The sequence below is a fragment of the Streptomyces sp. NPDC058246 genome, from assembly GCF_042881985.1.
In the GTDB taxonomy this organism is placed as follows: Bacteria; Actinomycetota; Actinomycetes; order Streptomycetales; family Streptomycetaceae; genus Streptomyces.
This window is the reverse complement of sequence record NZ_JBHVWZ010000041.1, coordinates 1-41,106: the sequence shown is the minus strand read 5'-3', so window position 1 is coordinate 41,106 and position 41,106 is coordinate 1. Positions and strand designations below refer to the sequence as shown.

The window sequence follows — 41,106 nt, the reverse complement described above, 5'->3', positions numbered from 1 at the left end:
CCCCACCCCCGCCCCGACGCGCACCCCCCCCCCTCCCACCCCGCCCCGCTACACCGGGTCGTGTCCGCGCTGCGGGGGGGGGGGGGGGGGGCCGCCCCCCCCCCCCCCCCCCCCCGACGCTTTTTTCAGCGGTTGAACCGGCAATATGAAAGATGCCCGGAATCAGGCGATTCTTTAGCGTGAATTGCGCGTTCCTCATCCCTCTCACCGAAAAGGGCAAAGACACATGCTTCGACCATGGAATTCCGACTGCGATGTGGTCTCATGAGAATCCTCGTCACCGGCGGAGCCGGATTCATCGGCTCGCATTACGCACGGACCATGCTCGACGGGGGATATCCGGGTTTCGAGGACGCGCACGTCACGGTCCTCGACCAGCTGACCTACGCGGGAAGACGTGACAACCTCCCCGCCGCCCACCCGCGGCTCACCTTCGTACGGGGGAACATCCTCGACCGGGAACTGCTGCGCTCGGTACTGGACGGCCAGGACGCGGTGGTGCACTTCGCGGCCGAGAGTCATGTCGACCGTTCGATCGAGAGTGGCACCGCGTTCGTCCGGACCAATGTGGAGGGCACACAGGCGCTGCTCGAGGCCTGCCTGACGGTCGGCGTCGATCGGGTGGTGCACGTCTCGACGGACGAGGTGTACGGGTCCATCGAGGAGGGGTTCTGGACCGAGGAGTCCCCTCTCCTGCCCAACTCCCCTTATGCCGCGTCCAAGGCCGCCTCCGACCTCATCGCCCTCGCCTACTTCCGTACACACCGGTTGAACGTCTCGGTCACCCGCTGCTCCAACAACTACGGCCCCTATCAGCACCCCGAGAAGTTCATACCGCTCGCCGTCACCCATCTGCTCGAGGGACGCCCCATCCCCGTCTACGGCGACGGACAGCAGGTCCGCGAGTGGCTGCACGTGGACGACCACTGCCGGGCCCTGCACCGGGTGCTCACCGGGGGCCGGGCGGGCGAGGCCTACAACATCGGCGCCGGCACGGCCGTGCCGAACCTGACACTGGCCCGCAGGCTCGCCGAGCTGTGCGGAGCGGAGCCGCACATGATCCAGCACATCACCGACCGCAAGGGCCACGACCGGCGCTACGCCCTGGACCAGACCAAGATCGAGCGGCAGCTCGGCCACCTGCCGCTCACCCCGTTCGACAAGGGACTGGCGGAGACCGTCGCCTGGTACCGGGACAACCCGCAGTGGTGGAAGCCGGTCAAGGAGAGCGGTGGTCGGCCGTGAGCGCACCGGCACGACTGGTCCCGCGTTCCAGAGCGGGGATATCCGAGAGGCTGGCCCTGTCCGCCGCGACGGCCGAGGGCGTCCACATCGCGACGTCCGACGTGCCGGGCTGGCTGGACCTCCACCGGCAGTCCTGCGGGACGGCGATCCGGCGGATCCCGTTCGCCGAGCTCGACCACTGGTCGTTCGCGCCGGAGACAGGCGACCTGCGGCACCGCAGCGGACGGTTCTTCACCATCGAGGGCTTGCACGTCGTCCGGCCGGAGGCCGAGTGGCAGCAGCCGATCATCGTGCAGCCGGAGATCGGCATCCTCGGCATCCTGGCCAAGGAGTTCGACGGCGTCCTCCACTTCCTCATGCAGGCGAAGATGGAGCCCGGCAACCCCAACCTGGTCCAGCTCTCCCCCACCGTGCAGGCCACCCGCAGCAACTACACGAAGGCCCACGGCGGGGCGGAGGTGAAGTACCTGGAACACTTCCTCGCCCCGGACAGGGACCGGGTGCTCACGGACGTCCTGCAATCCGAGCACGGCGCCTGGTTCTACCGGAAGCGCAACCGCAACATGATCGTCGAGGTGGACGGCGACATACCCCTCGACGACGCGTTCCGCTGGCTCACCCTCGGACAGCTGGTGGCGCTGCTCCGCCTGGACAACGTGGTGAACATGGACGCGCGCACCGTGCTGGCGAGCGCTCCGACGGCCCCTCCCGAACCCGGGGCGCTGTCGTCCGACGCCGACCTGCTGGCCTGGTTCACCGGGGAACGGGCCCGTCACGACATCCGTACCCGCCGCATGCCCCTGCGGGAGATCGCCGGCTGGCAGCGGGACGAGCACTCCGTCCGCCGTGTCGACGACAGGTTCTTCCAGGTGGTGGCGGTGTCCGTCGAGGGCGCGGGCCGTGAGGTCGCCGGCTGGACACAGCCGATCATCGAACCGGTGGGCCCCGGGATCGTCGGTTTCGCCTACCGCGTCTTCGACGGGGTCCCGCACGTCCTCGTGCACGCACGCGTCGAGGGAGGCTTCCTCGACACCGCCGAGCTCGCGCCGACCGTGCAGTACGTTCCGGCGAACTACGTCCATCTGGCGGCTGAGCACCGTCCGCCCTTCCTCGACCTGATGCTGAACGCGTCTCCCGACCGGGTGCGCTACTCGGCGATCCACTCGGAGGAGGGCGGCCGGTTCCTCAACGCCGAGAGCCGCTATCTGATCGTCGAGACCGACGAGGCCACCACGCCCGCCGAGGCGCCCCCGGGATTCCACTGGGTCACCCCGGGCCAGCTGAACTGGCTCGCCGGGCACAGCCGCTACGTCAATGTGCAGGCCCGGAGCCTGCTCGCCGTCCTCAACACCAGCGCGGCCGGCCGCACCCGCCTGCCCCGCTGAGTCCGGAAACGACAAAAGGCCCTGTTCGGTGGATCTTTCACCGAACAGGGCCTGAGAACGAGGGAGGCTACCGGGCCGAGGCGAGCCGAGAGGTCATCGGGGTCCACTTCTTGGGGTTGACTCGCCAGTCCACGGGCTCCTGCTTGGTGACGACATTGACGCGGTTCCAGAGGTTGACCAGGCCGATGTGGAGCACCACGGCGCCGAGTTCCTGCTCGTCGAAGTGCTTGGCGGCCTCGTCCCAGACGTCGTCCGGCACCGGGTCCTCCTGGTCGTTGATACGCGTGGCCGCCTCGGCCAGAGCCAGCACGGAGCGCTCGGCGTCGGTGAAGCAGGTCTGCTCCCGCCAGGCAGCCACCAGAGGGAGGCGGTAGTCCTCTTCCCCCGCCTCCTCGAACTCGCGCTTCTTCACGGGGATCTGGACCGGACGGCCGTTGATCTGGCTCACCCGCAGGTGGATGAGTACAAGCGTCTGCAAGGGCACACCGACATTGTTGATGGCCTTGACCAGAGCACGCATCGGCGGCAGAACATCGGGAACGACCAGTGACGGGTTAGGCATCCGCGGCGACATCGGTAATTCTCCTTCGGATCGGGAACGGATAAAAGCTTGCCCGCAGGCCCGCCTTTTCTCAAGTTTGCGAATTCCGGCGGCTAACTGTTTTTCGGGCGTCCGGCGGCTTGGGCGAGTGCTTGATGAAGTCGTTTGTCGGCCGTTTGTCCGGCTTCCCATTGCACGCCGATCGCGAAGGGATGATTCCTGACTTCGATGGCCTCGACGGTTCCGTCCTCCGCCCAGCCGGTGGCGGTGAGGCCGGCACCGAGCCGGTTGACGGCCTGGTGGTGATGGCAGGCCGATTCCGGCGCGTCCTCGTCGAGGACGCCGGCGATCCGGCTGCCCGGCTCGAGCTTCAGCCGGTGGTGGCCGAGCGTGAAGGACGGCGTTCGCGGACGGTGGCCGTGGTGGCCCGTGACATCCGGCAGGTGCTGGTGGAGGGTGCCGCCGTGCAGCACGTTCAGCAGTTGCGTGCCGCGGCAGATGGCCAGGACGGGCAACTCGGCGTCAAGTGCCGCCCGGACCAACGCCAGTTCGGCGCGGTCGGCGTCCGGACTCATCGCCCGGGTCACCGGGTGCGCGGCCTCACCGTACAGCTGCGGATCCAGATCGGGGCCGCCCGGGACCAGCAGGCCGTCGAGCCGGCCGACCAGGCTTTCGACGCCGGGCAGCAGCGGAAGCAACAGGGGCGTGCAGCCCGCCGCGGACAGGAAGGCGACGTGCGACTGGAGCGCGAGGCTCACGACCATGTCGCTGCCCTGGAGCGTGACCGGCGCGGTCCGCGCGCAGATCCCGATCACCGGCCGCCCGGCGCTCGCCGGATCGTTGACGACTGAATTCATGACCACCCTCGTGGGTTTCCGTGTTCAACTGAGGAGAATGAGCAGATGAAACATCCGCGTCCGCGGGTGGTCATCGCCGTCAAAAATAGCCGCGCGGGTAAAGCGGAGGCCAACGTTCAGAGCGCGGGCTGGTCTCCGACTACTGAACGGAATCGCAGTCCTGATACCACGGTGGGTGGGGAGCACTTTATCCCCCGTAAATCTCTCGCAGCCCATTCAACCGAGGTGCCCATGATCGAGGCCAAGAACCTCACCAAACGCTACGGCGACAAGACCGCGGTGAACGATCTGTCGTTCACTGTCGAGCCCGGCCGGGTCACCGGCTTCCTGGGCCCCAACGGTGCGGGCAAGTCCACCACCATGCGGCTGCTGCTGGGACTCGACCGGCCCGATGGCGGCGAGGCCACCGTCAACGGCGTCCGCTACAGCGATCTTCCGCAGCCGATGCGGGTGGTCGGCGCGCTGCTGGAGGCGCGCGCCGTCCACACCGGCCGCAGCGCCTACGACCACCTGCTCTGCCTCGCCCAGACCCAGGGCTTCGGCAAGCGCAGGGTCGATGAGGTCATCGACCAGGTCGGTCTGGCCTCGGTGGCCCGCAAGCGGGCGGGCGGCTTCTCGCTCGGCATGGGGCAGCGACTCGGCATCGCCGCCGCGCTGCTGGGCGACCCCGCGGCGCTGGTCCTGGACGAACCGGTCAACGGTCTCGACCCCGAGGGCATCCTCTGGATCCGCAACCTGATGAAGACGCTCGCGGCGGAGGGCCGCGCCGTCTTCGTCTCGAGCCATCTGATGAACGAGATGGCCGTCACCGCCGACCATCTCATCGTCATCGGCCGCGGCAGGCTGGTCGCCGACTGCTCCACCGAGGAGTTCGTCGAGCGCAGCACCGAGCAGAGCGTCCGGGTCAAGACGCCCGACCGGGAGCAGCTCGCCGAGCTGCTGAAGGCCGAGGGCGCCACCGTCACCGACGCCGAAGAGGGCGACCTGGACGTCACCGGGCTCGAGGCCCCCCGCATCGCCGAGCTCGCCGCCGCCGGCGGCCTGGTCCTGCACGAGCTCGCGACCCGACGCGGATCGCTCGAGGACGCCTTCATGGAACTGACCAAAGACGCCGTCGAATACGACGCCGGCGTGTCCACCGCCGGAGGCGTGAAGTGACCACCCTGACCGCACCCGCGTCCGCACCCGTCGGCGAGGCGCACAAGCCGAGCTTCGGGCGGCTGATGCTCTCGGAATGGACCAAGATCCGTTCCGTACGCTCCACGGTCTGGTCGCTCCTCATCCTGATCGTGCTCACCCTGGTCTTCACCGCGCTGTTCATGGAGATGGGTGTCGCGAACTGGGACAAGAGCGACGCGTCCCAGCAGGCCGCCATGCGGCTCGATCCGACCGGCACCATCCTGGGCAGCGGCATCCTGCTCAGCCAGCTCGCGATCTGCGTGCTGGGCGTGATGGTCATCGCCTCCGAGTACTCCACCGGCATGATCCGTGCCAGCCTCCTCGCGGTGCCCAAGCGGGTGCCGGTGCTGGCGGCCAAGGGCGCCGTCTTCGGGCTGCTGGTCCTGGCGGTGGGCGAACTGACCGCGTTCGCCTCCTTCTTCATCGGCGCGCCGATCCTGCACAGCAAGGCGCCGGTCGCCATCGGCGACCCGGGCGTCCTGCGCGCCGTCGTCGGCTGCGGTCTCTACCTGTCCCTGCTCGGCCTGTTCGCGCTCGCCATCGGCGCGATCATCCGGCACACGGCCGCGAGCATCACCGGCGTCATCGCCTTCGTCCTGGTCGTCGCGCCGATGGCCAAGCTCCTGCCCGGCAGCGTGGGCAAGCACATCCACGGCTACCTCCCCACCGAGGCCGGGTACCTGATCACCCAACAGCACTCCCGCGCGGGCGACGTCCTGGGGCCCTGGCAGGGCCTCGGGGTGCTCGCGCTCTGGACGACCGTCCTGCTGGTCGTCGCGGCGGTGCTGCTGCGACGCAGGGACGCCTGACCTCTGCGCACCCACCGCGGGTGTCCGCCGGATCGGCGGGCACCCGCGGTGTCGTGTTTCCAGGGAGCGTCCACCTGCCCTCGACTGCAGCTAAAGACCCCCCTGCGACGCTCATCGTGAGCGGCAGCAGAGAGGGAGTAAACGGAATGTCTCAGAGCAATGCGCAAGCCGTCTTGATAACGAGTGCATTCACCGCCGTCAGGGCGGAGAGCGCCGAAACTTCGACCCGCAGCGAATTCGATCTGAAGAATTTCGAGAAACTGCCGGCACGCGATGTCCCCATCAACGCGCTGTCGCCCGGAATATCGCTGCGCCAGGACGGAACGGACGCCTCTCACATCCAGCTTCTCATCGACGCGGCGGGCTCGGCGGAACTTCCGCCCATTCTCGTCCAGATGGACGGCTATCGCATCATCGACGGGCTGCACCGACTGGAGGCCGCCAGGCTCCGGGGCGACGACAGCATCAAGGCGCGCTTCCTCGACTGCTCGAATTCCGAGGCGCTCGTCATCGCCATGAAGGCGAACGGTTCGCACGGACTGCCGCTGTCGAAGGCCGACCGCGTGTCCGGAGCCCAGCGTGTCCTGAACTCCCACCCCGACTGGTCCGACCGCGCCATCGCCGGGATCACCGGGCTGAGCGCGAAGACGATCGCGTCGCTGCGCGACCGGGCGGCGGACGGAGCGGCGCTCGACGGCAAGCGCATCGGCCGGGACGGAAGGCGACGTCCGGTGGACCCGGGCGAGGGCAGGCGGCGCGCCGCCGAGTACATCACCGCCCATCCGAACGCCCCGCTCCGTCAGGTCGCCAAGGAGACCGACGTGTCACTCGGCACGGTCCACGACGTGAGCGCCCGGCTCCGGCGCGGCGAGGGCCCCGAGCGGGAAGGACGCCAGACACCCGCCGCACGGCCGCTTCCCGTGCAGTCCGTACAGCCCGTGGAGTCCGTACATTCCGTGCAGTCCCTACGGCAGGCCGACGAGGCGACGAGGTCCGTCGCCGCGGTTCCTGGCGGCGCCACCCGTGCGCCGCTACGGGTGGCCCCGAGCGTCGATGCCGCGCCGCCGCAGCGCAGGAACCACACCGACGCGCCGCCCGCGTGGACGGCGGTGGCGGCCAAGATGGCCAGCGACCCCGCCATCCGGTACAACGCGGGCGGCAGGGAGTTCCTCCGCTGGATGCAGCTGCACGCCACCGACCCCGACGAGAACTGGCGGGAGCTCGTCGACGCCGTCCCGCCGCACTGGCTCGGCGTCATCGCCCCGATCGCCGAGCGCATCGGCAGGGAGTGGAGCCTGCTCGCCGAGCGGCTCAAGACCAAGCAGGACATGGTGCCGTGATCCCCCACGATCACGACCGTGACGGCGCCGGCGCCGCGGACGCCACCCGGAGGTGGCCCGCGGCCTGGCGCCGTCCGGCGGGATCCGGACTCGGGGTGACGGAGGCGCACCCGGGGTGCGCCATGACGGAGGCCCGGGGTTCGAGCTCGGGCAGCGCGAGCAGGACCGGCGGGTCGACCGGCCGGCTCGGGCGCAGACGCAGCGCCGCGCTCGTGACGCTGTCAGCGCTCACGGCCACGGTCGCCGAGCCGCGCCCCCCGACGAGCGAGGTCCGCCGGGCCGGCGCATCGGGCCCGATGCCGTCGGCCACCGCCACCGCGAGCAGGTGCCAGCTCCCTTCGGGTACGTCCTTCAGGGAGTAGCAGGACGGACGGCCGCTCGGCACGTCGACGACGACCTCGGCGACGGACGGATGCTGGACGACGGGCGTGCGGAAGGCGCCCAGGTACACCTGCGCGTTCCCGTGGCCCTCCGGCAGACTGATCGTCCCCGCGACCACACCGAACCCCGACCGCGCGCTCGGCTCCGGCCCTGGCAGGCCGTCCCCCCCGTCCCGCGTCAGCCGGCGGAACCGGCTGGGAGACACTCCGACACTGGCCGTGAAGGAGTTGGTGAACGAACCCAGGCTGTTGTATCCGACCGCGAACGATATTTCGGTGATACTCATCGAGGTACTCTCGATCAGCCGCTTGGCCTGATAAATGCGGACCGCAGCCAGGAATCTGCCGGGAGTGAGCCCGGTCTCCTCTTTGAACAGCCGGGTGAAATAGAAACGGCTGAGCAGGGCGCTTTCGGCGATCTCCGTGAGAGTCAGCGGCTCGCCGTAACGCTCCCGAATGCACTCGATCGCCCTTTCTACTGCAGTATCCATAATGCACCTCACTACGTCTCGACGCACGCAGCAGAATGACGCGGGAACATCGCGCTTAGCTCGAGTAACGCTAGTGATCTGACCAGATAGGTTCCGTTCGTCGTGCCGCCGATTACGGCACGGGGGCCGGGGGGATGGGCGCTGCTGGGACCGGGACGATCACGTCACTGGGGCCAGGGCGATGGGCGCCACTGGGGCCAGGGCGATGACGTCCCTGGGACCGGAGGACGGCACTGGAGCCGGCGTGATGACGGCACTGGAGCCGGGGCGATGGCGGCACAGGAGCCAGTGGGGTGTGGGGCGGACATTTGATTCGGGGTGGGGAGGACCGGTTGGGTGCGAGGCGCGGAGGCGGGGCCTGGAGCACCGGTCCGGTGGGAGGCCGGGGGCGGGGCCTGGAGCACCGACCAGTGCGAGGCCGGGGGCCGGGAACACCAGGCCGGTGCGAGGCCGGGGGCGTGACGCTGGCGGTATCGGCCGACGGGAACCGCGTGCCAGTCGGGGCCGGCGCTCACATGCGCCAGTTCACCGGCCGCGAGCCGGGACTTGGCGCCTCGACGCACCCGACTCACCCGACTTTCGAGGGGTGGTCGGGACCCACCCGATGGAACGGACATCGCGCCTTCCACCCAGCGCGCCGAACCTTGATCACCAGCGACGAGGCCCCCTGCCCCGCCATCGGAACTCCGCAGGTCAGAAGCAGCAGCCCGGGCACGCCCCTGCACTCGGGGGCCAATGGGGGCGACCTCGGGAAGCCCTATCCGCTACGCTGTCAGCGGTCAGACGGCCAAAGGGCACGTGCCCGGGAATGTGTCCCTCCGGACCCACCCCGGACAGCGCCCCAGAGCCAGCCTGACCAGGGCGCTCGTCTCATCAGGTCGGGTCACTCCCTCTGGGATTTCCGGCAAGGTGTTCGACAAGCCCCGCCTTCGTAGCTCAGGGGATAGAGCACCGCTCTCCTAAAGCGGGTGTCGCAGGTTCGAATCCTGCCGGGGGCACAGCAAGAAGGGCCAGCTCAGGAGGGTTTTCCTCCCGGGCTGGCCCTTCGCCGTTTCCGGCGCCGTGCCACACGCGTGCCACTACGTGTCCGCAGGGGCCTCCTCGGAGGAGCCTGAGGCCGCTCCCGCACCGCCCCGGTATCAGGGGGTGCGGACGGGTTAGTGACCGCCTGCGTCGACGACCTCGACGTCCTCGATGTTCTGCTCGATCGCGTCGGTCGGCAGGGCCACGCGGATCGCCCAGTGGTAGATCGCCAGGGAGAACACGGCCACGACGGCGATGTCCGTCCACATCGGCAGGTTGCCCTGACCGTTACCGAAGGTGCCCTGCCAGGAAGTCACACCGATGCCGAGCAGGTAGACCGGCAGCCACTGGGCGGACTTCCAACTGATCCGCGGAGCGTTCGGCAGGCCCTTCTTGGTCGCGTAGAGGGCGTAGCCGCCGAGCAGGATGTAGCCCAGGACGATCGCTTCGCCCAGCTTCTCCAGGGTCTGCCAGCCGCTCCAGTAGATGATCAGGCTCGCGACGATGAACGCCAGCGGGGAGAGCACACCGCCCAACGGCAGCCGGTAGCTGCGCTCACGGTTCGGCAGGCGCCGGCGCAGCGCGCCGAAGGCCAGTGGAGCGCCCGCGTACATCAGCACGCTGGCGGAGGTGATGAAGCCGACCAGCTGCTGCCAGCTCGGAAACGGCAGGAAGCAGACCACGCCGGTGACGAAGGACATGATCAGGCCGTACACCGGGACCCCGCGTGAGTCCGTGCGCTCGAAGACGCGCGGCGCGTAGCCGTTCTTGCTCAGACCGTAGGAGATACGGGACGTGGAGGTCGTGTAGATCAGACCGGTGCCGCCCGGGGAGACGATGGCGTCGAAGTACAGCACCACGGTCAGCCAGCCCAGACCGACAAGGGTGGCCAGACCCGCGAAGGGGCCACTGATACCGACGAAGTCGAGCTTGTCCCAGCCCTTGGCGAAGCTGCTGCCGGGCAGTGCGCCGATGAAGACGACCTGCAGCAGGACGTAGATCAGCGTGCCGATGGCCACTGAGCCGAGTACCGCGCGAGGGATGTCGCGCTTGGGGTTGCGGCTCTCGCCCGCCAGCTGGATCGCCTGCTCGAAACCGAGGAGGGCGAAGACGATTCCGCTGGTGCTGATCGCGGCGAGCACGCCCTTGGAGCCGAACGGCGCGAAGCCGTGCGAGGTGAAGTTGCTGGTGTGGAAGTGGGTCACAGCGAGCGCGAAGATGGCGAGCAGCGGCACGAAGATCTTCAGCCAGGTGGCAGCGCTGTTGGTCCGGGCCAGCACCGTGACACCGAGGAAGTTCACGGCGACAAAGACGCCCATGAGGATCACCGCGACGATGAAGCCGCTCGTCGTCAGGGTGCCGTTGTCATTAAGGAAGCTCTTGGCGAAGTGCCAGTGACCGGCGTAGCCGATCATGGCCTCGACCTCGATCGGCGCCACGGTTGCCGCTTGCAGCCAAGCGAACCAGCCAAAGGACATGCCTGCCAAGCCACCGAAGGCGTAGTGCGGGTAACGGGCGGTACCGCCGGCGACGGGGAACATTCCACCCAGCTCGGCATGAACGAACGCCAGCAGCACGATCGCGACCGCGCCGATACCCCAGGAAATCAGAGCCGCCGGGCCGGCGGCGACGACGGCGTTCTTCGCGCCGTACAGCCAGCCGGATCCGATGATCGAGCCGGCGGACGCCCAGAGCAGTCCGATCAGTCCGACGTTCCGTCGGAGGGAGCTGTGGTGCTGGCCGGTGCTTGGTGGGGCAAGCTGGTCGACAGATGCCATGGGGCGGCCTCACGGTGTTAGCGGTGCGTTAAGGAGTTGCCACAGGCTAGGTTCGGAATGGCGCCATGCAACAGCCCAAATAGCTGAATGGTAATTTTCATCACGTCCCATTCATGATCGTCTGCGTAGCTCGGTGGCCACCGCTGGACGTGGTGGATCCCGTTTGGCGACACGCCGGCATACGTCTGGCCCTGGCGGCGAAAGCGTCATCAGGCTGCGGTCGTCGCCGTGGTGCCGATTAAGCCGTGGTCGCGGCTGGCCGCAGATTCGAGACGCCCATAGACGCTGCCCACGACCAACTCTCCGGCCAGCGAAACGGTTGGGGAGGTCAAGCAGGCTACTGATCGCGTTCGGGACGAAGAGGTCGTGACGGCAGACTCTGACATCAACGTGAGCAGACTGGTATCGGTCTTGGGCGCCTCACGGAGAACTCACCATGCTCTGTCGCAGGCTCGGTGCCCAAGCACCAGGTTCAGCTGATCGAACTCCTAAGGCAGGTGTCGCAGGTTCGAATCCTGCCGAAGCACAGAACTAAGGGCCAGCTCAGGAGGGGTTTCCTCCCGGGCTGACCCTTAGCCGTTTCAGGCGCCGTGCCACACGCGCGCCCTACGTGTCCGCCGAGGCCTCCTCGGGGGAGCCCGAGGCCGCTCCCCCACCGCCGCGGATCATGGAACCGAGCCGGTCGGCGATGGCTCGGTCACGGTCGCTGGTCATGTGCATCAGCGCGGCCCGTGAGCTGCTGTGGCCCATCCGCGTCATCAGCTCCCGCGTACTGGCCCCGGCCGCGGAGGCCAGTGTGTTGCCGGTGTGCCGCAGGTCGTGAAAGTGCAGCTCGGCCGCGACGCCCGCCGCCTTCCTTGCCTTGATCCAGTCGTCCCGGAAGTTGCTCCGCCGAAGCTGCCCGCCCTGCGGCCCCACGAAGACATGCCCTTCCTGGCCCGGCCCGGGGTACTGCGCAAGGTGGTGCCTGATCTCGTCGACCAGCTCGGCGGGGACGGACACCGCACGCACTCCTGCCGCCGGCGCCTTGTCGAAGAGACGGCCGTTCTGCAGCTCGGCTTGCGCGCGACGAACCACGACCACACGGCCGGACAGGTCGATGTCCTTGCGGCGGAGCGCGGCCAACTCGCCGAAGCGGAGCGTGGTGAACGCGGCCAGGAGGACGAGCAGCCGATAGCGCGGCCCGATGGCATCGGCGATGCCGAAGACCTCCGCGACGGTCAACACCGGCCGTTCCGGCACGTCATAGCGGTCTGCGCCCTTGATCCAGCACGGGTTGCGACGGATCAACTCGTCGTCCACGGCCGTGTTCAACAAGGCTCTGAGCAGTTGATACGCCTTGACCACGGTGGGCTCCCCCACCCCGGTAGCCAGCAGCTTGCCACGCCAGCTCCGCACCCGAGCGGTGGAGACGTCGGCGATGGAGCCTGCTGCAAAGGTCGGGACGATGTGCAGCCGAATGACCGACTCGTTCCGCTCGCGAGTACGGTCGGCCAGCTTCCGGTCGCGCAGCCATACCGTCGCATAGTCGCCGAAGTTCAACGCGCCCGCGTCTGGATCTGACCACTGTCCGCGCGTGATGTCCGCCTCGACCTGAGTGAGCGCGATTTGGGCATCGGTCTTGCTCGGGTACGTCTTCTCGGCCGGGTGCTGACCGTTCCCACCTGCGGTAATCCGATCGGCGTTGGTGTACTTCGGCACTTTCGAGATCGGCGAGAACCATCCGGATCACGGCCCCTTCCAAGCAACACCTAACGATCAAGCCCCCTACCAGCGAATACCCGCGGGTAGGGGGCTTGTCGCTGTGGACGCCGATCGGCGGTCAGGCTGCCGGTATCAGCGATCCCGCGATGAGGAAGTCCCGCGATCTAGCGATCAGAAGGAGACGGTGACGCCGGCCTGGTGGTACTGGCCGACGGTGTCCAGGACCTCGTCCTTGACCGCGCCGAACTGAGCCACGAGGTCCGAGCTGCCGATCGCCGTGGGGCCGGCGGCGATGCCGACCTGCGGGCTCAGGCCGCCGGAGACGGTGTCGAGCTCGGCGTCGGAGATTTCAAGGGTCTGAACCTGGGGAGCGGAGTTCATGATGAAACTGCCCTTCGTATGGATGTTCCACAAGGGGGAGCGGCCAAGCTGGGGAGAGACGCAGGGCCGCGACCGCAGGCGCGCCATCCGTTTCCGGACGCCTTGGCGCGATCCCGGCGGCGCGAAGGATCAAATCACGGAGCGTGCCCGGCATCCAGTCGGTCGCTGTTCCCGGCAGGGCAGTTGAAACAGTCGGCCACTCATCCATGCACGCATGCACACGAATTGAGGGCGGCTTCTCTACATATTGCGCCGCACAGGAAAACGACAGCTATTGCCACGACAGCTCCGACCAGGACAACTCCGCACCAACAGAACGCGCCCGTGACGCAGTTGCGCATTCGCTGTGCAGATTCAGTCACGTGTGCATCCGCACGCCCTTCAGTACCTTGTCCACCGCGTTCCGCGGCCCGTACAGGGCTACGGATCAGAAGGTGCCCGTGCCCCACCCGCTGCCCAGTCCATCAGGGTCCGGGGTCCGCATACGGTGTGGCCCAGCGCAAGGAGAGGGAAGCCAAGGATCGGCGAACCTGGACAGAGGTGAGCCCCATCCGTGCACCACGGCTGAGGTGTCTGGGACAAGCACGTCCCCCGACCAGAGCCCCGACAGCAGAGAGCCAGCGGGCTACCGCCTGCCGAATACGGAAAGCCGCCTCGGAGCTCAAGCCAGTGAGCGTGCCACAGCCGCGCCAGATGCAGGGGTCAGCCCCTGTCAACAAGGGGGTCGGCAGGACTATCCATGCCTTCTAGCTCGGCCGTTGAAGCCGCAGGTCACCGGCCAGGCACCCCACCCTCTCTCCTAAAGCGGGTGTCGCAGGTTCGAATCCTGCCGGGGGCACCAGTTCAGAAGGGGTCCACCTCCGAAATTTCGGAGGTTGTGGTCATCGGGGAGTCTGCACGTCAGCACCATGATCCGCAGGTTTCTCTCACGAACTCTGAGCTGCCTTTGAGGTTGCTGTCGGAGTGTGACGGACCTAAGGCCTCAGACTTCCCTCAAAACCAGTCGCCACCTGCACGTAGGCCCCCGTGCTGGGGCATCATCAGTGCGCCCACGCCACCCCCCTAGCGGAGCGGATACACCCGACATGCGCCCCACACGAATGGTCGGCCTCACTGCCCTCGTCGCGGCCCTCGCCACAGGATGCGGCGGCTCCTCCGGCACAACGGCCCACGCGAGTGCGCCGCCCGTCAGTCAGAAGCAGGCAGTCGCCGTCCTGGACCGCCTGATGGCTGCCGCGCCGGGGGAGAGTGCCCAAGCTTTCTGCGCGAACACCTATCAGACCAAGACATGCGAAGACACCTGGAAGCAGGCGGCCGAGCTCTGCCTCGAGCCGGGGGTCGCACCGCACATCATCGACTCGGCCGTGGTGGAGAACACCGACACGATGGACGGTGGGCGTGTGCTGAAGGTGGAGGGGAAAACCGCCTCGGGGCAGCGGTATGTGTCACAGGTGTTCGTCACAGCCGCGACCGGCACTCCGCAGGCGTCGGTGGGGGTGTACTGGTCGGGACTCGGGCTTGGTGACTCGCCATTCGGGGAGAACAAGACGGCGGTGCCGCAGTCGGAGTGCGGCAGGAAGTAGCTCAGACGGCCAGGAACTCGCGACCGCCCACACAGGGCTGAAGCGGGTGACAAGGCTCAGCCGGCGCGGTAGAGGGACGTGTTCGAACGGCGAGGACAAATCTCAAGCTGAGGGGGGTGACGGCAACGCTGACGGCAACGACAGCACTCACCGGCTCATGATTACGACCTACAGCGATCAACTCAGAAGAAGGCCGAGACCCCGCTCAACGAGCTGCCCGATCCTACGGATCAGAAGGCTTCTGACATCCACGGCTGACATCAACGACGCCGGAGGGGGGCGTACACCAGCACCCCTGTCCGGCCGTCGCACCAGTCGACGGCAGCAGCCGGGCCGTGCTCGGATCGAACTCCTAAACCGGGTGTCGCAGGTTCGAATCCTGCCGGGAGCACAAGGGAAAAGGCCCCGGACCGATCACGGTCTGGGGCCTTTGACATCTACTTCTTCCAAGTGGCCACGCCGACGGCGATCTGGTCTCCGGCAACGATCTCCTGCTGTGCGGATCAACAGCAGAGAACCTGTGCCACGGCCTGGCTGAAGTCGCCGATCGCAAGTGCCTTGACCGGGATCGTGAAGTACAACGTTCCGGCGTCCCCCCAACCCCATCCGAGTTCGGTGTCCTCGGCAAGCTGGAGCAGATGGACAGCTGGGCCGTCGGCGTCGCGGCACGACACCTTGAGCGTGTACGAGGTGTCCGGCCAACCGAAGGCGCAGTGACTGCCGGCGGTGTTCCCGTCGAGATCTCCCATCTCATCGAGAATGAGTGATGCCGCGCCCCAGTGCTGGTCCCTGTCAAACTCCACGTCCTCGTCCTCGACGTCCCAGCAGTCCGGGAGCATGGCTGTCTCAGCCGCCTGGACGGGTATAGCCGGGTAACTTCTCGCTGGTTCGGGTGCCCTCGTCTCAACTGCCCGTGCCGGGTCAACGGGAATGACGCGGTATGCCCCGGACTCGGACATGTCCAGTTGGCGGTACTCCTCGTACGGCAAGTCTGGATCGAGGTAGAAGAAGTTGAGCAGGCCTGGCCGTGTGGGCAGTTCGTTGCCCAGCCAGGTAGCCAGAGCATCGGTGTCCAACACGGCATGCAGGGACAACGGAACCCCGCTCTGTTCGGGCCAGCAGGTCTCCGGTTCGAGGAGAGCAGGCCCACCAAGTCGGCATTGCCCAGTGGCCTGGACAGTTCCCGCTGGGCGGACCAACTGAAAGCCGCGGCGGGCCATGACAGCAAACTGCCGACCGGCCTTCTCACCGAGCCGTTCTGTGCATACGCGGCTCAAACTGACAGGGTCATCGAACTGCATGCCAGGATCTTCTCAACCTCCGTTGGGTCTCGACCACCTTGGGTCCGAGGCACGCCCCTTGCCCGCAGACGGACTCTGACATCCATGACTGACATCAACGGCGTCGGACAGAGGCGTACATGAGCACGCCTGTCTGGCCGCTGTGGTGCAAGGCTGCGTTTCTCCGGGACCGAAGGAACGTGCGAGGCTTTCCCGGATCACGATGTCGCTGGCGCGCAGAGCCGCTGTCAGCTCTCGTCGCAGTTCGTCCGGGAGGAGCCCTGCGCCGAGGGCGCAGGCGCGCACCAGCGCGCGACAGTCGTGCACTTGCCGGTCTGTGGCGATCTCGGTGAACAGAGGGTGAGGCAAATTCTCGCGGGCCACGTAGCCATCTTCGGCGTCCGTCGTCCTGCGGTGGAGGTCCTCGACGATGCGGTGCGCGGCGAGCGCCTCGGCGGACCCGATCGCGTCGAGGACTGTGAGTCCGAGCCGGGTGTCGAAGACGGTCATCCCGAGTTCGGTCTTCCGTCCGGAGTAGGCCGTCACCAGGTCGGCCAGGTGGCCGTCGATCGGCTGCCCGGCGTCGCGGCGGCATAGAACGGTCAGGCATGCCGTGACGGCTTGTTCCCATGGGTCGCCGGGCATCGTGTCGGCAAGGAGGAACAGCGGCCCACGCGGTGTCACCCGCTACGAGGCCAGCGAGTACGGCGACCCATCATGGGGCGAGCCTCGAAGATCGCGGCCCACATCGGGCCTTAACGGGCAGGTCCACAGACCGCCCGAGTCGCCAACAGCTTACGGGCCCCGATCTCTCGCCCCATGGCAGGTCCAGCCCAAAGCCGCTCCACCGCCCGCGCTGGTCACACAGCCCCTATGCGCCGGTGCCGGACCGGGGCGTTCACCGCCTGTCCATGGGGTCAGCCGCGGGGGCGAGCGCGGGCTGCGAGGTCTACGTTGATATCAGGGCTGTGACAACGGCAGGGGGTATGGCGCGATGACCCCGGAAGTTGACCACGCAGCGTTGTTCGCCGCTACGCCGAGCCCCTATGTGGTACTGGGCCCCGACCTGGTGATTGTCGACGTGAATCAGGCGTATCTGGAGGCGACCCGGCGGACTCGGCAGGACCTGATCGGACAGCAAATCTTCGACGCGTTCCCCGACAACCCCGCCGACCCCGAAGCCGACGGAGTCCGAAACCTGAACGCGTCTTTCCACCGCGTCCTCACTTCCCGCAGACCGGACACGCTGGCTCTGCAGAAGTACGACATCCCGATCGTGGGGGAACCGGGGGTGTTCGAGGAGCGGTGGTGGTCTCCGGTCAACACTCCGGTGCTGGGGCCGGACGGGAAGGTGGCGTGGATCATCCACCGCGTGGAGGACGTAACCGCGTTCGTCAAGGCCCACGGTGCCCGGCGTCTTACCAATGAGCAGCTGGGTGAGCGCCTGCAGGCCATGCAGGTGTTGGAGGCGGAACTGTATGCGAGAGCCGTTGAGCTGCAGAGATTGAACGAGGAGCTGCGGCAGACCCATGCACGTGAGCGTGAGGTGGCCGTCATGCTGCAGGAGGCTATGCTCCGCTCCCCTGACCTGGCCCGCCACCCCGAGATGGCCGTCCGCTACCTGCCCGCCACCGGCTCGCTGAACATTTGCGGTGACTGGTATGACATCGTCGACCTGCCGCCCGACAACATAGCCATAGCGGTCGGTGACGTCGTCGGCCACGGCGTCGAGGCTGCCTCTATCATGGGCATGCTCCGCAGCGCCCTGAGCGCAGCGATCCGGGCCATTCCACGCCCCGCCCAGGCGCTGGAGGTCCTCGGCCTGTATGCCAGGTCCGTCGACGGAGCGCTAGGCACCACCGCGGTTAAGGTGCTGATCGATAAGCGTAGCCGCCTGATCATCTACAGCAGCGCTGGCCACCCCCCGCCGGTGCTGACCCACCCGGGCGGCGGCTGCAAGCTGCTGGACCAGGCCACCGACCCGCCGCTGGGAGTCCGCCCGGAACACGTCCCGCGGCCCCAGGCCACCGTGGAGTACGCACCTGGTGACCTCCTCGTGCTCTACACCGACGGGCTGATCGAACGCCGCACGGAGGACATAGATGTCGGCCTGCAGCGCCTCACTGACACCCTCACCGAGTCGAGCGAGCTAAGCCCGGAGCGCCTGGCCGACACGCTGCTGGCCCGCCTCGGCGTCAGCGGCGGCGGCCGCGACGACATCGCCCTAGTAGTCATCAGGCTTTAACCCGACCAACAGCACAGCCGAGCAAACCGGGCCGACCGGCGGAACCCGCCTCTGATGGCACGAGCAGTGTCGTTGGTGCCCATGGTGGGGAGGCAGCTGACATCCATGGCTGACATCAACGATGGCGAACACAGGCGCACAAGCACGGCTCTCGACACACGGGCAAATGCCAGGCAGCCGGCCCTGAGCAGCCGCGCCGCGAGCGGCGGATCGAACTCCATGACATCAGCCGGAACAAGTACGGACACCTGCAGTACGGCTCGTGGGGGTACAAGCTGAACTGGAAGCCGTACCGTTCCGCCGGTGGTAGCAGCTGTGGTGGCGTCGAGATCGCTCACGGGTCGGCGACGCTGCCCACGTCCGAGACTGGCTGGAAGTACTGGGAAACCTCGGCATGACCTTTTCGAGCCCGCGGGCATGGCTCGCCGGATGCGCTTGGCAGCGTCAGTAGTCCTGCTCGCCTCGTGCACGTCCGGCAGCGATGACGGCAAAGCCTCCAAAAGATCACTCGCCGCCTGCTGCGTTCGACGTGCACCTGTGGTGCGGAGGCCCGCAGGTCTCATAGGCCTGCGAGCACAGCCCGGCCGCAGACGTCGCGTTCGGTGATGTCGGGGACCAGTGTCCGCAGGCTGCCGGGGCTGAACGGGCGGGGTGCCGCCCTCGCCGGTTCGCCGGTGAGCGGGTGTCCGTTCCGTAGCGCGACCAGGTGGGGCGCATCTCGTTCAGTAGCCCGGCGCGGCGTCGTGACCGCTCCGTACAGTCCTTCGACGGCGGCGCGGCTGCCGGCCCGGGACGTTCCGCGGGCCGGCACTGGTTCCTCGCTTGTCGTGGGCTCGCTGGTCGGATGACGACCGACGGAAGGGGACGTGAGCGAGATCAGCGTGCCGGGCGGACGGCAGACAGTACGCTCGATCCAGCGGGATCGGGCCCGCGGCACAGCGTCCGGGAGGTGCTTCATGACGGCCGAGATGATGGCCCCGGCGTGGATGCATGAGCAGATCACGGCGGAGGAGTACGAGTCGTGGTCCGAGGAGCAGTGCGCCGGTATCGAGATCGTGGACGGGATGGTCGTCGTGAGTCCGAGTGCGTCCAAGCGGCCCAGCCGTCTGGCCCGGATTCTGGCGAACGCCCTGGATGCCGCCGCGGGCCCGGAGTGGAACGCCGACACCGACTTCGACGTCCGGCTTCAGGACGTCCCGCTCACCAATCGCCGCCCCGACGTCGTCGTGTACCGGGCAGACACCATCGACCTCACCCCAACCCGCCCCGAGCACGTGCTGCTGGTCGCGGAGGTGGTGTCGCCAGGTTCGGAGACCACCGACCGGATCGTGAAGGTTGACCAGTACGCCAAGGCAGGCATCAGCTTCTACTGGCGGATCGAGCAGGCCGCGACAGGCGTTCCTCTCGTGTACACCTACGTTCTCGACCCCGCGACGAAGGCCTACCGGGACGGAGACGTGTTCACCGGCGTCCTGAAGGTAGTGGCCCCGTTCCCGGTGGAGATCGACCTCGGGCAGGTCTGACCAGGCGCTGCTCGGCAGCCAACAGCGCGTGAGCGATGCGTGAGCGGACGGCCCGACACAGGGCGGCATGAGCCGGATCAAGTGGCTCGCCGTGCCGTTCCGACCAGGGGGAACAGCACCGCGCGGCAGCGCCGGGCGCCACCCGGCAAGGACGCGATCCCACTCCTCAAGCGGGTGTCGCAGGTTCGAATCCCGCGGGGGCACAAGGGAAACGGCCCCGGACCGATCATGGCCCGGGGCCTTTCACATCCACGATTGACATCGACGAGCAGCGAGGCCACCGGGGCGATCACGAACCAGCACCAGGCCAGCCGGGACGGACCATCCGAGCGGAGCCGCCGTCAGGCAGCGGCGACCAGGGGCAGATCGACGCCGATCGGGTGGGCCAGCCCCGGCTCTAGCTCTCGGTCAGCGCTATGGCTGCGGCATGTTCAGCGGCCGTGCCGGGCGGTCGGGAGGCCTGGTGAGGCCGCGGTGGCCTGCGTCAGGACATGGATGCTGCTGTGGTCGATCGCCTTTGTCGAAGGGTGAGGGCCGCCGTGGTCGGCCTCCGTGTGGACGGTCGCGGTGGACGGGCCGTGGGTGTCGTCGCCGGCGAACGTGGCCGTGTAGCAGGCCTTGTTGTCCTGTCCGCGTGGGACCTCGCAGGTGGCCTGGCCCCTGCTGTCGGTCGTGTCGGTGCACAGCGAGGTGGAGTCGGTGGTGAACTCGATGGCCTTGCCCTCCAGGGGCTGGCCGCCGGCGGTCAATGTGGCCTTGAGGACCACGTGCCCCCTCCTCTCCTCCACCTTCAGCGTCAGCGTGGTCGGAGTCTGCGACGTCAGGGGGACGCTCCCGACCGCCACACCAACGGGGAGGTCGCCGACGGGGATCGTGGCGGTGACGGTATTGGTGGAGGTGTCGATCACCGACACGGTGTCCGAGGCGGCGTTGGTGACGTAGACGCGCGAGGTGTCCGGGGTGACCGCCACCCCCTGGGGGAGGTCGCCGACGGGGATCGTGGCGGTGACCGTATTAGTGGCGGAGTCGATCACCGACACTGTGTCCGAGTTGGAGTTGGTGACGTAGACGTTGGCGCCACCGACCAGGGCGACCGCCACCCCCAGGGGGAAGCCGCCGACGGGGATGGTGGCGGTGACGGTATTGGTGGAGGTGTCGATCACCGACACCGTGTCCGAGTTGGAGTTGGTGACGTAGACGGTGTCCGGACTGACCCCCACACCTTGGGGGAAGTCGCCGACAGGGATGGTGGCGGTGACCGTATTGCTGGAGGTGTCGATCACCGACACCGTGTCCGAGCCGGCGTTGGTGACGTAGACGCTGCCTCCCACCGCCACACCGCGAGGACCCACCCCGACGGGGACGGTGGCGGTGACGGTATTGGTGGCGGTGTCGATCACCGACACAGTGTCCGAGCCGGAGTTGGTGACGTAGACGTGAGTCCCGTCCGGGGTGACCGCCGCCCCCTGGGGGAGGTTGCCGACGGGGACGGTGGCGGTGACGGCATTGGTGGCGGTGTCGATCACCGACACAGTGTCCGAGCCGGAGTTGGTGACGTAGACGCGGGTGCCGTCCGGGGTGAGCGCCACCCCTTGGGGCGCGGTGCCGACGGGGATGGTGGCGGTGACCGTATTAGTGGCGGTGTCGATCACCGACACGGTGCCCGAGCTGTCGTTGGTGACGTAGGCGAAGGTGTTGTCCTGCGCGGCGGCGGGTGTGGCCGCGGCGAGTGGGACGACCATCCCGGCCAGCACCGTCAGCCCCGTCACCCAAGCCCGCAGCAGCGTCCACCACGAAGCGCCGCCCCCGCGACTTCGCCTCGTCTCGCACTGCCCCCGCGTCCCCGCCACTGCGATACCCGACATCAAGTCCTCCTGTAGCGCACGACACCAAAGTGGCGTTTCCGTGCTCCGGATCAAGTGCGGCGGCCGATGCCCTGCCAGGGATGTCCGGGACCGCCGCGGCGCTGATGATCGCCGCAGCCGACGCTAAACGCGTCTCCAGCACCTTCCCGCTCAAGACCCGTAGACGAGGGCCGTACAGACGAGCCGAATACCCCGTATGGCCTCGCCAGTTCTCGCCCGTGACGGAACAGCTGCACGCCCCGGCGACGCCGAGCACAGACGCGCACATGAACCGGACCCGGCTGGTAACAGCTTTCCGGCCCCACGCAGCGGACGGTATGGCCGCCGCGGACCGATCCGGCTGGAGCTACGGATCTGAAGGTCTCCGACATCTACGGCTGACATCAACAAGGCCGGACAGTCACGCACATGGGCATCCCCGTCCGGCTGTCGCAGGCCGTGCCACACGCGTGCCAGTTGGTCCACGCGTAGTCCACATCTCCTAGAAGGAGCCTCTCCCCCGCCCTCGCGGGTCCACGGTGCGAGGTCCAGGTCAGTGAACAGGAAAGGCGTGCATGTGGCGTGGTCGAGCCATCGAACCCGTCATCCGGGGGTTCGATCAAGTGGCTGGAGAGCAAACCCTTCGACCAGCTGTGGTCAGGATCGCGCATCGGTGCTGCGGCGCCTGCGATGCCCCTACAGTTACGGAGTGGACCTGGGGACGGCACTCACCGTGGTCGGAACTCTTGCGGGAGTGCTCAGTGTTGTAGTGGCACTCGTTCAGCTTCGGCAGCCGCCCTCTCCTGCACCGGCTGCTGATCCCAGTCCTCCTCCAGATAATTACGCACGGCGCGAACCACCCTCGCGAGACCCCGACGCTGCTCCACCGTCGGCCGCCAACCCGGTGCACATCGCACAGACGCTGCGCCCTCCGACTGGGCGTCTGGGAGAGATCCATGGCCGAGATGAGCTGCTGGAACTGCTGAACAGCCGCCTCTGCGAACCTGACGGCCGCTTTCAGGTGTTGGCCGGTCTAGGAGGCACGGGAAAGACGACAGTCGCCCTCGCATTGGCTGATCGCGCACTGCAGCAGGGGCGAAAGGTGTGGTGGGTGTCCGCCACGGAGCGGAGATCGCTGTCGGGTTCCCTGCTCGGACTGGCTCTCACCCTGGGAGCGCCGCCCGCTCACGTGGAGGAGGTGCGAGCTGGAGTTCGCGATGCGGCCGATGTTCTGTGGGAAGGCCTGGAGGGGCAGCAAGGATGGTTGCTCGTCTTCGACAATGCGGACGATGCTGCCGTTCTGGCCCTTGGCAACACCTCCGTGGGAGACGGCAGCGGATGGCTCCGTGCGACGCGAGCCGGCCTGATCGTCGTGACCAGTCGGATCATGGACCAAAGCGTCTGGGGCCGCCACGGCGTCGTTGAACCGGTCCTGTGTCTGGACGCTGCCGACGGCGCTCGGATGCTTCAGGACCTCGCTCCGCATGCCGGTACTCCGGCAGAGGCCCAGGCACTGTCCCGACGACTCGGCAGCCTCCCACTCGGCCTTCACCAAGCCGGGGTCTATCTGGGCTCGCCCTTTGCCTCAGAGCGTACTTTCACCGTCTATCTGGAGGCGCTCAACGATCGTTTTCCACGCCTCATGAGTTCGGGAGGTGACCCACGATCGGGAGTGACACATACCTGGGAACTGTCCCTGGACGCCTTGGCGGCCCAGGGCAGAGGGCAAGCCCGGCCGCTGCTGCGGGTTCTCTCCTGCTACGCCCCCTCCGCGGACATCACCTCCGCGCTCCTGGACCCGCAGGTGCTGAGTGACAGTCTCGGCACGACGGAGATGTCCGTTCGAAGCGGTCTGGAGGCGTTGCTGTCGGTGGGCCTGCTCGAGTTGGGGGCGACTCCTGACACTGACGAAGTGACCGGTGTGGTCGTGCACCCGTTGGTGGCGGCCGCCAGCCGGCAGCACCTGGACATTCATGTCACCACGGCTGCCGCGCGGGCACTTCGAGTTGCTACCGGCCGACTGCGACCGGACAACCCCCAGGACTGGCCCACCTGGCTGCGGCTGCTGCCGCACGTACTGTCCCTGCTCTCGCTCCCGCCGGCCACATTGAGCGACGAGGGACTTTCCGCCACCGCATGGGCCGTTGTGAGCACTTGCTCAGCGTTGAGATGGAGCGGAGCGTGGTCAGCTCCGGAAGGGCTGACCCGCCAGGCTCTGCGCCAGGCGGAACTTCTCGGCCCGGACCACGAGGCAGTGCTCTGCCTCCGCTATCAACAAGCCCTCACCGCTCTGTACCAAGGGCACCATGCGGACGCGGAGTCCCAGCTGAGCGGCATTCTGACGGCTCAACTCGACGTCCTGGGCCCGGATCACCCCGCCACGCTGGCCACACGTCATGAAGCCGCGCACCTTCTCGTGGAGAAGGGGCGTCTGGCCGAGGCCGAGACCGCGTGCCGCGATGTGTTGCGGGACCAACTCAGAGTGCTGGGGCCCGACCACCCGGAGACGCTTGCCACACGTCACTGGCTGCTGCGCTCCGTCGGAGAGCGAGGCCGCCACGCAGAGGCGGAGGCCGGCTACCGCGACCTTCTGCGAACGCGGATCCGGGTGCTTGGTCCTGAGCATCCGTACACGCTGATGACCTATAACAACCTGGCTCTACAGATCGCCTATCAGGGTCGCTTCGCGGAAGCCGAATGGACGTTCAACGAGTTGCTCGAAGCCCGCGTGCGCGTCTTCGGCTCCCACCATCCCTACACCCTGCAGGCCCGCTCCAACCGCGCCTCGGTCGTGACACAACTCGGTCGGGGCGCGGAAGCGGAGGAAGAGTTGCGCAGCGTACTGGCAATCGAACGACAGGTACTGAGAACGGACCACGTGAACGTACTCGACGCCCGCTACGAACTGGCACAGGCGATCGCGGCTCAGGGACGCCATCACGAGGCCGAGGCAGAGCTGCGTGAGGTCATCGAGGCGGAGCGCCGGGTGCTCGGGGTCGAGCATCACCTCGTAGGAGACGCCAGGCTCGCGCTCGGTCAGGCGCTGGCCGGGCAGGGGAGGCATGAGGAGGCGGTCGTCGAGCTTCGGGCCCTTCTCGAGTTGCAGACGCGCGTCCTCGGGCCGACCGCCCCGAGGACCGCGGCAACACGGGAATGCCTGGCTGCCATGGAAACTCGCGGTGCCTGAGGTGAGCGGTCACCGAGCCGGCCTGCTGTCCGACCAAGGCAACGCAAAAACTTCAGGGTCCGGCCCTGTCCCGGGGCGGCCCCGTCCGGAGTGGTGAAGTTGTACTGGAGTGCACTCCAAGGTGTTCGCTGGTAGGTGCGTCGCGACAGCGCGGCGACGTGAGCGATGAGATTGCTGAGGAGCACGCCATGACACAGAAGATCTGGTTCATCACCGGTGCCTCACGCGGCTTCGGGCGGGAGTGGGCGGTCGCGGCGCTGGAACGCGGTGACTCCGTGGCAGCGACCGCACGCGATCTGTCCACCTTGGACGATCTTGTCGCGACCTATGGCGAACGGCTGCTGCCCCTGCAACTCGACGTCACGGACCGCGACGCCGACTTCGCCGCCGTACGGCAGGCGCACGAGCGGTTCGGGCGCCTCGACGTGGTGGTCAACAACGCCGGCTACGGCCACTTCGGGATGGTCGAGGAACTCACCGAGGAGGAGGCCCGCGCGCAGCTGGAGACCAACCTGTTCGGAGCGCTGTGGGTCACCCAGGCGGCACTGCCGTTCCTGCGCGAGCAGGGCAGCGGTCACATTCTCCAGGTCTCTTCCATCGGCGGGATCAGCGCGTTCCCCCTGGTCGGCATCTACCACGCCTCGAAGTGGGCGCTCGAAGGGATCAGCCAGGCGCTGGCCCAGGAAGTGGCGCAGTTCGGCATCAAGGTCACGCTGATCGAGCCGGGCGGGTTCGCCACCGACTGGGCCGGCTCCTCGTCCAGTACGTCCGAGCAGTTGCCGGCGTACGCCGAGTTCCACGAGCAGGTGCAGGAGCAGCGCCGCCGGCGCGTCGGCACCCCTGGCGACCCGCGTGCCTCCGCCGCGGCGGTACTGGAAATCGTGGATGCCGATGAGCCGCCGCTGCGTTGCTTCTTCGGTACGGCGCCGCTGGGTATCGCCCGCGCCGACTACGAGCAGCGTCTGGCGACCTGGGAGAAGTGGCAGCCGGTGGCGGAGCTGGCACAGGGCTGAGGAAGGGGCCACCGGGCTGCCGGACAGCAGGACAGCAGGACAGCAGGACAGCAGGACAGCAGGACAGCAGGACAGCAGGACAGCAAGGCAGCAAGGCAGCAAGGCAGCAAGGCAGCAAGGATCCCTAACTCCTCGCAGCGGCCCGGTAGTTCCAGGCGCCCACCGCTCCGCCGCCTGGACTCCACCCGCGCACCGACCGGCGCCAGCCAGGCCCGGGCCGACCCAGCCGTACGGGCATACGGGCATACGGGCGCAAGGGCCCACGGGCGTACGCGCGTACGGGCGTACGGGCCTACGGGCGTACGCGAACCTGCTCAGCGTGCGTGCGGGTCCGCTCCACCGGAGCCCGCCCCACCGACCCCACCGGAGCCCGCCCCACCGGTTCCACCGGAGGACACCCCACCGACCCCACCAGAGCCCGCCCCGCCGCTTCCACCGGAGAGCACCCCACCGGTTCCACCGGAGGACACCCCGCCGCTTCCGCCCGAGAGCGCCCGGCCCGAAGACCGCAACGTGCCGACCGTCTTCAGTAGGCGGTCGGCCGGGTCCCGCAGGGTGGGATGGGCAAGGACCGTGTTCCGTAGGCCGCGGACCGGTCGGCGCCACAGGCGGTGTGCCGCCGCCACCGGGTGGGGGCGGGTCGCGAAACCTTCACCGACGCGCAGTTCGCGGGTCTTGAGCCAGTCCTTGTACTCCTTGTCGCCGCGTCCCATGTCCATGAGCCGCACGCCCTGCCGGCCCGCGGCCTCGGCCATCCGGAGGTGCATGATCAGGCCGGGCGAGTAGTAGCGGAACTCCGGGTCGTACGCGGTGAACCAGGCGGCGAACACCGTGCGCGATCTCGGCCCGAAGTGGGCGGCCACCGGGCGGTCGCCGGCGTACACGACGGAGAGCACACCGGTGAAGTACTCCTCGCGGACGTGGAACAGGTGGTCCACCAGGTCCACGATCCAGGGCCGCGCGAACCGGTCCATCCGTCCCGTCCTGCGGTACTGGGCGGACTTCCACCGCATGAGCGTGCGCAGCACGGCCGGGTCGCGCTCGTCGAAGACGAACCGCATCTCGCCCACGTTGCGGCTGAGACGGCGTTCCTTCTTCAGCGTCGTCTTCGCCAGCCCCGGGTACGCGCCGCGCAGCCACTCCGCGTAGCTGCCCTCGTCGCCGCCCTTCAGGTCGAGCACGGGTGAGGCGAACGTGCCCGTGACGTAGCTGCCGAAAGGCTTCTGCTCCTCGACCAGGTGGTCGAACTCGAAGACGGACAGCCCGCAGGCCCGCAGCAGCTCCTGGGTGTCCCAGGTGACCCCGGGGCGGTGCACGAGGGCCTGGCAGTCGGACAGGCCGAGACCGATGGCCCGGCCGACACCGAAGGCGTTGCGCTCGTACGGGAAGAAGCCCACGGCCTCTCCGCCCTCGTGCAGGACCGCCACCTGCGCCCTGCCGCGGTATCTGCCGACTCCGGCCGCGAACTCCGGTGCCAGGAAGGGGTTGGCGTAGTCGGGCGACTCGTCCATCGCCTGGTGCCACGCCTCGCGCAACGAGCTGCTCAGCTCCTCGGGTCTGTGGATCGTGATGTCCGCCTCGGACCGGATGGCACGCATGGAACGCATCGGTGACCGCTCCCCCCATTCCCCCCATGACGCGCTGTCCGCGTCCTGCCACTTCTTCGGCTGTCCCCTGATCCACGCCGTGTACCCGCTCGTTCCACGGTCTACGACCGATTCTCGAATTGTGCGGCGGGGCTCAAACGTCGCGAAACAGTACGCACGCTGTCAAGGGTGTCTGTCGTAACGGAAGAGTGCGGATCGGATGACCTGGGACCCAGGAGGCGAGTGATCAGCCACGGCCGAGCACTGCGGGCCCGGGGGCACACGAGTGATCAGCCACGGCCGAGCACGGCCGGCCCAGGGGGCGCTCGAACGCCAGGACGGCGGAAGGCCTGGGCCTTCCGCCGTCCGACTCCGACAACCGCCGCGTCCGCGCGGTCCTGGCCTGTCCGGTCCTTGAGGTCTGGTCCAGCCGGACCGTCGAAGTACGAGCCGCCTGGCCGGACCGTTGAAGTCCGGGCCGCCTGGCCGGACCGTCGAGATACGGCCGGTCCCGGTGGCTCACCACATGGCGGGCAGCCGCTCGGGGATGCGCTTCATGAAGCCGGTACGCCAGACCAGTTGCTCGACGGGGACCGCCAGTTGGAGGGCGGGCATGCGGTCGAGCAGGGTCTCCAGGGCGATCTCGGCGTGCTTCTTGCCGAGGGCCGTGGCGGGGCAGTAGTGGCGGCCGCCGCCGAAGGAGAGGTGGGTGGTGCTGTTGGCGCGGGTGAGGTCGACGCGGTGCGGGTCGGGGAACTCCTTGGGGTCGAAGTTGGCGCCCTCGACGAGGACCAGGACCAGTTCGCCCGCCTTCACCTCCACATCGCCCAGCCGTACGTCCTCCACGGCGAGGCGCGGGAGTCCGTCGCCGATGGAGAGGTTGATGCGCAGGAGTTCGTCCACGGCGGCCGGGATCCGGTCCCGGTGGGCGAGCAACTCCGTCTGCAGTTCCGGGTGCTGGAGAAGGGAGACGATCGCCATCGTCAGGAAGCCCGACGTCGAGATGACACCCGCGCCGAACATCGTCACCCCCACCGTCGCCAGCATCTCGTCGGTCAGGTGGGCGTACTCCGGGTCCTCGCGCAGGGCCGCCAGTTCGGACATCAGGCCCGTCGTCGACGGGTCGTCCAGGCGGGCGGCCATGTACGCGAGGTCCCGGTCCCAGTTGAGCTTCGCGCCCGTGACCGGGCAGGCGGAGTTCATGAACGCGATGTCCAGGCTGCGCATCAGCCGGGGCGCGTCCTCCTGCGGGATACCGAGGATGTGGCAGTGCATCGCGGCCGAGTACGGGTCGGCGAAGCCCCCGCGCAGGTCCGCCGGAGCGCCCTCGGCCAGCAGACCGTCGACGAGCTCGGCGGCGTACGACCGCATCCAGTCCGCCAGGCCCTCGCTCTTCGGGTTGAGCGCCTTGAGGACGGCCTTGCGCAGCCCCGCCCCGGTGATGTTGCCCATGTTGTTGACGACCTCGGGCGGGATCGTCAGGGCGTACTGGCGGGGCACGCCCGGCGCCGAGGTGTCCTTCAGGCTGAAGCGCGCGTCCTCCAGCACCTGCTTGCACAGCTCGTACGACGACACCAGCCAGGCCTCGTCACCGGCGATGGTCCGCACCCGGCGCACCGGGGCCGAGGTCCTCAATTCCTCTACTTCGGAGGGGAGTTGATCACCTCGCCACGAGAACGGGAAGTCGATCAGATGCTCAGCGGTCGCCATCGGTGGTTCCTTCCGTACCCGTACCCGTACCCGTACCCGTACCCGTGCCCATGCCTATGCCCGCGCCCGCGTCCGCGGGCGTGACGATCGCGTGGCCCTGGTTGCGGGAGGCGCGCAGACCCGAGCCGCGCGCGTACAGCAGCTCGGCCATCGGCAGGAGCTGGTGGTAGCAGTTCAAGGAGGACGGCACGCCGAGGATGGCGGGCGTGTCCAGGAAAAGCGGTGCCTCCGCGCAGACGTACTTCAGGCACACCTCACGCTGCCGCGCGGTGCCCTCCCGTCCGTCGAGGACCTTCGAGGAGAGGAAGGCGTCCACGAGGGCGTCGCAGGTCCGCCGGAACTCCGCGTCGGTGTCGAGGAGTTCGCGGATATGGTCGTGGATGCGCCGGTACGCGCGGTTGCCCGTGAAGTCGGACATGGCGTGCGCGGCGAGCCGTCCCCCCGCGCCACCGCCGAAGGCCTCCGCGGCCGCGGTCACCTTGGCGCGTACGCCCCGCAGGTTCTTCACCGCCTTGCGCCGGGCGTCGTCGGCCGGATAGCCCAACGCCTCGTACATCTCGGCCACATGGAGGTCGGTATAGACGAGGTCGACCCGGTCGAAGTGCTCGACGCCCCAGCGGGCCAGGTCGTTGATCCGGCGGGCCGAGAAGTAGCTGTTCCCCGGCGAGACACCGATCACGGCGTGGTCGCCCGCGGTCTGGATCACCTGACAGTGCGGGGTGTAGGGCTGGACGTCGAAGAGGCCGGAAGTCGGCGGCTTCTGGGTCGTGACGTGCTGGATCTCGGAAACGGTCACAGTCGTCAACTGGAGTGTGTCCTTCGCGTCGCAAGTCCCAATGGAGCCTCGTGCTCCTGGTGTGGCGACGACGCCGTGAAGTTAGCGTTCGGACACGGAGAGTGTCAACGGGGGCCATGGCACCCCCGTGGGTGCCATGGGCCGCCCTACGGCATGCGGCCGATCCAGCCGATTCAGCTCTGGTACACCTTGTCGCTGCCCGGGCCACCGGACAGGAAATCGTTGCCCGCGCCGCCGTGCAGGACGTCGTTGCCGCTGTTGCCGTACAGCTTGTCGTCGCTCGTGCCGCCGTACAGGGTGTCGTTGCCCTTGCCGCCCTGGAGGAGGTCGCGGCCCGCGTTGCCGTACAGCTTGTCGTTGCCGTCGTCGCCGGACAGGGTGTTGCCGGTGCTCGTGCCCGACAGGCTGTCGTTGCCGGTGCCTCCGTGGCACTCGGCGGCACACTTCGTGAGGGTGTCGTCGCCCGCGCCGCCGTACGCGCCCTCGTCGTAGACTCCGCCGCCTCCGGAGAGGTGGTCGTTGCCGTCCTGGCCGTAGAGGACGTCCATGCCGTGGCCGGTCAGGGTGTCGTTGCCCGTTCCGCCGTAGATGCGCGCGTATCCGTTGTTGTCGGGGTTGACCGTCGCGGTGTCGTCGCCGTCACCGAGGTCGACGATCAGGGAGTCGAGGTCGGATGCCGAGGTGTTGGGCTCCGTGACCGTGCAGACCGCCTTCGTGTCGTCGCCGGCGTCCGGGCGGACACAGCCGGTGCCGAGGGAGATCGTGACGGTGTCGTCGAAGGTGTAGATGTAGTCGGCCAGCGTGGAGTCGGGGTCGGTCGCGCCGAGCGCCCAGGAGATGGTCAGGTTGTTCTTCTGACCGGAGGCCGCCGTGTAGAAGAGCTTCTGGCCGACGACATTCGCCTTCGCGCTCTTGGTGGCGGTCGGGGCGGGTGCCGTCGCGGCGTGTGCCGTCGGGACGGCCACCGCGGCGCACACGGCGGCCAGCGCCAGGGCCTTCGGCAGGGCGGCGGCGGTACGGCGACTGAACATGGTTACCCCTTGGCGTGTTCTGCGCGCTCGTGTGCGCTTTCGGTCACCTCCTTCGACTCCGGTGTCCGTGGGGTGGTTGTTACCCCAGTCGCGTAACTTCGCTCAATTCAGGGAGTGTTCACCCCTGATTGCCTTTCCCTTGGTGCGGTCGGCTCCGGGCGTTGGCGATCCGGGGACGCGGCAGGGCGGCGGCGGAGCGACGGTGCCATCGTCAGCGTCACAGCGATGGAGACGGCGGCCATCACCGTCATCGCCGGTCCGGGCGAGGTGAGTTGGGCGACTCCGCCCGCCAGCGCCGCGCTCACGCCCTGCATGGTGAGCATGCCCGCCGTGTGCAGCCCCAGGGCATGCCCGCTCAGTTCGTCGGGGATCAGGGACACCAGGCGTTCCTGCTGGATCAGGCTCGCCCCGAATCCGATCGAGGCGACGGCCACGCAGACGGCGGCCACGCCCACCCCCGGCCGCAGCGCGAACACCAGATACGGCGTCGCGAGCAGCAGCAGGAACGGGATGCCCAGCCGGGCGCGCACCCGGGTCGGTAGGAAGCGGCCCGTCGTCACGTCCCCCAGGAACATCCCGAACGCCGCGCAGGCGAACAGCGCGCCCGCCCGGTTCGGCGCATAGGACACGTACAGCGACTCGCAGCCGACGATCAGGCCGTTGGGGATCCACAGGAGGAGGTAGAGGGTGCGGCGCTCGGGCGAGGACCACAGACGCGCGTTCGTACGCCAGGTCTGCGCGACCGACGGGCGTCCGGAGGCGCGCGGGGCGCGGCGGGTCAGGCCCAGGCGGGCGGTCACGGCCGACACCAGATACAGGGCCGCCGCCATGAGCAGGGTGAGCCGCGGCGACAGCAGCGCCACCAGCACGCCGCCGGTCGCGTACCCCGTGATCTGCGCGACGCCGTTCATCATGTTGAAGACCGAACGCCCCAGCAGATAGCCCTCCTTGGCGAGGATCTCGTTGAGCAGACCCCACAGGACGCCGCCGCCGAACGACTGGATCAGGCCGAGGAGCAGCAGCAGGACGAAGAGCGTCCAGACCGGCAGGCCGGGGATCGCCATCGCCGCCGTACCGAGCGCGAAGGCGAGCGCGATGCCCGTCACCGTCGCCCGCGGCGCCACCCGGTCCGCCGCCGACAGCATGGTCGTCGCGCCCACGACCTGCGCCAGCGACGGCCCGAACATGCTCAGCGCGGAGAGCAGGGGCGAGTCGGTCGCCCGGTACACCAGCGTGCCGAGGGCCAGACCGCTCACCGTCGAGGCCGCGCTCTTGAAGCAGGAGGACAGGAACAGCGGGGTGAACTCCCGCGTGCGGAAGAGGTCCGAGTAGGTGCGCATGGGCGGAGTCTTGGGGCCCTTACGAAGCGGCCGTTATTGTTTCGCGCCGAGGCGAAACCAAGCGGACCGACGGGGGTACGGACATGGGCTGGTGGCAGGTCAACGCCGACACCCTCGCCGGCAGCCGCTTCGTCCTGTCGCCGCTCGCCGAGACCTTCGCGAGCCTGCGGACGCTGCACGTGGGGGTCGCCGCGCACCCCGGTGAGCACGCCTGGCTGCGGGCCCACCTGCCCGCGTACCGGCGGCGGCTGGCCGCCGATCCGGTCACCGCGCTGCTGATCCGTTCCGGCATCGGGAAGTCGTGGACCGCCGACTTCCTCACCCCGCCCCCGTACGGCGACGAGGCCTTCGAGGAGGAGGTCGCCCGGGTGCGGGAGGTGGCACCGGACGCCGCGCGCGCCCACCTCGCCGTCTCCCTGCGGGGGCCGCTGCCCGACCCGCTCGTGGACCGCGACGACCTGCCCCGGCGCGCCGCCGAGCTGCTCACCCACGTGTGGGAGGAGGCCGTACGACCGTACTGGGACCGGCGTCGGCGCATCCTGGAGGCGGATGTGGTCGCGCGGACCGCGCACCTGAGCCAGGGCGGCTGGGCGGCGGCGCTGGACGCGCTGCGGCCGGGGACGCGGTGGCTCGGCGAGAACCGTCTGCAGGTCAATCTCCACGAGTATCCGCCGCGGGAGATCTCCGGGGCCCAGCTGCTCTTCGTGCCGGTCACGCCGCAGGTCGGGTGGGTGTGCTGGAAGGAGCCCGACCGGTACGCCGTCGTCTACCCGTGCGCGGGCGCGCTGGCCGGCGTACGGCCCGAAGCGGTACCCGAGAGTCTCGGCGCGCTGCTCGGCCCCGCCCGCGCGGGCGTCCTGGTGCTCCTCGACTCCCCCATGTCCACCAGCCAGTTGGTCGCCGTGACGGGGCAGGGGCTGGGCTCCGTCGGGCGGCATCTGCGGGTGCTGCTGGACGCGCGGCTGGTGGAGCGGCGGCGGGCCGGCCGGTCGGTGCTGTACTCGCGGACGGCTGCCGGTGAGGTGCTCGTCACAGCGCAGCGCGAGTGAGTGTCCGAGGGCCCGTCATCCGGCGGAGTTAGCATCCGCTCATGACTACTGACAACTCTGTGCTCGACATCGAGATCGGGTCCCTCCAGGGGGGCTCCGCCGACCTGGGGCAGTACAAGGGCAAGGCCGTCCTCATCGTGAACGTGGCCTCCAAGTGCGGGCTGACCCCGCAGTACGCGGGTCTCGAGCGGCTGCAGGAGCGGTACGCCGAGCAGGGCTTCACCGTGCTCGGCGTGCCCTGCAACCAGTTCATGGGGCAGGAGCCCGGGACCTCCGAGGAGATCGCCGAGTTCTGCTCGGCGACGTACGGCGTGACCTTCCCGCTGACCGAGAAGGCCGAGGTGAACGGGGAAGGCCGGCACGGCCTGTACGAGCGCCTGGTGGGCACCGAGGACGCCGAGGGGCACAGCGGCGACATCCGCTGGAACTTCGAGAAGTTCCTGATCGGGCGGGACGGCACGGTCGTCGGCCGCTTCTCGCCGCAGACCGAGCCGGAGTCCGCGGAGCTGGTGTCCGCCGTCGAGAAGGCGATCGGCTGAACCCTGTGATTGACCTTGCCCCTGGGGCAAGGGGGAGCGTCCTCCTCACCGGGCGGAAGTCGCCCGGTGACGGAGGATGACGTGGTGGACAAGGAACTGCTCACCATCGGGGCGTTCGCCTCGCGGGCACGGCTCTCGGCGAAGGCGCTGCGGCTGTACGACCGGCTGCGGTTGCTCACCCCGGCGTACGTCGACGAGGTCAGCGGCTACCGCTACTACCGCGCCGAACAGGCCGAACGCGCTCGGCTCGTGGCGCTGCTGCGCCAGCTGGACATGCCGCTGGCGCGGATCGCGGACGTCGTGGGGGCGCCGGGTTCCGACGCGGCCGCGCTGCTCGCCGCGTACTGGGACGGTGCCGAGGCGCGGTTCGCCTCGCAGCGGGCGCTCGCCGACTACCTCCGTGGACGACTGTCGGGGAGGAGTTCCGAGATGTACGGAAAGTTCGTCGTCGAGACCGCCGAGGTGCCCGAGCGGGTGGTGCTGACCGAGACGCGGCACGTCCTGGCGCCCGAGCTGCCGGTGTGGATCTCCGGCTCGCTGGGGCGGCTGGAGGAGGGCGCGAAGCAGGCCGGGGGTGTCACCGGGCCGTCCTTCGTCGTGTACTACGCCGAGGTCAGCATGGAGAGCGACGGGCCGGCGGAGGCGTGCGTGCCGGTCGCCGACGAGGCTGCCGCACGGGCCTGGGCGGAGCAGCAGGGGCGGGCCACGGGGGTGAAGGTCCGGGTCGAGCCGCCTCGGCGACTCGCCTACGTCCGCATCGCCAAGGCGCAGGTCGCCCACCCCCAGATCCTCGCCGCCTTCGAGGCCGTCGAGGCGTGGATCGCCGAGCAGGGACTGTCGTACGACGGTCCCTGCCGCGAGGTGTACTTCGCGGACTGGGACGCGGCGGGGCCGGAGGACGCGGTGTGCGATGTGGCGTTCCCGGTGAGGTGACGTCGGCGTCGCGGGGCAGCACGGCGCGGGCGGGAGTACGGGTGCGCGTGGGGACCTAGCCGCCTCCACCCCTTCCGTAGCCGGGGCGCTGCCTCCGGCCCCCGCCCCTCAAGCGCCGCGGGGGCTGCCCCGTAGCCCCGTGGCCCGGGGCCCGTCCGGCGCGCTCAGCGCAGTTCCTCCGGGCACGGGGTTCCCCGGGGGAGCTGGTACGGCGCCGCGAGGCGGTAGGTGCCCGGCTTCGGGGCCAGCAGCTCAGTCCACTTGTCGCCCGCCGCGGTCTCCTCCGTCGGCATCAGACAGCCGTTGAGGTTGTCGTACGTCTTCGGGGTGCCGTCCGCGCGGTTCTTCGACGCCTCGGTCTCCTGCGGCGCCTTCACGCTCTTGCCCTTGGCGTCGACGATGCTCAGCCACGGGGAGTACGGGACGCGGATGAGGATGCGGCCGGCCTGCTTCACCTCGATGGTCAGCTCGCCCTGCTCGGCGCGGTCGACGACGGCGTTGGGCTCGGCGAGCTGGGCCGGGTCGGTCACCGCGAAGAGCTGCCAGTTCGCGTCGCCCCAGATCTGGCGGAGGTAGGGCATGCCCCGCTGGACCAGTTGCCGCTCCCGCTCGCCGCCGTCGCCGTCCGGTTCGCCCTTGGGGAGGACGACGTAGTGGACGGCCCAGCGCTGCAGCCACTCGTGGTAGTTGGCGGAGTTGAGGGTGTCGTCGTAGAAGAGCGGGTTGCGCTCCATGTCGGCCTGGCGGTTCCAGCCGCGGGCGAGGTTCACGTACGGGGCGAGGGCGGAGGCCTCGCGGTGGGAGCGGGCCGGGACCACTTCCACGCGGCCCTTCTCGGCGCCCACCACCTGGAGCTCGTTGACGAGCGGCGCCAGCTCGCGCGCCCAGGACGCCGCCGGGGTGGTGTGCACGATGTCGTCGACCGACTTGAAGCCGATCCAGCCGGTGAACCCGGCGAAGGCGACGACGATGGCGTACCACTTGCGCGACTTCGGCACCGTGAAGGGCAGCGCCGCCAGCAGCACGACGCCCGCGAACAGCATCGCCAGGCGGGTGATGTTGGAGCCGATCTGCGAGCTGATCAGCCAGACGAGGACGACGGACAGGCCGTACACCGCCGCCGTGATCCGTACCGTCTTCCACTCCCTGGGGACGAGGAAGAAGACCAGGGCGGCGTAGAGGAAGGGCAGCAGGACCGAGTAGACGGTCATCGGCTGGGTGCCGGAGAAGGGGAACAGCCAGGCCGAGACGGCCACCACGAGCGCCGGGGCGATCCCGAGGGCGTACGCGCCGGGGCGGCGCTTCTGGAGGAACAGGGCGACCGCGACCAGGCCCACGAACAGTCCGGCCACCGGCGAGGCGGCGGTCGCCAGCGCGGCGAGCGGCGCCGCGCACAGGGCCTTCGCCCAGCGTTTGTAGCGCCAGCGGTAGGGCCAGCAGAAGACGACGGCGGCCGCGCCGAGCGCGAACATCGTGCCCAGGCCGTACGTCACCCGGCCCGAGGCGGCGTTGCAGAGCAGTGCGAAGACGCCCGCGAGGGCGGGCCACAGCGGGTTCTTCACGGCCCGGCTGCGGATGAGGATCATCGTCAGCAGGGCCGCCGATATGGTCCCCGCGATCATCATCGTCGTACGGACGCCGAGCACCGACATCAGATACGGCGACACCACGCTGTACGACACCGGGTGCATCCCGCCGTACCAGGCGAGGTTGTACGCCGAGTCCGGGTGCCGGCCCACGAACTCCGCCCACGCGTCCTGCGCCGCGAGATCGCCGCCGCTGTTCGCGAACGTGAAGAACCACACGACGTGCAGGACACCGGCGAGGACGGTGACGAAGAGGACGGGGTGGCGGAGCAGACGGTTCAGGAGGGTGCCGGGCGGCGCCTCGGGCGTCTCGTCGGGTGCCCCGTCGTCAGGTCCCCCGGCCTCGGGTGCGCGCAGCGGTATTCGCGGGCCTGATCCTGGGCCCGGATCGGCGTCGTCGGCGTGTGTCGGCTCCGCTGTCGCCACTGCAAGGCACTCCCAAGTCCCGTTTTCCGTTCTCGGCCGGGACCCGCGGCTCGCGAGCAGCCCCGATCTCGCGACGCTAGCACGCACCCCGCGGGGGAGCGCCCGGGTGGGGCTCCTCCGCGGGACGCGCGGGGTTCGTCCGTACGGCTCGTACGTCACCGGTGTGCGCGTCGATGCGTCACCGGTGCGTACGTCCGTTCAGTACGGCCGTTCAGCTGACGCGGGTCAGCTTGGCGCCGAGGCCGGGCTCGGCGAGGTCCGACCGGAGCGCGACGGGGATCGTCACGGCGTGGCTGGAGCCGTCGCCGACCGTCAGCTCGCCGACGACCGTGCCGGCCGTGCCGGTGTGCGGGACCGTTTTGCCACTCTCGGTGCCGATCGACAGCTTCGTCTTCAGCCCGGGCCAGCCGACCGCCTTCATGTTCTTGGTGGCGACGACCGGGGTCCGGCCGCCGAGCTGGTCGTCCACGTAGCCGACGACGTCGCCCTTCTTCACCACCATGGCGGAGGTCAGGCTCTGCTGGACCTTGTCGATCAGCTTCTGGCTGTTGGTGAGGGCCAGCTGGAGGCTGTCCCAGACCTTGCCGGTGCCCGCGTTCTGGCCGAGGACGGCGCCGTAGACCGTCTGCGTCTTGCCGTCGACGGTCTTGGTGGCGGCCCACACCAGGTTGCCGCCGGCGGGCGTCGACGAGCCGGTCTTCAGGCCGATCACGCCGACCTGCTCCACCAGCAGGTCGTTGTTGTTGTAGATGGGCTTGTCGAGGCCGGGGATCTTCGCGCTGGCCATCGCGACGATGCTGCGGAAGACCGGGTTCTGCATGACGGCCTTGGCCAGCTTGAGCTGGTCGGTGGCGGTGCTCACCGTCGTCTTGTCCAGACCGCTCGGGTCCGTGTACGTCGACTGCGTCATGCCGAGTTCCTTCGCCGCGGCGTTCATCTTGCCGACGAAGGTCTCGTTGTCGGAGTCCCAGCGGGCGAGCAGCCGCGCGGCGTTGTTGCCGGACGGGATCATCAGCATCTGGAGCATCTGGCGCTCCGTGAACTTCTGACCCTTGCTCATCGCCGCCGTCGACTCGTCCGGCAGCTTCGACTCGTCCTCGGCCTGCTGGTCGACGGTGATCTGCGGGCCGCCCTCGTTCCCCTTCAGCGGGTGCTTCTGAAGGATGACGTACGCCGTCATGATCTTGGCGACGCTCGCGATGGGGGCGGGCGCCTGCTTGCCGTCGGTGCCGAGGGTGCCGACGCCCTCGACCTCGATCGCCGACTGTCCCTGGCCCGGCCAGGGCAGATCGAGCCTGCCGCCCTCGAAGGTGTACGTCTCGTCGGCGGTGAGCGTGAGCCCCGGGGTCGGCAGCGGGCGTACGGCCTGTACGACCGCAAAGATCACCACGAGCAACAGGACCAGCGGGGTCCAGATCTTGACCCGCCGCACGATCGTGCGGACCGGGGTCTGCGGGGGCGGCGGTGTGTTCGTGAGCTCGGCCAGCAGATCCAGCGGCGGCTTCGGCGGCAACGGCTGCTGGGTGGTGCGCTCGGGCCCGACCTGCGGCAGCGCGGTGGTGGCTGCCGCCGGCTCCGGCCTGTTCGCGGTGCCCGGAGCGGGCGTGCCCTTCGGCTTCGCCGGGGCGGCGGCCTCGTCGAGCGACTTGAGCGCGACGAACTTGCTGGTCCGCTCGGCCTCGGCCTCGGGCTTGGCTCCGGCGGGGCCGGAGGGCCTGTCTCCCGGCTTGGCCCAGGACGGGCCGGCGGGCTTGGCTCCGGCGGTGCCGGAGGGCTTGCCTGCGGCGGGCTTGGCTCCGGCGGGCTTGGCTCCGGCGGTGCCGGAGGGCTTGCCTGCGGCGGGCTTGGCTCCGGCGGGCTTGGCTCCGGCGGTGCCGGAGGGCTTGTCCGCGGGCCCGGCTTCGGGCTTGGCCGGGGGCCGTTCGGTGGTCGGCTCGGTGGTCGGCTTGGGGGCGCCGCCCAGCTTGAGCATGGTGGTGGGCTGGTCCACGGCCGGGGGCCGGGGGGCCTTGAAGATGGCGGTGGGCTGGTCGACGGGGGGTTCGGCGGTGGTGGTGCCCTTGGCGTCCGCCGAGGCCTTGGAGTCCGTCGGGACGGACTCAGGGGACGCCGCCGAGGGCTGCTTCGAGGGGGCCTCCGCGGTGCCCTTCGGGCCGGGAGGTGTGCCCTTACCCTTGTCCGAGGAGTCCCCGGCCGACCGGGACTTGGGCCCGTCGTCGGGGACGGAACCAGCGTCGGCATCGCCGTCGGCGTCGGCCGCGGACCCAGCGGCGGACGTGGAGTCAGCCCCGCCCTCGGACTCGTCCGCGTCGGAAGTCCCGCCGGTGGCGGACACGGAGTCGGCGTCAGCCGCGGACCCAGCCGGGGACGCGGAGTCGGCCCCGCCCTCGGACTCGCCGGCGTCAGAAGTCCCGCCGGTGGCGGACGCGGAGTCGGCCTCGCCCTCGGACTCGCCGGTGACAGCGGCCTCGTCGGAGGCGGAGTCCGCGGAGTCCCGCTCCTCCACCGAGTCGGTGTCCGGAGCTGACGCCTCGTCGGACGCCTCCGGCTCCCGGTCGCCTCCGGCGTCGGAATCCGCATCGGCGTTGGCGTCGGACTCGGCGTCGGCGTCGGAATCCGCATCGGACTCGGACTCGGACTCGGACTCGGCGTCGGCCTTTGACCCTGCCGCCGCCGCGCCGCCCTCGCCGCCGGACTCGGCGTCACCGGCCGGTTCAGCGGCGTCCGCGGGCACGTCGGAGGTCTCGGAGCGCCCGGCGTCGGAGTCCCGGTCGTCACGGCCGGCCTCCCAGTCCGCCGGGGACTCCTCCCCGTCCGCCCCCGCCACCCACGCGGCCACGGCCGCCCGCAGCCGGGAGTCGCCCTCGGCGCTCTTCTCGCCGGGCTCGGCGGACTCCCCGGACTCGGTCGCCGCCAAGGCCTTCGTGGAGAACACCGCCGTGGCCTGATCCACCCGCACCGTGGCCGCACGCTCGCGGGCCACCGCCAACCGGGGGTCGGCCGGGGCCGGGGTCGAGCTCGACGCGGCACCTCGCGTCGGACTCGGAACCGACGCCGGGGCCCCCGGCGTCGGTTCTGCCGACGACGCCGACGACTCGTGCTGCTTCGACCTGTCGGGGGACTCGCCCGCCACCGATGCCTCCTCCATGCGGCGCACGCCCTCCGCGCGCCAACCGAACCGTCAACCCTGCAACCGCCGCCCGGACACCGCTGTCCGAACCATGTACCAGTGTCCTGTGTGAGGGCTTGACCCCTGCGGTAGACGAGAACGACATACCTACTGGTTCCACTACATTCCGGTCACGCACTCTCGACAGACCAATGTGAGAGGGGTCACCCTGTCATTCATCCACGCGGGGAGGCATGGATGGGCAGGAGCCGCAGAACTCTTCCGGAAGAGCTTCTACTGCTGGCGTTGGACCCGACCACGGGTACCACCGCACAGCCGCAGTCGCTCGACCTCGGTCTGGCCGGAGCACAGCTAGTGGAGCTGGCGCTGGCCGGACGGATAGCCCCAGACGGGGATCGTATCGCCGTGGTGGCACCACGGCCGACTGGAGATCCAACACTGGACTGTGCGTTGGAACTGCTTCGCCGGCGCGGAGCACCCGTACGCGCGGTCAACTGGATTGGCGGACCCCGACTGGGACTTCGCCAGACCTACCTCTCGCATCTGGAGAGGTGCGGCATGGTCCATGCCGTGGCCGGCCAGATGTGCGGGGTGCTTCCGACGACTCGCTACCAAGCGACGGACACGGAGATCAGCCGGGAGATCAGGTCCCGGCTGGACAACGCGATCCGCACCGGCGTCCCGCCGGACCCGCGGACCGCGGCGCTCGCCGCGCTGGCCCATGCGGTCGGACTCGGCAAGCACCTGTATCCGGGTAATGAGGGACGCTCGTCCCGCTCCCGGCTGCGGGACCTGATCAGGCACGACCCCATGGGCGGCCTCGTGGCGCACGCGGTCATGGACGTCCAGAACGGCGTGGCCGCACAGCCACGCCGCAGCCCGGCACCGGCAGGCCGTCCGGCCACCGCCGGAGTCAGGACCGCACCGGAACCCGCCCGCGGTGTTCCGATGCAACCGCGCCGCGGTTCCATGGCGCGCGCCGTGGCCCACTGAGCCGCAGTCCCACGGCACCCGGCACGACACGCAGGACCAGCACCGCCAGCACCAGAAGCACCGCCAGTACATCAGCGCCGCACCGCAGTCCCCAAGACCGGTTCGGGAGCCGCTGGCTCGCGCGGGGCGGGGTGGGCGGAAGGGACTCAGCCGACAAAACCAAAAAACCCCCCCCCGCCCCCAAAACCACGAGGGGCCC

General features: G+C 69.0%; 30 protein-coding genes, 1 tRNA gene and 2 pseudogenes. 16 read left to right on the top strand and 17 right to left on the bottom strand.

Going from position 1 to position 41,106, the window contains the following annotated elements; all coding sequences use genetic code 11:
- Positions 1-264: 264 nt before the first annotated feature.
- Positions 265-1,245, top strand: a complete 981-nt coding sequence (rfbB, locus tag ACFVXA_RS36650; RefSeq protein WP_389756245.1) for a dTDP-glucose 4,6-dehydratase — start codon at positions 265-267, stop codon at positions 1,243-1,245.
- On the top strand, positions 1,242-2,630 hold the full coding sequence (locus ACFVXA_RS36645; protein WP_390028366.1) for an NDP-hexose 2,3-dehydratase family protein: 1,389 nt from the start codon (positions 1,242-1,244) through the stop codon (positions 2,628-2,630). The genes rfbB and ACFVXA_RS36645 overlap by 4 nt, the downstream gene beginning before the upstream one ends.
- Before the next feature lie 67 nt (positions 2,631-2,697).
- On the opposite strand, the gene ACFVXA_RS36640 is transcribed toward ACFVXA_RS36645, so the two are convergent.
- The gene (locus tag ACFVXA_RS36640; RefSeq protein WP_383737419.1) at positions 2,698-3,150 is read right to left on the bottom strand and encodes a carboxymuconolactone decarboxylase family protein; all 453 of its coding nucleotides are present in this window, start codon (positions 3,148-3,150) and stop codon (positions 2,698-2,700) included.
- Positions 3,151-3,284: 134 nt separating this feature from the next.
- Positions 3,285-3,935 carry a gamma-glutamyl-gamma-aminobutyrate hydrolase family protein gene (locus ACFVXA_RS36635; protein WP_390028365.1) on the bottom strand — a complete coding sequence of 217 codons (651 nt, stop codon included), beginning with the start codon at positions 3,933-3,935 and terminating at the stop codon, positions 3,285-3,287.
- Between ACFVXA_RS36635 and ACFVXA_RS36630 the strand changes: the two genes are divergently transcribed.
- The 4 genes from ACFVXA_RS36630 (at position 3,934) to ACFVXA_RS36615 (ending at position 7,356) form a co-directional block, all read left to right on the top strand.
- Entirely contained in the window at positions 3,934-4,077 is a 144-nt protein-coding gene (locus ACFVXA_RS36630) for a hypothetical protein (RefSeq protein WP_383737413.1), read from the top strand. The two genes, ACFVXA_RS36635 and ACFVXA_RS36630, sit on opposite strands and share 2 nt — an antisense overlap.
- Positions 4,078-4,259: 182 nt before the next feature.
- Positions 4,260-5,186, top strand: coding sequence for an ABC transporter ATP-binding protein (locus tag ACFVXA_RS36625; protein WP_384023740.1), 927 nt, complete (start codon positions 4,260-4,262; stop codon positions 5,184-5,186).
- Positions 5,183-6,016 carry an ABC transporter permease gene (locus ACFVXA_RS36620; protein WP_390028364.1) on the top strand — a complete coding sequence of 278 codons (834 nt, stop codon included), beginning with the start codon at positions 5,183-5,185 and terminating at the stop codon, positions 6,014-6,016. Before ACFVXA_RS36625 ends, ACFVXA_RS36620 begins: the two co-directional genes overlap by 4 nt.
- A gap of 146 nt (positions 6,017-6,162) precedes the next feature.
- The gene (locus ACFVXA_RS36615) at positions 6,163-7,356 is read left to right on the top strand and encodes a ParB N-terminal domain-containing protein (RefSeq protein WP_362016446.1); all 1,194 of its coding nucleotides are present in this window, start codon (positions 6,163-6,165) and stop codon (positions 7,354-7,356) included.
- A 10-nt stretch (positions 7,357-7,366) separates the two neighbouring features.
- On the opposite strand, the gene ACFVXA_RS36610 is transcribed toward ACFVXA_RS36615, so the two are convergent.
- On the bottom strand, positions 7,367-8,227 hold the full coding sequence (locus ACFVXA_RS36610) for a helix-turn-helix domain-containing protein (RefSeq protein ID WP_383900473.1): 861 nt from the start codon (positions 8,225-8,227) through the stop codon (positions 7,367-7,369).
- Between the two features lie 925 nt (positions 8,228-9,152).
- Here ACFVXA_RS36610 and ACFVXA_RS36605 point away from each other — a divergent pair.
- Positions 9,153-9,225, top strand: a tRNA-Arg gene (locus ACFVXA_RS36605).
- A gap of 159 nt (positions 9,226-9,384) precedes the next feature.
- On the opposite strand, the gene ACFVXA_RS36600 is transcribed toward ACFVXA_RS36605, so the two are convergent.
- The 3 genes from ACFVXA_RS36600 to ACFVXA_RS36590 form a co-directional block, all read right to left on the bottom strand.
- Positions 9,385-11,028 (bottom strand): APC family permease, encoded by a 1,644-nt coding sequence (locus ACFVXA_RS36600; protein WP_383737402.1) that lies wholly within the window; start codon positions 11,026-11,028, stop codon positions 9,385-9,387.
- A 606-nt stretch (positions 11,029-11,634) separates the two neighbouring features.
- Complete coding sequence (locus ACFVXA_RS36595) at positions 11,635-12,729, bottom strand: tyrosine-type recombinase/integrase (protein WP_390028363.1); 1,095 nt, start codon at positions 12,727-12,729, stop codon at positions 11,635-11,637.
- 174 nt (positions 12,730-12,903) lie between these two features.
- Positions 12,904-13,113: a hypothetical protein gene (locus ACFVXA_RS36590; protein ID WP_355858826.1), complete on the bottom strand. Its 210-nt coding sequence runs from the start codon at positions 13,111-13,113 to the stop codon at positions 12,904-12,906.
- Positions 13,114-14,198: 1,085 nt separating this feature from the next.
- Here ACFVXA_RS36590 and ACFVXA_RS36585 point away from each other — a divergent pair.
- The gene (locus ACFVXA_RS36585) at positions 14,199-14,696 is read left to right on the top strand and encodes a hypothetical protein (protein ID WP_384398631.1); all 498 of its coding nucleotides are present in this window, start codon (positions 14,199-14,201) and stop codon (positions 14,694-14,696) included.
- Positions 14,697-15,199: 503 nt separating this feature from the next.
- Here ACFVXA_RS36585 and ACFVXA_RS36580 read toward each other — a convergent pair.
- Both ACFVXA_RS36580 and ACFVXA_RS36575 read right to left on the bottom strand, forming a co-directional pair.
- Positions 15,200-15,916: a DUF1963 domain-containing protein gene (locus tag ACFVXA_RS36580; RefSeq protein ID WP_390028393.1), complete on the bottom strand. Its 717-nt coding sequence runs from the start codon at positions 15,914-15,916 to the stop codon at positions 15,200-15,202.
- A gap of 243 nt (positions 15,917-16,159) precedes the next feature.
- Positions 16,160-16,688 (bottom strand): annotated as a pseudogene (locus ACFVXA_RS36575) (hypothetical protein); the annotation flags it as partial.
- Between the two features lie 282 nt (positions 16,689-16,970).
- Between ACFVXA_RS36575 and ACFVXA_RS36570 the strand changes: the two are divergent.
- Positions 16,971-18,221 (top strand): PP2C family protein-serine/threonine phosphatase, encoded by a 1,251-nt coding sequence (locus tag ACFVXA_RS36570; RefSeq protein ID WP_383737392.1) that lies wholly within the window; start codon positions 16,971-16,973, stop codon positions 18,219-18,221.
- 956 nt (positions 18,222-19,177) lie between these two features.
- Positions 19,178-19,744 (top strand): Uma2 family endonuclease, encoded by a 567-nt coding sequence (locus tag ACFVXA_RS36565; protein ID WP_390028362.1) that lies wholly within the window; start codon positions 19,178-19,180, stop codon positions 19,742-19,744.
- 257 nt (positions 19,745-20,001) lie between these two features.
- On the opposite strand, the pseudogene ACFVXA_RS36560 reads toward ACFVXA_RS36565, so the two are convergent.
- Positions 20,002-20,130 (bottom strand): annotated as a pseudogene (locus tag ACFVXA_RS36560) (SpdA protein); the annotation flags it as partial.
- A gap of 45 nt (positions 20,131-20,175) precedes the next feature.
- On the bottom strand, positions 20,176-21,609 hold the full coding sequence (locus tag ACFVXA_RS36555; protein WP_390028361.1) for a beta-propeller fold lactonase family protein: 1,434 nt from the start codon (positions 21,607-21,609) through the stop codon (positions 20,176-20,178).
- A 1,090-nt stretch (positions 21,610-22,699) separates the two neighbouring features.
- On the opposite strand from ACFVXA_RS36555, the gene ACFVXA_RS36550 reads away from it, so the two are divergent.
- The gene (locus ACFVXA_RS36550) at positions 22,700-24,775 is read left to right on the top strand and encodes a tetratricopeptide repeat protein (protein WP_390028360.1); all 2,076 of its coding nucleotides are present in this window, start codon (positions 22,700-22,702) and stop codon (positions 24,773-24,775) included.
- 188 nt (positions 24,776-24,963) lie between these two features.
- The gene (locus ACFVXA_RS36545) at positions 24,964-25,788 is read left to right on the top strand and encodes an SDR family oxidoreductase (protein ID WP_362016539.1); all 825 of its coding nucleotides are present in this window, start codon (positions 24,964-24,966) and stop codon (positions 25,786-25,788) included.
- A gap of 314 nt (positions 25,789-26,102) precedes the next feature.
- Here the strand turns inward: ACFVXA_RS36545 and ACFVXA_RS36540 are convergent, their stop codons facing one another.
- From ACFVXA_RS36540 to ACFVXA_RS36520, 5 genes are all read right to left on the bottom strand, one after another.
- Complete coding sequence (locus ACFVXA_RS36540; RefSeq protein ID WP_390028391.1) at positions 26,103-27,386, bottom strand: GNAT family N-acetyltransferase; 1,284 nt, start codon at positions 27,384-27,386, stop codon at positions 26,103-26,105.
- Positions 27,387-27,893: 507 nt separating this feature from the next.
- Positions 27,894-29,084 carry a cytochrome P450 gene (locus tag ACFVXA_RS36535; RefSeq protein WP_390028358.1) on the bottom strand — a complete coding sequence of 397 codons (1,191 nt, stop codon included), beginning with the start codon at positions 29,082-29,084 and terminating at the stop codon, positions 27,894-27,896.
- Complete coding sequence (locus ACFVXA_RS36530; protein WP_390028390.1) at positions 29,071-29,880, bottom strand: tRNA-dependent cyclodipeptide synthase; 810 nt, start codon at positions 29,878-29,880, stop codon at positions 29,071-29,073. Before ACFVXA_RS36530 ends, ACFVXA_RS36535 begins: the two co-directional genes overlap by 14 nt.
- Positions 29,881-30,053: 173 nt before the next feature.
- A complete protein-coding gene (locus ACFVXA_RS36525; protein ID WP_389756229.1) occupies positions 30,054-30,911 on the bottom strand; it encodes a calcium-binding protein in 858 nt (285 codons plus the stop codon).
- Between the two features lie 107 nt (positions 30,912-31,018).
- Positions 31,019-32,251, bottom strand: coding sequence for an MFS transporter (locus ACFVXA_RS36520; RefSeq protein ID WP_389937220.1), 1,233 nt, complete (start codon positions 32,249-32,251; stop codon positions 31,019-31,021).
- A gap of 83 nt (positions 32,252-32,334) precedes the next feature.
- On the opposite strand from ACFVXA_RS36520, the gene ACFVXA_RS36515 reads away from it, so the two are divergent.
- The 3 genes from ACFVXA_RS36515 to ACFVXA_RS36505 all read left to right on the top strand — a co-directional run bounded on the left by ACFVXA_RS36515 (position 32,335) and on the right by ACFVXA_RS36505 (position 34,772).
- Positions 32,335-33,300 carry an ArsR/SmtB family transcription factor gene (locus ACFVXA_RS36515; protein WP_383737350.1) on the top strand — a complete coding sequence of 322 codons (966 nt, stop codon included), beginning with the start codon at positions 32,335-32,337 and terminating at the stop codon, positions 33,298-33,300.
- A 41-nt stretch (positions 33,301-33,341) separates the two neighbouring features.
- On the top strand, positions 33,342-33,839 hold the full coding sequence (locus ACFVXA_RS36510; protein ID WP_362016549.1) for a glutathione peroxidase: 498 nt from the start codon (positions 33,342-33,344) through the stop codon (positions 33,837-33,839).
- 66 nt (positions 33,840-33,905) lie between these two features.
- Positions 33,906-34,772, top strand: a complete 867-nt coding sequence (locus ACFVXA_RS36505) for a MerR family transcriptional regulator (protein WP_390028357.1) — start codon at positions 33,906-33,908, stop codon at positions 34,770-34,772.
- A 164-nt stretch (positions 34,773-34,936) separates the two neighbouring features.
- Here the strand turns inward: ACFVXA_RS36505 and ACFVXA_RS36500 are convergent, their stop codons facing one another.
- Positions 34,937-36,784, bottom strand: coding sequence for an MFS transporter (locus ACFVXA_RS36500; protein ID WP_390028356.1), 1,848 nt, complete (start codon positions 36,782-36,784; stop codon positions 34,937-34,939).
- Positions 36,785-36,995: 211 nt separating this feature from the next.
- Positions 36,996-39,932, bottom strand: a complete 2,937-nt coding sequence (locus tag ACFVXA_RS36495) for a D-alanyl-D-alanine carboxypeptidase (RefSeq protein WP_390028354.1) — start codon at positions 39,930-39,932, stop codon at positions 36,996-36,998.
- Between the two features lie 219 nt (positions 39,933-40,151).
- Here ACFVXA_RS36495 and ACFVXA_RS36490 point away from each other — a divergent pair, with 219 nt between their 5' ends.
- Entirely contained in the window at positions 40,152-40,907 is a 756-nt protein-coding gene (locus tag ACFVXA_RS36490) for a GPP34 family phosphoprotein (RefSeq protein ID WP_362016557.1), read from the top strand.
- Positions 40,908-41,106 lie beyond the last annotated feature (199 nt).

Bases quoted from the DNA above. Each gene is read 5' to 3' on its own strand.
- rfbB (WP_389756245.1), top strand. From the start codon at position 265: ATGAGAATCCTCGTCACCGGCGGAGCCGGATTCATCGGCTCGCATTAC.
- ACFVXA_RS36640 (WP_383737419.1), bottom strand. From the start codon at position 3,150: ATGCGTGCTCTGGTCAAGGCCATCAACAATGTCGGTGTGCCCTTGCAG.
- ACFVXA_RS36630 (WP_383737413.1), top strand. From the start codon at position 3,934: ATGTCGCTGCCCTGGAGCGTGACCGGCGCGGTCCGCGCGCAGATCCCG.
- ACFVXA_RS36635 (WP_390028365.1), bottom strand. From the start codon at position 3,935: ATGGTCGTGAGCCTCGCGCTCCAGTCGCACGTCGCCTTCCTGTCCGCG.
- ACFVXA_RS36625 (WP_384023740.1), top strand. From the start codon at position 4,260: ATGATCGAGGCCAAGAACCTCACCAAACGCTACGGCGACAAGACCGCG.
- ACFVXA_RS36615 (WP_362016446.1), top strand. From the start codon at position 6,163: ATGTCTCAGAGCAATGCGCAAGCCGTCTTGATAACGAGTGCATTCACC.
- ACFVXA_RS36610 (WP_383900473.1), bottom strand. From the start codon at position 8,227: ATGGATACTGCAGTAGAAAGGGCGATCGAGTGCATTCGGGAGCGTTAC.
- ACFVXA_RS36600 (WP_383737402.1), bottom strand. From the start codon at position 11,028: ATGGCATCTGTCGACCAGCTTGCCCCACCAAGCACCGGCCAGCACCAC.
- ACFVXA_RS36590 (WP_355858826.1), bottom strand. From the start codon at position 13,113: ATGAACTCCGCTCCCCAGGTTCAGACCCTTGAAATCTCCGACGCCGAG.
- ACFVXA_RS36585 (WP_384398631.1), top strand. From the start codon at position 14,199: ATGCGCCCCACACGAATGGTCGGCCTCACTGCCCTCGTCGCGGCCCTC.
- ACFVXA_RS36580 (WP_390028393.1), bottom strand. From the start codon at position 15,916: ATGGCCCGCCGCGGCTTTCAGTTGGTCCGCCCAGCGGGAACTGTCCAG.
- ACFVXA_RS36570 (WP_383737392.1), top strand. From the start codon at position 16,971: ATGACCCCGGAAGTTGACCACGCAGCGTTGTTCGCCGCTACGCCGAGC.
- ACFVXA_RS36565 (WP_390028362.1), top strand. From the start codon at position 19,178: ATGACGGCCGAGATGATGGCCCCGGCGTGGATGCATGAGCAGATCACG.
- ACFVXA_RS36555 (WP_390028361.1), bottom strand. From the start codon at position 21,609: ATGTCGGGTATCGCAGTGGCGGGGACGCGGGGGCAGTGCGAGACGAGG.
- ACFVXA_RS36545 (WP_362016539.1), top strand. From the start codon at position 24,964: ATGACACAGAAGATCTGGTTCATCACCGGTGCCTCACGCGGCTTCGGG.
- ACFVXA_RS36540 (WP_390028391.1), bottom strand. From the start codon at position 27,386: ATGCGTGCCATCCGGTCCGAGGCGGACATCACGATCCACAGACCCGAG.
- ACFVXA_RS36535 (WP_390028358.1), bottom strand. From the start codon at position 29,084: ATGGCGACCGCTGAGCATCTGATCGACTTCCCGTTCTCGTGGCGAGGT.
- ACFVXA_RS36525 (WP_389756229.1), bottom strand. From the start codon at position 30,911: ATGTTCAGTCGCCGTACCGCCGCCGCCCTGCCGAAGGCCCTGGCGCTG.
- ACFVXA_RS36520 (WP_389937220.1), bottom strand. From the start codon at position 32,251: ATGCGCACCTACTCGGACCTCTTCCGCACGCGGGAGTTCACCCCGCTG.
- ACFVXA_RS36515 (WP_383737350.1), top strand. From the start codon at position 32,335: ATGGGCTGGTGGCAGGTCAACGCCGACACCCTCGCCGGCAGCCGCTTC.
- ACFVXA_RS36510 (WP_362016549.1), top strand. From the start codon at position 33,342: ATGACTACTGACAACTCTGTGCTCGACATCGAGATCGGGTCCCTCCAG.
- ACFVXA_RS36495 (WP_390028354.1), bottom strand. From the start codon at position 39,932: ATGGAGGAGGCATCGGTGGCGGGCGAGTCCCCCGACAGGTCGAAGCAG.
- ACFVXA_RS36490 (WP_362016557.1), top strand. From the start codon at position 40,152: ATGGGCAGGAGCCGCAGAACTCTTCCGGAAGAGCTTCTACTGCTGGCG.